General features: G+C 37.1%; 47 protein-coding genes, 1 tRNA gene and 1 pseudogene. 9 read left to right on the top strand and 40 right to left on the bottom strand.

Annotation, left to right across the window (positions count from 1 at the left end; genetic code table 11):
- Nucleotides 1-157: 157 nt before the first annotated feature.
- Nucleotides 158-988 carry an RNA methyltransferase gene (locus tag PVV65_RS06495; protein WP_273789623.1) on the top strand — a complete coding sequence of 277 codons (831 nt, stop codon included), beginning with the start codon at nt 158-160 and terminating at the stop codon, nt 986-988.
- Here the strand turns inward: PVV65_RS06495 and PVV65_RS06490 are convergent.
- From PVV65_RS06490 to PVV65_RS06465, 6 genes are all read right to left on the bottom strand, one after another.
- On the bottom strand, nt 985-1716 hold the full coding sequence (locus PVV65_RS06490; protein WP_273789622.1) for a rhomboid family intramembrane serine protease: 732 nt from the start codon (nt 1714-1716) through the stop codon (nt 985-987). The genes PVV65_RS06495 and PVV65_RS06490 overlap by 4 nt on opposite strands.
- Nucleotides 1717-3020: 1304 nt before the next feature.
- Complete coding sequence (locus tag PVV65_RS06485; protein ID WP_273789627.1) at nt 3021-3446, bottom strand: DUF2155 domain-containing protein; 426 nt, start codon at nt 3444-3446, stop codon at nt 3021-3023.
- Nucleotides 3447-3534: 88 nt separating this feature from the next.
- Nucleotides 3535-3933: an NADH:ubiquinone oxidoreductase subunit NDUFA12 gene (locus PVV65_RS06480; RefSeq protein WP_273755491.1), complete on the bottom strand. Its 399-nt coding sequence runs from the start codon at nt 3931-3933 to the stop codon at nt 3535-3537.
- Between the two features lie 181 nt (nt 3934-4114).
- The gene (gatB, locus tag PVV65_RS06475; protein WP_273789621.1) at nt 4115-5614 is read right to left on the bottom strand and encodes an Asp-tRNA(Asn)/Glu-tRNA(Gln) amidotransferase subunit GatB; all 1500 of its coding nucleotides are present in this window, start codon (nt 5612-5614) and stop codon (nt 4115-4117) included.
- A 128-nt stretch (nt 5615-5742) separates the two neighbouring features.
- The gene (tig, locus tag PVV65_RS06470; protein WP_273789620.1) at nt 5743-7170 is read right to left on the bottom strand and encodes a trigger factor; all 1428 of its coding nucleotides are present in this window, start codon (nt 7168-7170) and stop codon (nt 5743-5745) included.
- A 134-nt stretch (nt 7171-7304) separates the two neighbouring features.
- A tRNA-Leu gene (locus tag PVV65_RS06465) sits at nt 7305-7387 on the bottom strand.
- 168 nt (nt 7388-7555) lie between these two features.
- Between PVV65_RS06465 and trmFO the strand changes: the two genes are divergently transcribed.
- Nucleotides 7556-8968 carry a methylenetetrahydrofolate--tRNA-(uracil(54)-C(5))-methyltransferase (FADH(2)-oxidizing) TrmFO gene (trmFO, locus tag PVV65_RS06460; RefSeq protein WP_273789619.1) on the top strand — a complete coding sequence of 471 codons (1413 nt, stop codon included), beginning with the start codon at nt 7556-7558 and terminating at the stop codon, nt 8966-8968.
- A 918-nt stretch (nt 8969-9886) separates the two neighbouring features.
- Here the strand turns inward: trmFO and PVV65_RS06455 are convergent.
- The 8 genes and pseudogenes from PVV65_RS06455 to PVV65_RS06420 all read right to left on the bottom strand — a co-directional run bounded on the left by PVV65_RS06455 (nt 9887) and on the right by PVV65_RS06420 (nt 21061).
- Nucleotides 9887-10165: an HU family DNA-binding protein gene (locus PVV65_RS06455; RefSeq protein ID WP_273755487.1), complete on the bottom strand. Its 279-nt coding sequence runs from the start codon at nt 10163-10165 to the stop codon at nt 9887-9889.
- Nucleotides 10166-10396: 231 nt separating this feature from the next.
- A complete protein-coding gene (gene lon / locus PVV65_RS06450; RefSeq protein ID WP_273789618.1) occupies nt 10397-12823 on the bottom strand; it encodes an endopeptidase La in 2427 nt (808 codons plus the stop codon).
- A 183-nt stretch (nt 12824-13006) separates the two neighbouring features.
- Nucleotides 13007-14281 (bottom strand): ATP-dependent Clp protease ATP-binding subunit ClpX, encoded by a 1275-nt coding sequence (gene clpX / locus PVV65_RS06445; RefSeq protein ID WP_273755485.1) that lies wholly within the window; start codon nt 14279-14281, stop codon nt 13007-13009.
- A 184-nt stretch (nt 14282-14465) separates the two neighbouring features.
- Nucleotides 14466-15098, bottom strand: coding sequence for an ATP-dependent Clp endopeptidase proteolytic subunit ClpP (clpP, locus tag PVV65_RS06440; RefSeq protein ID WP_273789617.1), 633 nt, complete (start codon nt 15096-15098; stop codon nt 14466-14468).
- Nucleotides 15099-15292: 194 nt separating this feature from the next.
- Nucleotides 15293-16045 (bottom strand): annotated as a pseudogene (locus PVV65_RS06435) (hypothetical protein).
- A 10-nt stretch (nt 16046-16055) separates the two neighbouring features.
- A complete protein-coding gene (gene trkA / locus PVV65_RS06430; protein WP_273755483.1) occupies nt 16056-17432 on the bottom strand; it encodes a Trk system potassium transporter TrkA in 1377 nt (458 codons plus the stop codon).
- Between the two features lie 4 nt (nt 17433-17436).
- Nucleotides 17437-18795 carry a sigma-54 dependent transcriptional regulator gene (locus PVV65_RS06425; RefSeq protein WP_273789616.1) on the bottom strand — a complete coding sequence of 453 codons (1359 nt, stop codon included), beginning with the start codon at nt 18793-18795 and terminating at the stop codon, nt 17437-17439.
- A 1-nt stretch (nt 18796) separates the two neighbouring features.
- The gene (locus tag PVV65_RS06420; RefSeq protein ID WP_273755496.1) at nt 18797-21061 is read right to left on the bottom strand and encodes a PAS domain-containing sensor histidine kinase; all 2265 of its coding nucleotides are present in this window, start codon (nt 21059-21061) and stop codon (nt 18797-18799) included.
- A gap of 180 nt (nt 21062-21241) precedes the next feature.
- Here PVV65_RS06420 and rirA point away from each other — a divergent pair, with 180 nt between their 5' ends.
- Genes rirA through PVV65_RS06405 form a run of 3 tightly spaced genes read left to right on the top strand, consistent with a single transcriptional unit; the run spans nt 21242 to nt 23381 of the window.
- A complete protein-coding gene (gene rirA, locus PVV65_RS06415; RefSeq protein WP_273755481.1) occupies nt 21242-21673 on the top strand; it encodes an iron-responsive transcriptional regulator RirA in 432 nt (143 codons plus the stop codon).
- 32 nt (nt 21674-21705) lie between these two features.
- A complete protein-coding gene (locus tag PVV65_RS06410) occupies nt 21706-22896 on the top strand; it encodes a bifunctional 2-C-methyl-D-erythritol 4-phosphate cytidylyltransferase/2-C-methyl-D-erythritol 2,4-cyclodiphosphate synthase (protein ID WP_273755495.1) in 1191 nt (396 codons plus the stop codon).
- Nucleotides 22893-23381, top strand: a complete 489-nt coding sequence (locus PVV65_RS06405; RefSeq protein ID WP_273755480.1) for a CinA family protein — start codon at nt 22893-22895, stop codon at nt 23379-23381. The genes PVV65_RS06410 and PVV65_RS06405 overlap by 4 nt, the downstream gene beginning before the upstream one ends.
- 439 nt (nt 23382-23820) lie before the next feature.
- Here the strand turns inward: PVV65_RS06405 and PVV65_RS06400 are convergent, their stop codons facing one another.
- From PVV65_RS06400 to tpiA, 15 genes are all read right to left on the bottom strand, one after another.
- Nucleotides 23821-24282: a type II toxin-antitoxin system RatA family toxin gene (locus PVV65_RS06400; RefSeq protein WP_273755479.1), complete on the bottom strand. Its 462-nt coding sequence runs from the start codon at nt 24280-24282 to the stop codon at nt 23821-23823.
- 2 nt (nt 24283-24284) lie between these two features.
- Complete coding sequence (gene lipA, locus PVV65_RS06395) at nt 24285-25247, bottom strand: lipoyl synthase (protein ID WP_273755478.1); 963 nt, start codon at nt 25245-25247, stop codon at nt 24285-24287.
- 68 nt (nt 25248-25315) lie between these two features.
- Nucleotides 25316-26776, bottom strand: coding sequence for a dihydrolipoyl dehydrogenase (gene lpdA / locus PVV65_RS06390; protein ID WP_273789615.1), 1461 nt, complete (start codon nt 26774-26776; stop codon nt 25316-25318).
- A 221-nt stretch (nt 26777-26997) separates the two neighbouring features.
- On the bottom strand, nt 26998-28341 hold the full coding sequence (locus PVV65_RS06385) for a pyruvate dehydrogenase complex dihydrolipoamide acetyltransferase (protein WP_273789614.1): 1344 nt from the start codon (nt 28339-28341) through the stop codon (nt 26998-27000).
- Between the two features lie 14 nt (nt 28342-28355).
- Nucleotides 28356-29720 (bottom strand): pyruvate dehydrogenase complex E1 component subunit beta, encoded by a 1365-nt coding sequence (locus PVV65_RS06380; protein ID WP_273789613.1) that lies wholly within the window; start codon nt 29718-29720, stop codon nt 28356-28358.
- Nucleotides 29721-29736: 16 nt separating this feature from the next.
- Nucleotides 29737-30777: a pyruvate dehydrogenase (acetyl-transferring) E1 component subunit alpha gene (gene pdhA / locus PVV65_RS06375; protein ID WP_273789612.1), complete on the bottom strand. Its 1041-nt coding sequence runs from the start codon at nt 30775-30777 to the stop codon at nt 29737-29739.
- A 135-nt stretch (nt 30778-30912) separates the two neighbouring features.
- Nucleotides 30913-31224 carry a septum formation initiator family protein gene (locus PVV65_RS06370; protein WP_120122016.1) on the bottom strand — a complete coding sequence of 104 codons (312 nt, stop codon included), beginning with the start codon at nt 31222-31224 and terminating at the stop codon, nt 30913-30915.
- 185 nt (nt 31225-31409) lie between these two features.
- Nucleotides 31410-31853 (bottom strand): TM2 domain-containing protein, encoded by a 444-nt coding sequence (locus PVV65_RS06365; protein WP_273789626.1) that lies wholly within the window; start codon nt 31851-31853, stop codon nt 31410-31412.
- Nucleotides 31854-32235: 382 nt separating this feature from the next.
- Complete coding sequence (locus PVV65_RS06360; RefSeq protein ID WP_273789611.1) at nt 32236-32667, bottom strand: TM2 domain-containing protein; 432 nt, start codon at nt 32665-32667, stop codon at nt 32236-32238.
- 392 nt (nt 32668-33059) lie between these two features.
- A complete protein-coding gene (locus tag PVV65_RS06355) occupies nt 33060-33467 on the bottom strand; it encodes a TM2 domain-containing protein (RefSeq protein ID WP_273789610.1) in 408 nt (135 codons plus the stop codon).
- Between the two features lie 114 nt (nt 33468-33581).
- Nucleotides 33582-34850 (bottom strand): phosphopyruvate hydratase, encoded by a 1269-nt coding sequence (eno, locus tag PVV65_RS06350; RefSeq protein ID WP_273789609.1) that lies wholly within the window; start codon nt 34848-34850, stop codon nt 33582-33584.
- Between the two features lie 72 nt (nt 34851-34922).
- The gene (gene kdsA, locus PVV65_RS06345) at nt 34923-35759 is read right to left on the bottom strand and encodes a 3-deoxy-8-phosphooctulonate synthase (RefSeq protein WP_273789608.1); all 837 of its coding nucleotides are present in this window, start codon (nt 35757-35759) and stop codon (nt 34923-34925) included.
- A 36-nt stretch (nt 35760-35795) separates the two neighbouring features.
- Nucleotides 35796-37424, bottom strand: a complete 1629-nt coding sequence (locus PVV65_RS06340; protein ID WP_273789607.1) for a CTP synthase — start codon at nt 37422-37424, stop codon at nt 35796-35798.
- Nucleotides 37425-37556: 132 nt separating this feature from the next.
- Nucleotides 37557-38009, bottom strand: coding sequence for a preprotein translocase subunit SecG (secG, locus tag PVV65_RS06335; RefSeq protein WP_273755467.1), 453 nt, complete (start codon nt 38007-38009; stop codon nt 37557-37559).
- An 83-nt stretch (nt 38010-38092) separates the two neighbouring features.
- Nucleotides 38093-38857 (bottom strand): triose-phosphate isomerase, encoded by a 765-nt coding sequence (gene tpiA / locus PVV65_RS06330; RefSeq protein ID WP_273789606.1) that lies wholly within the window; start codon nt 38855-38857, stop codon nt 38093-38095.
- A gap of 153 nt (nt 38858-39010) precedes the next feature.
- On the opposite strand from tpiA, the gene PVV65_RS06325 reads away from it, so the two are divergent.
- Nucleotides 39011-40900, top strand: a complete 1890-nt coding sequence (locus tag PVV65_RS06325) for a peptidyl-prolyl cis-trans isomerase (protein ID WP_273789605.1) — start codon at nt 39011-39013, stop codon at nt 40898-40900.
- Between the two features lie 1148 nt (nt 40901-42048).
- Here PVV65_RS06325 and PVV65_RS06320 read toward each other — a convergent pair.
- The 9 genes from PVV65_RS06320 to tatA all read right to left on the bottom strand — a co-directional run bounded on the left by PVV65_RS06320 (nt 42049) and on the right by tatA (nt 50947).
- The gene (locus tag PVV65_RS06320) at nt 42049-42909 is read right to left on the bottom strand and encodes a phytoene/squalene synthase family protein (protein ID WP_273789604.1); all 861 of its coding nucleotides are present in this window, start codon (nt 42907-42909) and stop codon (nt 42049-42051) included.
- Between the two features lie 853 nt (nt 42910-43762).
- The gene (locus PVV65_RS06315) at nt 43763-44149 is read right to left on the bottom strand and encodes an Mth938-like domain-containing protein (RefSeq protein ID WP_273789603.1); all 387 of its coding nucleotides are present in this window, start codon (nt 44147-44149) and stop codon (nt 43763-43765) included.
- Nucleotides 44150-44582: 433 nt separating this feature from the next.
- On the bottom strand, nt 44583-45044 hold the full coding sequence (gene yajC / locus PVV65_RS06310) for a preprotein translocase subunit YajC (protein ID WP_273755462.1): 462 nt from the start codon (nt 45042-45044) through the stop codon (nt 44583-44585).
- Nucleotides 45045-45875: 831 nt separating this feature from the next.
- Complete coding sequence (locus PVV65_RS06305; RefSeq protein WP_273789625.1) at nt 45876-47069, bottom strand: M23 family metallopeptidase; 1194 nt, start codon at nt 47067-47069, stop codon at nt 45876-45878.
- A gap of 169 nt (nt 47070-47238) precedes the next feature.
- Complete coding sequence (locus PVV65_RS06300) at nt 47239-47898, bottom strand: protein-L-isoaspartate(D-aspartate) O-methyltransferase (protein ID WP_273789602.1); 660 nt, start codon at nt 47896-47898, stop codon at nt 47239-47241.
- A 137-nt stretch (nt 47899-48035) separates the two neighbouring features.
- Nucleotides 48036-49313: a serine--tRNA ligase gene (gene serS / locus PVV65_RS06295; protein WP_273789601.1), complete on the bottom strand. Its 1278-nt coding sequence runs from the start codon at nt 49311-49313 to the stop codon at nt 48036-48038.
- Nucleotides 49314-49365: 52 nt separating this feature from the next.
- The gene (gene tatC, locus PVV65_RS06290; RefSeq protein ID WP_273789600.1) at nt 49366-50148 is read right to left on the bottom strand and encodes a twin-arginine translocase subunit TatC; all 783 of its coding nucleotides are present in this window, start codon (nt 50146-50148) and stop codon (nt 49366-49368) included.
- A complete protein-coding gene (locus PVV65_RS06285) occupies nt 50145-50579 on the bottom strand; it encodes a twin-arginine translocase subunit TatB (protein WP_273789599.1) in 435 nt (144 codons plus the stop codon). Before PVV65_RS06285 ends, tatC begins: the two co-directional genes overlap by 4 nt.
- 56 nt (nt 50580-50635) lie before the next feature.
- Nucleotides 50636-50947, bottom strand: coding sequence for a twin-arginine translocase TatA/TatE family subunit (gene tatA / locus PVV65_RS06280; protein WP_273755456.1), 312 nt, complete (start codon nt 50945-50947; stop codon nt 50636-50638).
- An 832-nt stretch (nt 50948-51779) separates the two neighbouring features.
- Between tatA and PVV65_RS06275 the strand changes: the two genes are divergently transcribed.
- From PVV65_RS06275 to pgsA, 3 genes are all read left to right on the top strand, one after another.
- Nucleotides 51780-52640 (top strand): 23S rRNA (adenine(2030)-N(6))-methyltransferase RlmJ, encoded by an 861-nt coding sequence (locus PVV65_RS06275; RefSeq protein ID WP_273789598.1) that lies wholly within the window; start codon nt 51780-51782, stop codon nt 52638-52640.
- A 564-nt stretch (nt 52641-53204) separates the two neighbouring features.
- Entirely contained in the window at nt 53205-55190 is a 1986-nt protein-coding gene (gene uvrC / locus PVV65_RS06270) for an excinuclease ABC subunit UvrC (protein WP_273789597.1), read from the top strand.
- 72 nt (nt 55191-55262) lie between these two features.
- Nucleotides 55263-55844, top strand: a complete 582-nt coding sequence (gene pgsA, locus PVV65_RS06265) for a CDP-diacylglycerol--glycerol-3-phosphate 3-phosphatidyltransferase (RefSeq protein ID WP_144752093.1) — start codon at nt 55263-55265, stop codon at nt 55842-55844.
- A 316-nt stretch (nt 55845-56160) separates the two neighbouring features.
- Here the strand turns inward: pgsA and ndk are convergent, their stop codons facing one another.
- Both ndk and PVV65_RS06255 read right to left on the bottom strand, forming a co-directional pair.
- Nucleotides 56161-56583 (bottom strand): nucleoside-diphosphate kinase, encoded by a 423-nt coding sequence (ndk, locus tag PVV65_RS06260; RefSeq protein WP_273789596.1) that lies wholly within the window; start codon nt 56581-56583, stop codon nt 56161-56163.
- A gap of 389 nt (nt 56584-56972) precedes the next feature.
- Nucleotides 56973-57671: autotransporter outer membrane beta-barrel domain-containing protein (locus PVV65_RS06255; RefSeq protein ID WP_273789595.1), on the bottom strand; the 699-nt coding region annotated here is incomplete at its 5' end.

Below are 57671 nucleotides of genomic sequence, written 5' to 3'. Positions count from 1 at the left end.
ACACCCATTCAATTCAATCCGATTGCGAAGTGGTTATGACGATTACGATTGTATCTGTCAACAGAATAAATACAATTCTGTACAAATTTCCTACTCATAACGTTAAATCATAGATTTTTTCTAGCTATTTTTCTTATTAAAACGCTATAAAGAAGTTATGAAAGAAAAAACATCACAAAATTCTCATTATGCTCGTTTACGTCGTCGATATCGCGATACACAAGGCTTTCCTTCTCGATCTTCCACACATCTGAAGAAGGAAACCGCTTCTTTACAGCAAGGAATAATCTATCTTTATGGTATTCATTCAGTTCAGGCTGCTTTAAAAAACCCAAAAAGAATTTTTAAATGTCTTTACGTTACACAAAATGCCTTAAAGCGATTAAATATATCCGAATCAGATTATCCTTGTCCTGTTACATTATGTACCCCTAAATATCTTGATTCGCTCGTTGGAAGTGAAGCAGTTCATCAAGGGATTGTTTTAGAAACTTCTCCTCTCAAACCATGCCAACTATCGGAACTAACCAATGCTGATCTGGTCATTGTCATGGATCAAATTACTGATCCACATAATGTTGGCGCTATTATGCGCTCTGCCGTTGCATTTAAAGCTAAAGCACTTATTACCACTTGCCGTCATTCTCCCCTAGAAAGCGGTGTTCTTGCAAAAGCGGCATCAGGGGCTTTGGAAATGATTCATTATATTACCGTAAGAAACCTTGCAGAAGCTCTTCAAAAGCTCCATCAGACAGGGTTTACAAGCTTTGGCCTCGATTCAGAAGAGAATCAACCTCTAGAAACAACATTAACAGGGAATAAAATTGCTCTTGTTTTAGGCGCAGAAGGAAAAGGCTTACGAAAAAAAACGCGTGAAACAGTTTGCGCTTTAGCTCGCCTTGATATGCCGGGAAATATTAAATCATTAAATGTTTCGAATGCAGCAACAATAGCACTTTATATAACACATAAATATCTTAGATTTTAGCTTTTAATTTTTTGTGAAATATCAAAAAAGCCAACCAACAAAAAACCCGTAAGAAACCCGCCAATATGGGCTTCCCATGCTATTGAGATGCCATTTTCTTCAAACAAAACGGAAGAAATACCTATGATAAAATCAGCCGCCAACCATACACTTATATAAATAAGTACGCTCTTGGAACAAAGGGCTTTTTTGATAGATAATAAAGTTCCCAAAGGTTTTTCGTTTTGCGCATTGATACCTAAATAACCGCTGGGAAAACCATAACGTGCAATAGCCCCCATCATTCCAGATACAGCACCTGATGCTCCAACAAGTGATATGATACTTTCTTGATGAAATGTAAAATACGTCAAAACGGATATAACTGCCGTTAGTACCCAAAAAATTAAAAAACGTAAAACACCAAAATGCCTTACTAAAGGAGAACCAAAAACCAAAAGCCAAACCATATTAAGAGCAACATGTTTAAAACTACCATGCATAAATGAATAACTCACCATGGTATAAAAAAATGCGATAGGATCCGTCTTAAACAATGCTGGTGTAAATGAAAAAAACTCAAGACTTTCAATATAACGCTGATGGGAAAAAAAATACTGAGGAATGCAATAAAGACAAAAACAAAATACGATCAAGACAACAATAATAAAGGGAACATTTAATAAAGGTTCTTTAGGTTTTCTCGGCAATCGGGAAACATTCTTATATGGATAACAAGAAACTTTCATTTGATAAAATCTCTTCTTCTTCAGAATAACTGGTTTTTCTTTACAAAAATAAGGATACCACTACTCCCAGTGATACGGAATTTTTTAACGCCTCTTCAAGCCTCTTTTTAAAATTTCCAACAGCTCACCGTAAAAACAACCACTCTTTTATACAAAAGACTTTGAAAAGCACGAATATCAAAAATACGATTTAAAAATGAGCAATATTCTGCTTATTAAAATGTAAAGTTTATCATACCATATATAAGAACTTATAAATAAATATAACTCACTTATGAGGCACTCATCGTAAAAAAATATTAAGTACATATATGTTGCTTTTTGTCAGAAATATACTAATTTTTGCATTTTTTTAATCACGCCATATTTCAAGTGAAACTTTAAATAATCTTAAATCTCTATCGTTCTAATAATAGAACTTGAATTGCTTCTACTCTTTGAATGAAAAAATCTCCATATGAAGAAAGGCTTAGCAACATATTTTTTCTCGATATAATCATTGGTATTTCATAAATTACGCATTTAATAATCTGTATCATCACAAAGGCAATATTTTGATTTACAAGGATAATTTAATTTTACTTATATTGGTTTAAGCCTCTCAATATCGTAAGATTTTCTTAACCCAAACTTAGTTTATATTGACCATTCGCCTACACGTTACAAGTGGGAAAAGTTGTCGTGATAAAAACAGTACAAGAGAGAAATAAAAATACCTCTTATCAAGAGTCTTAAGTTCCAAAAACTGTCTGGCAACATTGGGGGCAAATCCAAATATGTGGTAGTGTCTGCATGCTCTTTCACAAACGTAAAGATAGGGGCTCAATGGATTTATCATTATACTACTTACAAACGCTGTCACAAAACGGATATGACGAGCCTTAAGAGCGTCTCTTTAAGAAAAGCCTTGAAGTATGTGCAATACAATGGCGTTCTATTTTTCACGAGGGGGAGGGGCCTATTAAATGCTAAAGAGTTACTTCAGCCCTTGAATAAATATACACAAGCCTTTCATTCCTACCTCTAACAGATATAGCTTAAGAATTGTTTTCTATGGAACACTCGAAAAAATAATACGTTGATTCGTATAATGCATCCTTTGAATTTAAAAGATTCATGAGAGAAACTTTATTCCTTTCTTAAATAGCCTTATCCACACGCCCACCACTTATAATGAATAAGGCAATCGTTTTGATCGTTTCAATATAAGAAAGCTTGCAATAAGAGAATCACAGAAATTTAAACCTCTCATTCAAATTTTAAAATGATAAATCATCCTTATAACTCAATGTGCTAACACATTATTACTGAAGAGGTAGATTTTGAGAACTTTGTTTACAATCTTTTAACCACACATCATAAATAGGATGCTCAACAGCGTTCAAACCAGGACTATCTGCAAACATCCATCCTGTAAAAATACGACGTATTTTTTTATCTAATGTTACTTCATTGACTTCAACAAAACCTGTTGTACGCGTTGGTTCATCTTTAGAGCTCGTATAACAAGCACGAGGTGTTACCTGTAATGCACCATACTGATAAACTTCACCAAGAGAAACTTCAAAACGCGTCGTCCGACCTGTAATTTTATCAAGACCTGCAAATACAGCAATTCCATTGCTAATACGCTCAGCCCGCCCCCCACTATTTAAGGATAAAAGCACTAAAATTCCCATTAAAAAAATATATATAAAATGCTTCAACCCTAACAATAAAGAAAACCTCATCATATCTAAACCAATCGCACCCTAAAAATAACTCTTGTTATAACGTAGAGCCAAAAAAGACAAAAATACACACGCCCATTAAAACATTTTATTTTTTAGGTGACCACGCATCATAATCTTTACGTACACAAGGACTCTCATCATTGTAAGGGATAGCCCCCTTTGGTCGATAGGCCTCACTTGTTCCTGTCATATTTGCAACGTGCGGCTTTTCCCATTCATAGGAATGATAATCTTCCTGTGTCGGTGGCCACTTACAACGATGATGAATCCAACCGTGCCAACCTGGTGGAATAGTAGAAGGTTCAGAATAGTCTTTATAAATAACCCAACGGTGCGGGTAACCATCCTTATGAAGTCCCCCTTCATAATATATATTACCAAATTGATCTTTCCCTATCTGCTTACCTTTACGCCATGTGAAAAAACGCGTACCCATGGTATTACCATTCCACCAGGTAAAGATTTGCTTAAAAAAACGAGCCATTTTCTATTCCATTTCTTCAGTATGCTCATGAAATCAATCGCTGGAATAAACTTGTTAATGCTTTAAATTACCGAAAAATTTGCTGGTAAATTCAGACACAACTCCAATTGATAGGATAATTTTTCATCCCTTCATTTCGAGAAGATATCATATTTATAAATTCTTCTCTACCCCATAAAATTTAATCTATGCCAAGTTTCATCTTAACTAATTCATTAACAGTTTGAGGATTTGCCTTACCGCCTGTTGCTTTCATTACCTGTCCAACAAACCAACCTGCTAAAGCAGGCTTTTGCTTTGCTTGCGCAACTTTATCAGAATTATTGGCAACGATCTCATCAACAGCTCTTTCAATAGCCTTTGTATCAGTTACCTGCTTCATATTGCGCTCTTCTACAATTTGGCGTGGATCTCCCCCCTCATTCCAAACAATCTCAAAAAGATCTTTGGCAATTTTTCCAGAAATAACACCTTCTTTTATAAGATCAATAATGCTTCCCAATTGATTTGGCGATACTGGTGTCTCATCAATTTCACGATTATTTTTATTTAAAGCCCCTAAAAGATCATTGATTACCCAATTGGCAACTATTTTTCCATCACGCCCACGAACGACTTCTTCAAAATAATCAGCAATAGCTTTTTCTGTCACAAGAATGGAAGCATCATACACTGTCAATCCCATTTCTTTAACAAAACGTGCTTTTATAGTATCGGGCAATTCTGGTAAATCCGCGGCCAAAGCATCCACAAATGCTTGATCAAATTCTAATGGTAAAAGATCAGGATCAGGAAAATAACGATAGTCATGCGCTTCTTCCTTTGAGCGCATAGAGCGGGTTTCTCCTTTAGTGGCGTCAAAAAGCCGAGTTTCTTGCTCTATGACGCCTCCATCTTCTAAAATCGCGATCTGACGACGCGCTTCATACTCAATCGCTTGACCAATAAAGCGTATAGAATTAACGTTTTTAATTTCACAACGCGTTCCAAAAGCTTCACCAGGACGGCGAACGGATACATTAACATCTGCACGCATAGAACCTTCATCCATATTGCCATCGCAGGTCCCTAAATAACGAACAATCGTACGCAATTTTGTCATATAAGCTTTGGCTTCATCTGATGAGCGCATATCAGGTTTGGAAACTATTTCCATAAGCGCAACACCAGAGCGATTAAGATCCACAAAAGACATTGTTGGATGTTGATCATGCATTGATTTTCCAGCATCCTGTTCAAGATGTAATCTTTCAATTCCTATTTCAATATCCTCAAATTGACCATTTGAATCTGGACCAACAGATATAATAATCTTCCCCTCTCCTACAATGGGATATCGAAACTGAGAAATCTGATACCCCTGCGGTAAATCTGGATAAAAATAATTCTTACGATCAAAAACAGATTTTAAATTAATACGCGCTTTTAATCCCAAACCTGTTCGAACTGCCTGACGAACACATTCTTGATTAAGAACAGGCAACATCCCTGGCATAGCCGCATCAATAAGTGATACATGGTTGTTTGGCTCTGCACCAAATTTGGTTGATGCACCTGAAAAAAGTTTTGAATTTGATATGATTTGCGCATGAACCTCCATGCCAATGATGACTTCCCAATCACCTGTAACGCCAGAAATAAAACGTTTAGAATTAGGTGCACGCGTATCAATGATGCTCATTGCCAATCCACCACCAATATTTTAAAATATATCTCATAATTTATTTCAAACCATTTACAGTACAAGCTTGGAATATAACAATATCACAACAACCCGTTTCCATCGGGCTTGTTTTATTTGCGGAAATATTAAGCTTTTTTAGAAGCCTTTTTCTTAGCCGATGTTTTCTCTGCAGACTTCTCTTTCACAGCAGATTTTTTCTTTGCCGGCTTTTCTTCAGGAAGATCTAATTCGTCATATTCTTTCATTAATTCTTCAATCGTCACTTCTTTATCTGTAACTTTTATCTGTGCTAACAAATGATCAATAACTTTTTCTTCAAAAATCGGAGCACGCAGATTTTCAACAGCTTCCGGCGTCTTACGGAAAAAATCCATAATCTCTTTTTCTTGACCAGGATATTGACGAACTTGCTCAAAAACAGCTGCTTTTAGCTCATCCTCACTAACTTTAACACCGACCTTCATTCCAATTTCAGAAAGCACTAAACCAAGACGGACGCGACGTTGCGCAAGGACACGATATTCCTCCCGTGCCTTTTCTTCTGTAATACCCTCGTCTTCAAAAGTACGCCCGGCCTTTTTCAAATCATCATTAACCTGAGCCCATATATTATTGAATTCAATTTCTAAAAGCCCTTCAGGAATCTCAAAATTATAATCAGCATCTAAAGCATCAAGAATTTGACGCTTAATTTTTTGACGTGTCATTGAACCATATTGACTTTCAATCTGTCCACGAACAACCTCACGCAAGCGATCTAGAGATTCTAAGCCAACTTTTTTCGCCGCCTCATCATCAATTTTTAATTCATCTGGTTTGAAGACAGCTTTGATAGTGATATCAAACTCTGCTTCTCGTCCTGCTAAATGCGCTGCACTATAATTATCTGGGAATTTTACAGAAATTGTTTTTGCATCCCCAGCTTTTATACCAACCAATTGTTCTTCGAAACCAGGAATAAATTGTTTTGATCCAAGAATTAGTTGTGCATCATTATCTGCCCCACCTTCAAATGGAACTCCTTCAAGCTTACCTAGATAATCTATGGTAATACGATCACCTTCTTCGGAAGATCCCTCTTTTAGAGAATAATTCCGTGTAGAAGAAAGGACGCGATTGACTTGCTCATCAATATCCTTTTCAGGAATAGCTGCAATTTCACGAATAACTTCAATATGTTCAAAGGCTTTAATTTCAATTTTTGGTAAAACCTCATACTTTAAACTAAAAGTAAAATCGGCTTTTCCATCTAGAGTTTTTTCATCTTCATCTATATCAATTTTCGGTTGCATCGCTGGACGTTCATCGCGGTCTGCTAAAACAGAACGTGGCGCATCAGCGAGTATCTCATTGAGAATCTCTGCCATGAAAGATTTACCATACATTTTTCGCAAATGCCCACCTGGCACTTTACCAGGACGAAAACCATTAAGCTTGATTTTACCCTTGGTATCATCCAATCGTTCATTCAACTTTTTTTCTAAATCTTTCGCTGGAACCACGATCTTAATTTCGCGCTTCAGTCCTTCATTAAGCGTCTCGGTAACCTGCATTAAACACCTTCATTTTTCTAAGGAAAGGGATAACCCCTCTCTAATCATCATTACATTCTAACACTTCAAGTGTTACATTACCATGAAGCGGAATTCCAGACACGTAGAAATCCGTAGCACTTAAGGGATTGCTTTGGTGCGGATGGAGGGACTCGAACCCCCACGGTCTCCCGCCAGAACCTAAATCTGGTGCGTCTACCAATTTCGCCACATCCGCTCAAACTAAGCAAGCTAATAACCTTATACAAGCGGCGTTTCTATACCATTAATTATAGAAAAAAAGCAAACAAATATATTAAAAAAAACTCAATACACGTCTTTCTTACAAAGAACAAAACAAAATCTACGCTTTTCATACACGGCGACTTAGGCTAATAAGTCGACTATGTTAAAGACATTTGATACTCCAATTCATATTATCGGTGGCGGTCTTGCAGGGTGTGAAGCAAGCTGGCAAATCGCTCAATCAGGAATTCCTGTTGTTTTGCATGAAATGCGTCCCCAAAAAAAATCAGATGCCCATAAAACTGATAAATTGGCAGAACTGGTTTGTTCAAACTCCTTTCGTTCTGATGATTCATCAACAAATGCCGTAGGGCTTTTACACGCTGAAATGCGATTAGCAAAATCATTAATTATGAAAGCTGCTGATGCCAATAAAGTCCCCGCGGGCAGTGCTCTTGCTGTTGACCGTGATGGATTTTCAAAAACCGTGACATCAGCACTTGAAAACCATTCGCTTATAAAGATCAAACGCGAAGAAATTCAAGAGATTCCTAGAGATTGGAAACATGTTGTTATTGCAACGGGGCCCCTTACCTCACCTGCACTTGCTCAAGAGTTAAAAGCAATAACCGGCATAAAAGCCCTTTCTTTTTATGATGCTATTGCACCTATTATCCATACCGATAGTATTGATATGAATATTTGTTGGTATCAGTCTCGCTACGATAAAATTGGTCCTGAAGGAACAGGAAAAGATTATCTTAATTGTCCCCTCAACAAAGAACAATATGAAACATTCGTTGAAGCACTAAAAAGTGCAGAGAAAACAGAGTTTCGTGACTTTGAAAAAACGCCCTATTTTGATGGATGCCTTCCCATCGAAATTATGGCTGAGCGTGGGATTGAAACTTTAAGACATGGTCCTATGAAACCTATGGGCTTAACAAATACCCATAATCCTACCGTTAAACCCTATGCTGTCGTTCAATTACGCCAAGATAATAAACTCGGAACGCTTTACAATATGGTTGGCTTTCAAACAAAACTAAAATATGGAGAACAGGTTTGCATTTTTAGAATGATTCCCGGTCTTGAAAAAGCGGAATTTGCACGCCTTGGTGGTCTTCACCGTAATACCTATCTCAATTCTCCAATCATTCTTGATCAAACCCTTTGTTTAAAACAAAAAAAACAACTACGCTTTGCAGGGCAAATTACCGGATGTGAAGGTTATGTAGAATCAACGGCTATAGGGCTTCTTGCTGGACGTTTTGCTGCTGCCGAATATCATCATAATTGTCCTTGCATTCCCCCACAAACCACAGCATTCGGAGCTCTTTTGAATCATATTACGGGAGGACACATTATAGATGAAGAAGCAGAAAGACAGTCTTTTCAGCCAATGAATATCAATTTTGGACTCTTCCCCCCTATTGCTTCTCTTAAAGATTCAAAAAAACGCTTGCCAAGTAAAGAAAAAAAATTAGCAAAAAAACAAGCTATAACAGCGAGAGCTCTCAATGATTGTGTTCAGTGGTTAACGAATAAGGAATCAAAGAGCGCCTGTTTATAACAAATATATTCTGACGCCTTGTTAAAAATACTATCTCAATCGATAGGTTGTTGTTTATATTTCAGCATTTATTCAATAATGTAAAAGATACGAATAATTATATCAATATATTATTTTATAATAATAATCTTTTCTTTTTTTGACTTTTTTCTTAATGTTTATGAGACCTTCTCATTTTAACTTTTGTGTAATAAAGAAAAAATACTCGCTTGCATCATTGAAATGGCAATACCTCTTTATAAAATAAACTTACAATATTTTGACTTATAATTATAATTTATCTCTTTCTATCTTAAATGAGCAACTTAAATATCGTATTTTTTTATTTCAGACTCTCTTATAGCAATCAATAAAGACCATCTGCTTAATCCGTCAAGTGCTCGCTCACACTAGCAAGACTAGTCTTGTAAGTTAAGAGAGCTATTAAAAAGAATAAAACTATTCTTTATGCACTAGCCTCAAATGCCGAGAGCCGACCACAACATTATAGAAACTGAAAAATAGTATGATACCGTCAACGAGCACCCTTATTAAGCAAAAAACGGTAGCTTATAGAAAATTTTATACATTTCACAGAATTTTTTTGTTTTATACTATTTTTATAGGTACTGTTTCTGAAGAAACTCTTTAGCCCTTCCACATAATAAAAATTAACTCATATTTTATAAGCTCTATAATAGCCCATTATTAAAATGGAATATTTATTGAAAAGGTTAAAAAATATACATTTCAAGCCTATGGTATTTTATGTAACTTTTACAATCATTTTCAGAAACATTAGTCATTCATGAAATGAGAAAAAAGGTACAAAGACTTAAAATTTTTATATGAAAAACGTACCACAATATCTCTGTCTAAGAAATATCTGTAAAAAAACCCGCTTATAAATAAATCGGGTTTTTTTTAATGTTGTTTAAATTATTTTTTATTAACCGCTTCTTTAAGGCTTTTTCCTGCAGAAAATTTAGGCACAGAACGTGCTGGAATATCGATTTCAGCACCAGTTGAAGGATTACGCCCCTTTGTCGCAGCACGATGAGAAACTTCAAAAGAGCCAAAACCTGGAAGACGTACATCGCCTCCTGAAGCTAAAGTTTCTGTTATAGAAGCCATAAAAGCGTCAACAACAGCACCAGCTTGCGCTTTCGAAACACCTGCCTTTTCAGCAACGGAACTAACCAGTTCACTTTTATTCATAAGATATTTCCTTTCCCTATATTAACTGACAACATGATCTAATCATGTTATTGATCAGTTTATTGAAAAGTACAGCAAACAGAAATCTTATTTTTATTCAAAACATTGTTTTTTTAGCAATAATCACAGTTATTCACGGAATTTTTCACTTTTTTTAACAAAAAAAAGAATAATAACCACAACAATGCCTTCTGTACCTTTTAAAATGCCGATATAAGCAAGATGCGTGAATCAGTGCGCAATCTGTATTCCTTCACTATCGCTGTTCTCTGACCGGATAGGGACAGCTACTGTAGAAGGTTCTTTCCACTCAATAGTGTCAGGAAAACGAACCAGAGCGTGTTTCAAAACTTCACTCACATGATTTACTGGAATAACTTCCATATTATTTTTGACATCATCAGGAATATCAACCAAATCTTTTACGTTTTCTTCAGGGATAAGTACTTTTTTTATCCCTCCTCGAAGCGCAGCTAGGAGTTTTTCTTTTAATCCACCAATTGGTAAAACACGTCCACGTAAAGTAATTTCACCAGTCATTGCAATATCTTTATGCACAGCTATCCCTGTAAGAACTGAAACAATTGCTGTCACCATAGCAATCCCAGCAGATGGTCCATCTTTTGGTGTCGCTCCCTCTGGAACATGAACATGGATATCGCATTTTTCAAAAAGTGAAGGTTCAACCCCAAAATCAACAGCACGAGAACGCACATAAGATGCTGCCGCGGAAATAGACTCTTTCATAATATCACGCAAATTTCCAGTTACAGTCATCTTGCCTTTGCCGGGCATCATCACACCTTCAATGGTCAATAACTCTCCACCAACTTCTGTCCACGCAAGACCTGTTACAACACCAATGTGATTCTCTCCTTCAATCTGATTGTAATGATAACGTTTAACACCCAAGAAATCACCGAGATTACTTTCTGTAACCTTTACAGATTTTTGATGCGTTTTGAGAATTTTTGTAACAGATTTACGGGCTATTTTCATGAGTTCACGCTCAAGATTACGGACACCTGCTTCACGTGTGTAAAACTGAATAATCGATCTTAGTGCTCCATCAGAAATGCTGAGTTCTTTTTTAGACAAACAGTGGTCTTTGAGTGCCTTTGGTAAAAGATGCTGCTTAACAATTTCCATTTTTTCACATTCAGTATAACCTGCAATACGAATAATTTCCATTCGATCCATTAATGGACCTGGAATATTAAGGGTATTGGCAGTTGTGATAAACATGACATCAGAAAGATCATATTCAACTTCCAAATAGTGGTCAATGAATGTAGCATTTTGTTCAGGATCAAGAACTTCTAATAAAGCAGAGGAAGGATCTCCACGAAAATCCTGTCCCATTTTATCAATTTCATCAAGCAAGAAAAGCGGGTTAGATTTTTTTGCTTTTTTCATAGACTGGATAATTTTTCCAGGCATGGAACCAATATAGGTGCGGCGATGTCCGCGAATTTCCGCTTCATCCCGTACACCTCCCAATGAGATACGAACATACTCACGCCCCGTTGCCTTTGCAATAGAGCGCGCTAATGATGTTTTCCCAACACCAGGAGGACCTAATAAACAAATAATGGGACCTTTTATCTTTGATGCACGACTTTGCACAGCCAAATATTCAATAATTCTCTCCTTGACTTTTTCAAGACCAAAATGTTCATTATTCATGACCTTTTCAGCAAAATCTAAATTGTTTTTAATCTTAGATTTTTTACCCCAAGGCATTGCTAATAACCAGTCAAGATAGTTACGAACAACTGTTGCTTCTGCCGACATCGGAGACATATTCCGTAATTTTCTCAATTCTGCTCCAGCTTTTTCCTGTGCTTCCTTGGATAGTTTTGTACTCTTAATACGGTCTTCTAGCTCAGAGAGCTCATCGCGGCTATCATCTCCTGCTCCTAACTCTTTTTGAATAGCCTTCATTTGCTCATTGAGATAATATTCCCGTTGGTTTTTTTCCATTTGCCGTTTCACGTGCGAACGAATACGTTTTTCAACCTGCAAAACAGAAATTTCTCCTTCCATGAAAGATAGAACACGTTCAAGACGAGCTCGTACAGATAAGAGCTCTAATATTTCCTGTTTTTCTGCAAGTTTAATCATCAAATGAGAGGCAATCGTATCAGCAAGCTTAGAAGGATTATCAATCTGGCCTATTGCATTGACAACTTCAGGAGAGATTTTTTTGTTAAGCTTTACATAGTTTTCAAAATAAGCAATTACCGACCTTGAAAGAGCTTCAATCTCAACATCACCCTCTCTAGGTTCTTCTGTAACAGCTGCAAAAGCCTGATGATAACCATCACTTAAAGAAAATTGACTAATTTTTGCACGTGCAGTCCCTTCAACCAAGACCTTTACCGTTCCATCAGGAAGCTTTAAAAGTTGGAGAATATTGGCAAATGTACCAATATGATAAATATCCTCTGATTTTGGATCATCATCAGAAGCATTTTTTTGTGTCACCAAAAGGATTTGCTTATCAACCGCCATCGTTTCTTCAAGAGCACGAATTGATTTTTCGCGGCCCACAAAAAGTGGAACAATCATATGGGGGAAGACAACAATATCACGAAGAGGTAAAACAGCATAAACCCCATCTCTCACTTCATCTATCTTTTCATCAATATATTGCATAACTCTCCTTTCTGGAGCTATGAGCTATCTATAATACCAAGCCCACCCTTAGAAAACCTCAGCTCTCCACAATACATGAAGTGGTAATTGCTAACACATAAATCAAGCATTATAACGATATTATTAGAAACGTTTATTAAATACCATTCATTAACTCTTTTTATATTGTATATCGCAGCAATGTCATGCTGATACATTCTCTTTATCTTCTGCACGTTCTGAGTAAATATAAAGAGGACTCGCTTTCCCATGAACAACATCGCTTGAAATAACCACTTTTTGAACCCCTTCAAGAGCTGGTAATTCAAACATCGTCTCAAGAAGGATCTTCTCCATAATGGATCGTAAACCACGTGCACCAGTTTTACGTTCAATTGCTTTCTTCGCGATAGCACGTAAAGCATCTTCGTGAAATGCTAACTCAACATTTTCCATTTCAAAAAGACGCTGATATTGCTTTACCAATGCATTTTTAGGTTGTGACAAAATTTGCACGAGAGCGTTAACGTCTAAATCCTCTAAGGTGGCAACGATAGGAAGACGCCCTATAAATTCTGGTATTAAACCAAACTTTATAAGATCTTCAGGCTCTAAATCACGAAAAATTTCACCAACACAACGTTCATCAGGAGCCTTAACAGTCGCAGAAAAACCAATGGAAGTTTTTTCACCACGTCCTGAAATAATCCGCTCTAAACCTGCAAAAGCCCCCCCACAAATAAATAAAATGTTTGTGGTGTCAACCTGAAGGAACTCTTGTTGGGGATGTTTACGTCCACCTTGTGGAGGAACAGAAGCAATCGTTCCTTCCATAATTTTTAATAAGGCTTGCTGAACTCCTTCTCCAGAAACATCTCTTGTAATAGAAGGATTGTCAGCCTTACGAGAAATCTTATCAACCTCATCAATATAAACAATACCACGCTGCGCACGTTCAACGTTATAATCCGCCGCTTGAAGAAGTTTTAAAATAATATTTTCAACATCTTCCCCCACATAACCTGCTTCAGTTAAAGTGGTCGCATCCGCCATTGTAAAAGGAACATCAATAATACGTGCTAATGTTTGTGCAAGATAAGTTTTACCGCAGCCCGTTGGACCAACAAGAAGAATATTTGATTTAGCCAATTCAATATCATTGCTTTTAGACTGATGCGCCAACCGTTTATAATGATTATGAACGGCAACAGAAAGAACACGCTTTGCATACTGCTGACCAATAACATAATCATCAAGAACTGTTATAATTTCCTGTGGAGTAGGAACACCATCACGCACCTTAACCCCAGAAGACTTGTTTTCTTCCCGAATAATATCCATGCAAAGCTCTACACATTCATCACAGATAAATACAGTAGGCCCCGCAATGAGCTTACGCACCTCATGTTGACTCTTGCCGCAGAACGAGCAATAGAGAGTATTTTTTGATTCGTTCCCGCTATTGCTAATTTTGCTCATTTTTCTTTCCTTTCACCACGATATATGAATACTTCGCCTTTTCAAAGGAAGCTTTTCATCATGAAAACTAAAAGACATATAGAAAATCATAAATGTCTTAATATTTTTAGGTGTTTCTCCTAATTTTTGCGATATTTTCTATTAAACTCTTTATTTAAAGTAGCTGTTTTTTCTATAAAAACTCTTAATCTTTTTCTTCTTTTTCAGTTTCTGCACGATACTGTATAACATCGTCAACCAAACCAAATGCTTTAGCTTCTTCTGCTGTCATAAAATGATCGCGATCAAGCGTTCTTTCAATAACCTCATAACCTTGACCTGTATGTTGAACATAAATTTCATTTAAACGCCGTTTCATCTTTATAATATCTTGTGCATGTCGCTCAATATCTGAAGCCTGACCTTGAAAACCACCAGAGGGTTGATGCACCATAATACGTGCATTTGGCAATGTAAAACGATGACCTTTTCCTCCAGCTGTTAACAATAATGATCCCATAGATGCTGCCTGCCCCATGCAAAGTGTAGAAACAGGAGGGCGAATAAACTGCATAGTATCATAAATAGCCATTCCAGAGGTCACAACACCCCCTGGAGAATTAATATAAAGACTAATTTCTTTTTTAGGATTTTCGGCTTCCAAGAAAAGTAATTGTGCACAAACAAGCATCGCCATACTATCTTCAACAGGGCCATTAATAAAAATAATCCGCTCCTTTAAAAGACGGGAAAAAATATCATAGGCCCGTTCACCACGATTGGTTTGTTCAATAACCATAGGCACAAGGCTTAATGCTGTTTTCATTGGATCACTCATATTTTTATTTCCTTGTCATATAACAATCGCTCTTTACACATTCAATATTTTTATCCATAGGCTAACATTACTCTCTTGTGCAAGCGACAATCAAGAGCCGTTTAAGATAGATTAAAATCTCAATGGTTAAAATAGCGATAATAACTCTACCTAAACAAATTATGAACTTCAGGAATGCAAGAGACTGCCCAGTGTTAAAAACTTCCTTCCTTAGGTCTTTGCGTAGTCTTAGTCTTTCTGTGAATATGAAATCCTATCAAGCGTAAATCTGTAAGCGGTTTTATACCAAAAGCTGGTTCAAAGATGTACTCAGTTTTTCGCTCTGTCCAATAATAAAAAATTTCCTTTGCCTCGTGAAAGAATATATTGTTTTTCTAACCGTGAAATACCATCATTTCCAAATATATTAACACCAAAATTTCCCGGTAAAATTGGCATTTTTTCTCTTTAACCAGAATGGTCTCCAAACACGACGCTTAAAACCCAAGCTCATGAGGAATAATTTCCTACTTGCCCAATAATCTTCAAACACTTTTATAGTAGGGTTATTGGGGGGGAAATAAAGGGCAGAAACGCGTATTCCTATATGATTTTCTCTTGCCAACTAAACTTTATTCACATCTGGATGAAACTGTTTAACGAGATAAACATCTGTATCTAACCAAACTCCTTGTTGATATTTCATCAACATAACACGAAAAAAATCCGAGAACTGAACTATTTACATCTTGGTTTATCATCAAAAAAATTGGGATTAAGGCGGTAAATTGCTGAGCGTGGTAGAATTGATTCTGCTGCACATAATTCAATACTAGCGGAAAGATTCTCTATTTTTTTTATCGTAACTAAAAAGCTTAAAGCATCGCCCAGTTTTTTATCATTAAAGACAAACAAAGTCCATCAACCAATCTCAATTGTCCCCGATACCCAAAAGTGCAAATATCCATAGGTACTAGATCAAAAATATTCCAAACTTACGCGAAAAAGTTGTTCAACATCACGCACTCTATCAGCAAGGGCAAAAATCACGATCCGATCACCAGACAAAATACGCGCCTCTGCTGAAAGTTGTATGATTGTCTTATTACGATAAATTGCTCCAATTCTCAAACCATCTGATAAATTAAGCTCTGATAATGACTTACCAACCAATGAAGATGTTTGCATCACTTCAGCTTCAATAATTTCTGCTCGACCATTAAAAACTGAATGAACAGAGCGAATACGACCACGACGCATTTGTTGCAAAATTTTTGATATTGTAACGCTATGAGGATTAAGATAGGCATCCACACCAACGGCGCGGCTAAACTCTTGATAGGCAACATTATTAATTAATACCATATTGGCTTTGCAACCCAATCTTTTAGCAATAATAGCGCTTAAAAGATTAACCTGATCCTGATTGGTCAATGTAATCATTAAATCGGCCTGATCAATTCCCGCATCTTGAAGAATCACTGGATCTAACACATTACCATATAAAACGGTTGTTTTTTCAAGTTGATCAGCAATCGTGAGGGCTCTTTCTCTCTGCGATTCTATAATCTTCAATTTTAATTTATGAAGACGCTTTTCAATCGCTTGAGCAACATAAAGGCCAATGTGCCCGCCTCCTGCAATAATCATGCGGTGGGCATCTTGTTCTTTATGACCAAAGAGCCCAACAGCACGACGCATCTGCTCACGAGCAACAACAAGATAGGTTATATCACCAACGCGTAATTGCGTTTCTGAATGTGCAATCAATAATTCCGAGCCACGTTTAATAGCGGTAACCGTCGTGTTAAGATCTGGAAAAAGCTCTGTTAATTGACGCAAAGGTGTATTAATGACCGGACAATCTTCCATACACTCCAAAGCGAGCGCAACAATATCATCATTACAAAAATAAAGAACATCTATTGCACCAGGCAGAGCAATACGACGTAAAACCATTTCTCCAACTTCAACTTCTGGTGAAATAACCACATCTATGGGAATATTCTCTCTGGAAAAAAGTGTCTTATAGCGGGGTTCTAAATAAGATTGTGAGCGAATACGAGCAATTTTTGTGGGAATATCAAATAATGAATGAGCGACCTGACAAGCGACCATATTTACTTCATCAAACAAAGTGACAGCAATCAACATATCAGCTTTGTCTGCATCTGCAGCCAAAAGAACTTCAGGACGAGAACCATGACCAACAAAACCTCTCACATCCAATGTATAGCGAATTTTTTCAATTAATTTGGTTTCAATATCAATAACAGTAACATCGTGATTTTCAGCAGCAAGACGCTCTGCTATCCCATAACCAACCTGTCCTGCACCGCAAATAATAACACGCATAACTTCAAGAAACTCCAAGCGCTTTAAGCTTACGGTGCAAAGCTGAACGCTCCATGCCTATAAATTCAGCAGTACGCGATATATTTCCACCCAAACGCCCAATCTGTGCCACTAAATATCTCTTTTCAAACAATTCTCGTGCTTCACGCAACGGTAAATCCATGATACTTTCATCCGAATCCATTTGAAGACGAGGTAAAGGATCACTCACTTCACTGGGAAGAACATCCGCTGTTATCGGACCATCACCATCCCGCACAAGAATAAGAAGACGCTCAATATTATTGCGTAATTGCCGTACATTACCCGGCCAAGCATACGTTTGCAAAATAGCGATCACATCATCACTGATTTCACGCGGCTTAATTCCAACCTGCTGCGATATTGTTTTTACAAAATAATGTACAAGTTCTGGAATATCTTCACAACGCGCTGATAATGGTGGAACAGTAATAGGAACAACCGAAAGGCGGTGGAAAAGATCTTCTCTAAAACGCCCGTCAGAAATGAGGTTTTCAAGATTTTGCGCCGTTGAAGAAATGATACGAACATCCACCTTAACACGTTTTGTACCACCAACTCTCTCAAATGTCTGTCCCGTTAATACCCGCAGAATCTTACCCTGAGTTTCACGCGGCATATCAGCAACTTCATCAAGATAAAGTATCCCACCATGGGCTTCCTCTAAAGCACCGATCTTGCGCTCTCTTCCCTCCATTTCGCTGCCAAATAACTCTATTTCCATTCTGTCCGGCGTAATCGTTGCCGCATTTATTGTAACAAATGGCCCATTTGAACGTGTTGAGAGAGCATGAATAGTTCGTGCAACAGTCTCTTTTCCCGCTCCTGAAGGACCTGTTATCATGATGCGACTATTGGTTGGTGCTACTTTTTCTATGATGTGACGCAAATTTCTTATAACTGTCGATTTTCCGATCAGCTCCAATGTCTCACTTGAACGTTTTCTCAATTCTGAAAGCTCACGTTTTAAATTTGAGTTTTCAAGTGTTCTTTCTGCAACCAATACAAGTCTATCAGCTTTAAAAGGTTTTTCAATGAAATCATAGGCCCCACGCTTTATAGCTGAAACAGCCGTCTCAATATTACCATGACCAGAGATCATAACCACCGGAAGAGCTGGATATTGTATCTTAATTTCATCAAGTAGTGCTAAACCATCGAGGCGACTCCCTTGTAACCAAATATCTAAAAAAATGAGTTTTGGAATACGCTCACTAATTTGAGCTAACGCTTCATCAGAGTTACAAGCAACACGCGTTTCATAACCCTCATCATCTAAAATACCAGCAACAAGCTCACGAATATCTGCTTCATCATCAACAATCAAGATATCTGATACCATACTATTCCCCTATCTTATGATTTATGGCTTGTATAATACTACCCTGCTTCCCCCCATCTGAGGGAAATATCAAACGGATCATCGCACCACGACCTTTATAAAAACTCTCCGGTGCATCATGAAGCTCCATGGAGCCTCCGTGATCTTCAATAACTTTGCGCACAATGGCTAGCCCGAGTCCTGTTCCTTTCTCCCGCGTTGTTATATAGGGTTCTAATAACTTTTGTCTTTGCTCTTTAGGAAGTCCTTTCCCGTTATCAACAACATCCACAACCACCCATTCTTCTTGACGATAAGAACGGACAAGGATATGACCGTGAATATTTTCCTCTCGCATAACCGAATCTATGGATTCGCTCGCATTTTTAATAACGTTGCAAAAAGCCTGAACAATAAGACGATTATCAAATGCACCCATAAGGGGTAGACTTCCTAAGTCTTGCTCAAATTGAATATCATGTCGCGTCACTTCTATCAAGAAACATGCTTCACGCAACAATTCACGTATATCTAAAACATGCATTTGCGGTTTGGGCATCCGTGCAAAAGAAGAAAACTCATCAACCATACGCCCAATATCTCCAACTTGGCGAATAATTGTGTCAATACACCGCTCAAAGACCTCTTTATCTTGTGTAATAACTTTGTTATAACGCTTACGAATACGTTCAGCGGATAACTGAATAGGTGTGAGTGGATTTTTAATTTCGTGTGCAATACGCCGCGCAATATCCGCCCACGCCGCTGTGCGTTGCGCTGCAACGAGATCTGTAATATCATCAATTGTTAAAACCCAAGATTGTCCCTGTCCATCATCCTCTTCCATTGTAACTTGAACATTACAAACACGCTCTTTTCCTGCAACGTTTAAAGTGACCTGCTCACGATGATTTTTACGCCCCAATGAACGTGCAAACTGAAAAACCTGCCAAATTTCAGCACTTAAAGATAAAAGACTTTGTCCCACAACCTGTTCAAAGCGAATATCAAACATCGTTTCAATGGATCGATTGATAATTGTAATATCACCATTATCATCGATACCTGCAACTCCCGCTGTTACGCCCGATAACACAGCTTCAGAAAAACGCCGTCTCTCATCAATTTGATCACGTACTGCAATCAACTCATTACGCCGGCTTTTCAATTCACTGACCATGTAATTAAAAGTTTTGGATAATTGTCCAATATCCCCATCTTTTGCTCGCACTGGCACAAAAATTTCCATATTCCCAGAAGCAACATCATCAGCAGCACTAATGAGAAGACGAATAGGACGAACTAAACGATCAGCAACAGCAATAGCCGCCCAAATAGCAGATAAGAATAAACTAAAAAAAAGACATAAATAAAGCATACCAAATGCAATTTGTGTCAGTAGGCGATTTTCATTTAAATCACGATAACGATCTGTATTAACTTCTGTCAAACGTAAAGCTGATAAAACGCCTTTATCAACGTCACGCACTAAATATAAAAATGTGTTTGGAATATTGTTAAATTTTAAAATAATACCGAAATAATCATGCACGCCTGGTTGAAAAGAAAAAGGCCTCTCACTGGTTGCACGCTCGATAAGGTACGAAGGAGGAATTGGTAGTTTATCCTCATCACCAAGAGCACTTGATACAAAAATCGTTCCGCTAGAACTTAACAAAAATGCACCACGCAAATTGCGTCCTAGAGCATGACGCGTTAATTGCATCCGATATTCAGCTGGATTACGTTCTAAAAGTTTTTTGTTATCAAGTGCAAACGCCATCGCGTAGGATAAATTTTTTAAATTTTGAAGCATTTCATCTGCATAAGCATTTGCTAAATCAATAGAAGAACCGACAATTTGCCGTGTTGTTGTATCAAACCATCGATCTAGTCCTAAATTTAGTGCTGGACCCGATACAAGAGCGACAGCAACAGCTGGCATGGTTGCAACAAGTGCAAACAATGAAATAAGGCGCACATGAAGACGCGAGCCTGCACGCCTTGAACGCCAAGCTCGAATGATGGGAATCATCTCATAAAAAACGATGACAACAAGCCCTAAAACCCAAAAACTATTGATCCCTATAAGAATAAGGGTTACTGTTCTACTAGGAACAATAGGGGTCAATCCAATGAGAATGATAAACGAAATAGAGGCTGTAAGTAAAGCCAATACAATAATTGCAATCCCTAAAAAGATATATACCTTACTCAAACGATACAACTCATCGTTATGAGTGTTTTTATCGATATCTTGAGGATTCGTCACAGATGTTGCATTCATCATAAGCTTACAGATCCTTATCTCATTATTTTCATATAACCTTTTGTGACAAAAATTGACAATAATAATACTCCATTTAAAATAGAGCAAATAAATATAATCAATAAGGAAGAACTTCTTAATTTTGCAAAATATCTTTAAAATAAACTGCGTTCGACGATACTTTACAAAGGAAATAAGATGCGATTAACAAAACAAACAAATTATGCTCTTCGAATGCTCATGTACTGTGCGGATAATCAGGGATCACTCAGTCGTGTTCCAGAAATTGCTAAAACATATGCTGTTTCGGAACTTTTTTTATTTAAAATCCTTCAACCGCTTGTTCAAGCAGGTTTTATACAAACAGTGCGTGGACGCAATGGTGGTGTTAAATTGGCTAAACCCGCAGAAGAGATTTCCGTTGCTGATGTTTTGAAAGTAACAGAAGATAACTTTTCCCTCGCAGAATGTTTCAATAATGCAGAATCCGATTGTCCATTGATCGATTTTTGTGGTTTAAACACCGCCCTTCAAAAAGCATTAAATGCTTTTTTTGAGGTTTTATCCGTGATATCCCTTGCTGATCTACAACGACCATCCTTTCAAAATCATTTTAAAGTTAATAAATAATAAATTGAAATTATAACATAAGGAGATTTAGTATTTCTATTGCAGCAATCATATTAGCCGCTGGACGTGGTGAAAGAGCAGGATCTCCCCATGAAACTCCAAAACAATATCGGCTTCTAGGACAAAAGCCGATTATTTATCACACCGTACATTGTTTTTTGCAGCATCCAGCTATTACAACAATTATCCTCGTTATTCATCCAGAAGATCATAAAGTCTGTGAACAAGCACTCGCCGAATTTAAAGAACGCCTTATTATCGTGGAAGGAGGCAATACACGTCAAATCTCTACCTTACATGGACTTCAAGCGCTTAAAAAATTCAATCCCCAATATGTGCATATTCATGATGGTGCACGCCCCTTTATCGAAAATAAGCTCCTTGATAACATTCATAACACTATCACACCTCAAGAAGGCGTTCTTCCTGTTCTCCCCATTTCTGATACCCTTAAACGCGTCAATCATAAGCATGTTTTAGAAACAATTTCTCGTACCCATCTTTATAGTGCACAAACGCCACAGTGTTTTCCCTTTGATCTCATTTTAGCTGCCCATAAACAAGCAAAAAAAGTTTGTAAAGAAAACTTTACTGATGATTGCGCAATTGCCGAATGGTTTGGGATTCCTATGCTAACTGTTCCAGGTGATCCTCATAATATAAAAATTACATGGCACAAAGATTTTGATACCGCCCATTTATATCTCCAGAAAAAAATGCAAATGTTTCCTGATATCCGTACTGGCAATGGCTATGATGTTCACGCATTCGAAAAAGGAACTTTTGTTGTATTATGTGGCATAAAAATTCCTTTTCATAAAAAATTAAATGGACACTCCGATGCAGATGTTGCTCTTCATGCCTTAACAGATGCTCTTCTTGCTACGCAAGGAGCAGGAGATATCGGCACACATTTTTCTCCCTCTGATCCTCAATGGAAAAGTGTATCATCAGAAATTTTTCTCCGTCATGCTCTTGATATTGTTACACAAGCGGGTGGTCGTATCGCTAATGTGGATATCACTTTGATCGCCGAAGAACCAAAAATCGGCCCCTATCGTCAAACAATGATGGAAAATCTTATGCGCATTCTCACAATTTCACCTGATCGAATCTCTATTAAAGCAACAACGAACGAAAAGCTTGGATTTCTTGGTCGTGGTGAAGGTATTGCGGCTTTGGCAACAGCTAGTATTCTTTATCCAGGAGAAATTCCCAAATGACATATTTTTGTGAAAAACAAGCGCATGAAGTTCTTAATACCTGTCGCCAAAAGGGTTTACTTTTAACAACTGTAGAATCTTGTACGGGAGGACTCATTGCTGCAAGCCTCACAAATATTGCAGGATCGTCAGATGTTCTCGATTGTGGATTTGTTGTTTATTCAAATGAAGCTAAGACACGCCTTGTTGGCGTAGATGCTGAACTTATAAAAACCTATGGTGCCGTTTCAAAAGAAGTTGCTCTTGCAATGGCTAAAGGTGGATTAAAACATTCACAAGCTGACATTGCCGTTTCTGTGACAGGAATTGCAGGTCCAGGAGGTGCAAGTCTAAACAAACCTGTAGGACTTGTGCATTTCGCTGTTGCTTGCAAAAATCACTCTCCCTTGCATAAAGAAATACACTTTGGTCATCTTGATCGTAACGCTATACGCCATGCAACTGTTGAAAACGCTTTTCAAATGATTCTACAATTACTTCACTGAATTCCCATACCAATTTCAAAACTCTCTATTAAACATTGAGATTCCATAACCATCAACATCTTGAAAAAATAATTTACTGTACCCAAACTCAGAAATACAAGACCTAAATATCATAAAATTATCTCCCTGTCCTGTTTATGTTGAATTAATCAAGAGCACTCGTTTGCACACTATAAGTTGGTAAAACTGTATGATTTTGAGTAATTCAACATAAAAATAAAACAGATCTGGAACGAGAGAATCCTATTATGGTATTAAGAATTTTAATTCAATATGAATAAAAAAATATTATTATAAATCAATAGATTGTTTAATAATATTGTGATGTTCTGTAAAAAAAAATCCCTAAAAAAGAAAGAGATCATAAAGATGGAAATCAATTTTCCTCTTTACGCCTTCATAAGCAGTAATGGGTATTGTTAAAAAATAACGGAATAGATCATGTTACAGCAGAACCATAAATCTGATGGGCACGCTTTTCAAAAGCATCAGTAAATTTACGAAATGCAATATCAAACATTGAGCCCATCACGCGTCCGAGTATTTTACTTTTAAATTCATAATCAATAAAAAACTCTACATTACATGTATTGGTATTTTCAATACTATGAAAGACCCAATGATTTTCAAGATATTTAAATGGACCATCAATATAGTTAACATCTATCAAACCTTTTTGGGGCTGAAGAAAAACTTGGGTTGTAAACGTTTCTCGAATAACCTTATAGCCAACGGTCATATCTGCAAGAAGCAATGTCTTTTCGTCACATTCTTTGCGAGAACGTATTATTAAAGCCTCACACATGGGTAAAAACTCAGGATAACGTTCAATATCTGACACAAGATCAAACATTTCACGAGCACTGTGAGCAATCTGCCGATGTGTTGTAAAAGTTGGCATAATTATCTCTGTAAAGCAAATTTCTCATCACGTGCCTTTTGCAAAATTGCAAAATCATCGCCTGCATGATGAGATGAGCGCGTCAGAGGATTGGAAGCCATATGTAAAAAACCCTTCACTTTACCAATTTTGGCAAAAGACTCAAATTCTTCAGGAGGCACAAAACGAATAACCGGATGATGTTTTCGTGTAGGCTGCAAATATTGCCCAATTGTCATAAAGTCAACATCTGCAGAGCGTAAATCATCCATCAATTGAAGAATTTCGTTTCGTTCTTCTCCGAGTCCAACCATAATTCCTGATTTTGTAAAGATTGTCGGATCAAGTTCTTTTACGCGTTGTAAGAGACGAATCGAATGAAAATAACGTGCTCCTGGACGAACCTTTAAATATTTAGAAGGAACCGTTTCTAAATTATGATTAAAAACATCAGGTTTAGCAGCAACAACAACTTCTAAAGCCCCATCTTTATGACGAAAATCAGGCGTGAGAACTTCAATTGTTGTCTTTGGAGCCTTTCGACGAATAGCGTAAATAACTTTCGCAAAATGCTCAGCACCACCATCAGCAAGATCATCACGATCAACCGATGTAATAACGACATGTTTTAATTCCATTCGCGCAACAGCATCTGCTACACGCTCTGGCTCATTCTCATCCACAGCAAGTGGAATACCTGTTGCAACGTTGCAAAATGCACAAGCCCGCGTACATATTTCACCTAAAATCATAAAACTGGCATGCCGTTGGCTCCAACATTCACCAATATTTGGACAACCTGCTTCTTCACATACGGTTACTAATTTATGGGTGCGTACAATACCATGCGTTTCCTTATAAATTGGTGATGTTGGCGCTTTTACACGGATCCAATTTGGCTTTTTCTGAACGCTTGTATCCGGACGATAAGCCTTTTCAGGATGACGCAAACGTCTATTCGTAATTCTATCAACAACCGTAACCATTTAAGCCTTTGCCTTATAAATACGAAGGAGTAATGAAAAATATAAGATCTTTCACACAAACCCAATCATCAAGCATTTAAAACTTGACCATAAGCATCCAATACACTTTCTTTCATCATTTCCGATAAGGTGGGATGGGGAAAGACAGTATGCATCAATTCTTCCTCTGTTGTTTCAAGATTCATGGCAATAACAAAACCCTGTATCAGTTCTGTTACCTCAGCCCCTACCATATGGGCGCCAAGAAGCTGTCCTGTTTTTTTATCAAAAATCGTTTTTACTAACCCCTGATCTTCGCCCAAAGCAATCGCCTTGCCATTTGCGGAAAAAGAATAACGACCAATACGGATATCATACCCTGCTTCTTTTGCTGCTGACTCAGAAAGCCCAACAGATGCAACTTGCGGTGTGCAATAGGTACAGCCTGAAATTTTTTTCTTATCAAGCGGATGAACATTCTTCAACCCTGCGAGACGTTCAACGCATATCACACCTTCTTCTTCTGCTTTATGTGCCAACATAGGTGGACCAGCGACATCACCGATAGCATAGATACCCTCTACACCTGTCCAACTCCATTCATCGGTCACAATGCACCCACGATCGGTTTTTATACCTAATGTTTCCAATCCAAGATTTTCAATATTACCCTGAACCCCAACAGCTGAAATCAATCGATCCGTTGTAATCGCTTCTGTTTTACCTTTTACATCAATATGCGCAGTAAGAGAATCGGTAGCTTTTTCAACCTTTATCACTTTTGCTTGGCTTAGAATACGAATGCCTTTTTTCTCTAATTGTTTACGCGCGAATATGGAGATTTCAATATCTTCAGCCGGCATAATATGAGGCATCATTTCAACAACCGTAACCTCTGCTCCCATATCATGATAAAAGGAAGCAAATTCAATGCCAATTGCTCCAGATCCCATGACCAAAAGTGATTTTGGCATGGTAGGGGGAATCATCGCTTCAAAATAAGTCCAAATGAGCTTTCCATCTGGCTCAATACCAGGAAGGATACGAGGACGTGCACCCGTTGCAATAATGACGTGTTTTGCTTGATAAATCCCCTTCCCTAATGTCCCTTTAGGGATTGGATTTTGTGGTTGTATAACCGGTTTGGAGGATGAAGAAACCACAATTTCCGCAAGCTGGCTTGCTTTTGCGGCCTTCGTTAGTTTTGCTTCACCCCAAATGATATCAATTTTGTTTTTTTTCATCAAAAAACCAACACCCGCATTTAAACGCGCAGAAACTGCGCGCGAACGTGCTACAACATCTTTGATATTGGCTTCAATTGAACCGTTTATCTTTAAACCATAATCTTTTGCATGTTCAGAAAAATGTTTTATTTCTGCTGAACGCAAAAGCGCCTTTGTTGGAATACATCCCCAATTTAAGCAAATCCCTCCGAGATGTTCACGTTCAACAATTGCAGTCTTAAAGCCACATTGTGCCGCACGAATTGCGGTTACATATCCGCCAGGTCCCGATCCAATTACAATTATATCATAAAGATTTTCCACAGTAATTCCTCCATGGATATACACAAAACAGATACACACTCTTTAAGCTTAAAACTAAAAAAACAATAAGACAAAATTTCTTTTTGTCTTTCATTCTAAGCTTCACAGGGAATACCCTTGCTAAATCAGTAGCGATACCGCTATTCAAACTCTTTAAATCCGCTTTTACCATATTCATATATCACGCACACAAACAGTTTACGTAAAGCACTTAAGACAGCTCAAATGAGCATTGCTAATGGATTTTCAATCATCTTCTTAAAAGTCTGTGCAAGTTCTGCTGCCAGTGCACCATCAACAGCACGATGATCAACGGAAAGTGTAACAGACATGATGCTCGCAATTCCTAATGCACCATTTTTAACAACAGCACGTTGCTCACCTGCACCAACGGCAAAAATCGTCGCATGCGGCGGATTAAGAATAGCAGAAAAACTTTTCACGCCATACATTCCCATATTCGATATAGCTGTTGTTCCACCCTGATATTCTTCCATTTTTAATTTGCGCTCACGTGCACGCTTTGCATAATCTTTCATCTCATTAGAAATAACCGATAAAGATTTTTCCTCTGCATGGCGAATAATGGGGGTAATTAATCCATCTGGAACAGAAACAGCGACCCCAACATCACAGTGCTTGTGATGAAGTATGCCACCTTCAAGCCAAGAAACATTCGCATCAGGAACGGCTTTCAAAGAAAATGCTACAGCTTTAATAACCATATCATTAACAGATAGCTTATAAGCGGGCTTTGCGCCATCTTGCGTCTTAATCATGGGTGCAGCAGCATTCAATTGCGCACGCAGTTCCAATAATGCATCGAGTTCACAATCTATTGTTACATAAAAATGCGGCACTGTCTGCTTTGATTCAACCAAACGTTTAGCGATTGTTTTACGCATATTATTATGAGCTGTGAATGTATATTCACCCTCTTTAAAGAGTTGTAATATCTGTTTATCAGACATACCTGCTGCTGCCAGCTCGCCGATTGATGACGAATAAGAAGCTTGAGAGATATCGCCGCTCATAGCTTTTTCCACATCGCGTTTGATAATACGTCCACGGGGACCACTTCCAGAAATAAGGGATAAGTCAAGACCTGCCTGAGAAGCTAATCGCCGCGCTAAGGGAGAGGCGAAAAGACGTGCCCCCTCTTTATCTTGCTGTATTAATTGCTGAGTAGATGATTCATGAGACATCTTTCTCCCCTTTGAGTCCGTCTGCTTCAGAGAATCTGCCTGTTTTTCGCCTTTTGATTCTTGTCTTATAGAAGAAGAAGTCTTTTCTGCAACCTTTGCAGCTTCAGCTAAATCTTCACCTTCTTCTGCTAAAACAACAATCAAAGAATTCACTTTAACACCTTGTGTTCCGGCAGGAACAACAATTTTGGCAACTGTCCCCTCATCAACGGCCTCGACTTCCATCGTCGCTTTATCCGTCTCAATTTCAGCAATAACATCCCCAGAGGAAACCTTATCGCCCTCCTTAATATTCCATTTTGTTAAATTTCCCTCTTCCATCGTAGGGGAAAGCGCTGGCATTGTAATTTTAATGGGCATTGTGCTTTCCTCCGTTATGCTCTGTACGTCACAGCCTTAACGGCCTCAATAATTTCAGCAGTATCAGGCAAAGCCAACTTCTCAAGATTAGCAGCATAAGGCATCGGAACATCTTTACCAGAAATCGTCGCAATTGGTGCATCAAGATAATCAAAAGCCTGTTGCATAACACGCGTTGCTATTTCAGTTCCTACAGATGACTGAGGAAACCCCTCTTCAATTGTTACCAAACGGCCCGTCTTTTTAACAGAAGAAAGAATTGTCGGAAGATCCATCGGACGAATGGTTCGTAAATCAATTAACTCAACGTCAATACCAAGTTTTTCAATTTCTGGTAATGCTTGAACAGCATAATGCATACCAATCCCACAGGCAACAATCGTCACATCTTGTCCAGTTTTATGAAGTCGTGCCCGACCAATAGGCAAAACAAAATCATCGAGTTGAGGAACCTCAAATTGATGCCCGTACAAAATCTCATTTTCAAGGAAAATAACAGGATTATCATCACGAATAGCCGCTTTTAGCAAACCTTTTGCATCTGCAGCACTATAAGGCATAACAACTTTTAAACCTGGAATATGACTATACCAAGCAGCATAGCATTGAGAATGTTGAGCACCAACACGAGCAGCCGCGCCATTGGGACCACGGAAAACCATAGGAACTGTCATTTGTCCACCAGACATATAACGTGTCTTTGCTGCTGAGTTAATAATTTGATCCATTGCCTGCATAGCAAAATTAAATGTCATAAACTCGACAATAGGACGTAACCCTCCAAAAGCAGCTCCAACAGCCAGTCCAGCAAAACCATGTTCTGTAATTGGGGTATCAATAACGCGCTGTTCCCCGAATTCTTCCAACAAACCTTGGCTAACCTTATAGGCTCCTTGATATTGCGCAACTTCTTCCCCCATGAGAAAAACCTTTTCATCACGCCGCATTTCCTCAGCCAAAGCCTGATTAAGCGCTTCACGAACTGTCATTGTCACCATTTCTGTTCCCGCTGGAATATCAAAATCAGGAGGTGGAGCAAAAGCAAGAGACTGCGGAACTGATGAAGGAAGAGAAGGAGAGGACACTTCAAGTTTTTGCGCTGTATTGGTAGGGTGTGAAATATCTTCAGCACGCTCACCTTCTTCTAACAAAACTGCAATAACACTGTTAACCTTTACGCCTTCAGAGCCTTCAGGCACAAAAATTTTACCAAGCGTGCCTTCATCAACAGCCTCTACTTCCATTGTCGCCTTATCCGTTTCAATTTCAGCAATAACATCGCCAGAGCTAACCTTATCACCTTCTTTCTTGAGCCATTTAGACAGTTTACCTTCTTCCATCGTTGGTGAAAGCGCCGGCATCAAAATATCAATAGACATACTTGCTTCCCTCGCATCAAATTAAAATATCAGTATAGAGCTCAGAAGCATCTGGCTCTTGATCACTTTGTGCAAAATCTGCTGCGTCAGCAACAATTGCACGGACTTCTTTCTCAATCGATTTTAAAGCATCTTCGCTCGCCCAATTTTGTTTAAGAATCCGACTTTTTACTTGATCAATCGGATCGTGTTCCTCTTTTATTTTTTGGACTTCTTCTTTAGAGCGATATTTCGCTGGATCAGACATGGAATGACCACGATAGCGATAGGTTTGCATATCGAGAATGATCGGACCTTTACCCGAACGAGCCCAAGAAATTGCTTCATCAGCAGCTCCTTTTACAGAGCGAACATCCATACCGTCAACAACAATGCCTGGAATTTCAAAAGAAAGACCGCGGCGAGAAAAATCAGTTTCTGCAGATGCACGTGAAACGGATGTTCCCATAGCATACTGATTGTTTTCAATAATATAAACTACCGGCAGCTTCCAAAGTGAAGCCATATTAAAACTTTCGTAAACCTGCCCCTGATTTGCAGCGCCATCACCAAAATAAACCAATGTCACATTATCTTTACCAAGATATTGATTCGAAAATGCCAAGCCTGAACCTATGGGAACCTGCGCACCAACAATACCATGACCCCCATAAAAATTCTTTTCTTTAGAGAACATATGCATCGAGCCACCTTTGCCTTTGGAAAATCCCCCTTGGCGTCCCGTTAATTCTGCCATGACGCCCCGCGGGCTCATCCCAACAGCTAACATATGGCCATGGTCACGGTAAGACGTAATAACCTGATCACCTTCTTTTGTTGCCTTTAATGTTCCGATAACAACAGCTTCCTGTCCAATATAAAGATGACAAAATCCCCCAATAAGCCCCATACCATAAAGTTGTCCTGCTTTTTCTTCAAAACGGCGAATTAAAAGCATTTCACGATAAGCATCAATTTCTTCCTCTTTTGTAAAATCTGCTATTGATGCTTTCTTTGTGGTGCTTGATAATGCAGTGTGCGCCACCAACGCAGAATTTTTTTTAAGTCGTTCTGCCATATTAAACTCCCTTTTATGATTATTTAGGAATAACCTTTACGAACAAAAGTTACAAGCCTTATCAATCGGCTTAAACAATATCATTGCTGATTGTCGTTTAAATTAAGCAATTTTTCATTTACCTTTGGTATCATTTTAAGGCATTAAGACTGTCAATTCATTTGGCTTAGAAAAATTTAAATTCTTTCGGACATATTCATCCAACATATCCTTTTCAATATGTCCATTACGTAAAAGAGAAATACGCTTTTCAATGAACTCCCGCTCAGCTTCTATTTTATGAAGCTCCTTTTCTAATTCACTAATCTGCTGATTAACTTCACTGCGTGAATATAATCCATACTCACCATGATAAATGTGGTAACTGAAATAGCTTAAAACACCCACCGTCATAAGCGGTAGTACAAAGCGCACTTTGATTGATCGACGTTTTTGTTTTGTCCACATAAAATAGCACAGTCTTTACAGAACAAGTTTCTTCATATTCTGCCTAACTATGCACGATTTTGATTAACACCTCATTACTCAATCTACACACGCAAACAATTTGTTATCACCAATTTATCCCCCCCCTTAAATACAATCAAAGTAAGCTGAATGCCTCATTTTCCATATTATAAATCGGATATTTACTAACTTGTGATTTTACACCCATCTTTGTCCTTAAAACTTCCTATTAAAATGACTATAAAATCAATCAATACCCAAGGTATAATTATAAAAATAATCCCTAGAAGCCCAAACCCCAAAAATGGTATAGTTATTATACTTAGTATAGTTATAAGAAGCATTATAATGCCTGTTACAATTTTACCAACCATAAAACGATGAATTCCTAATCCACCTAGAAAAAGACAAACGACCGCTAACGTCACTTTTGATTGTTGAGACTGCCCTGCTGACAAGATAGGGAAAACAGATTTAATGGTATCTCCTTCACAGACAAAATCAACGACATCACCAACCTTCGGCGGCTTTTTTCCTGACCAATCCCAATTCGCAAACTGATAGCGCTTACCATCAGTCCCTGAAATGAAATATGTTCCCTGATCCTGACTAATAATCTTACCTTTCATCTTCACCACCTATAAAATTGTTATTCATAAAGAAGTTTTTCTTCTAATATGATCATATGTTAGATAAATCTCACTGCATGAGTACGATCTGCACTCACCGTGATTATGACAATTTAAAAAGCTTAAAATCCCCCAACAACTTAAAATTCCCGCCAATTATAAGTGGCAATACAAAGCACGCTGTTCGATTTGCACTTTTGTTTTTTCATATGAAATAGTACAGTCTTTTTCAATAGTTTTATTTAAATATTTATAAGTTTATTTAATATTTAACATTTAAAGACATAGACTAAAATAATTTACATTATTAAATTAATATATTGACAACATTAGAAGTAAAGAAAGTTTCTCACTCTTTATATTTTATATTATTCTAAAATTTCTACCAATTTATAATTTTATCCCCATTCTCATCCCTAAAATATCCCGATAAAATGACTATAAAATCAATAAATGACCAAGGCCCAGTTATTAAAAGTATTCCTACCCCCATAGTAAATGGTATACTTAGTAGGCTTATAAGAAGCATTACAACGCCCGTTCCAACTTTACCTGCCATAAAGCGATGAATTCCCAACCATCCAAAAAACCAACAAACAAGTGCTATCGCTAACCTTGATTTATCCGACTGCGATTTACTCAAAAGAGGGAAAACAGATTTAACAACATTATCTTCATATACAAAGTCAACGGTGTCCCCTACCTTTGGTGCTTTTTTTCCTAACCAATCCCAACTTGCAAATTGATAACGCTTACCATCAGCCCCTGAAATGAAATAATCTCCTTGATCCTGACCAATAATCGTACCTTTCATCCTTGCCCACCTATAAAGCTGCTCCTCATGTGTTCTTCATAAAGAGATTATTCTAATTTGATGATATATCGATTAACCTCACGGCATAAATAAAATTTGTAGCAGCCGTGATAAACGTGAAATTAAAATAGCTTAGAGCTCCCCCCAGTAACCTAATGTTTTCTGCTGCTATAAGCAGCAATACAAAACATACCTTAGTTGATTTACGTCGTTTTTTTACTCATATAAAATAGCACAGTCTTTTTCAATACTTTTACTTGACTGTGCATATTTTTCTTAAAATCTCACACTAAAGAAATAGAGTACAATAATTTAGCATGATGAACTTAATATATTGGTCAAAATAAAAAGCAAACTAAATTATCTACTTCTTATTATAAATTATAAAAAATTTACAGATCTGTAATCTGATTCCCATTTTTATCCGTAAACTTTCCAGCAAGAATGAGTATGAAATCAACAATTGCCCAAATACCAGTGATCACCAATCCAGCAACCGATAAAGATAGAACGAGCATTAAAGAACCCGTCCGAACTCTCCCCACCATAAAGCGATGGACACCAAAAATACCTGCACACCAACAAAGGAGTGCAAACATTATTTTTGAGTTTTCTGTACCTGATCTCAACAATGGAAAAACAGAACTGACTACACCTCCTTCACAGACAAAATCAACGGTATCACCAATCCTCGGGGGTTTCTTTCCTAACCAATCCCAAGTCGCAAATTGATAACGTTTACCATCATCTCCCGAAACGAGATATGTTCCTTGATCTTGACTAATAATTATACCTCTCATCTTAATCCCTATAAATTTAAATGCCTATAAAATGATTGCTCTATGTCTTTGATAAGACATTTCAATTCCATAATCTAAATGATCTTATACTTTCATATTTTGTTCTCACAACAATCAACGATATACATCACCGGCATAATGTGCTTGAACCCCTAGCATTTCTTCAATACGAATAAGTTGATTGTATTTTGCTAATCTATCCGAACGAGCAAGAGAACCTGTTTTAATTTGTCCACAATTCGTTGCAACCGCAAGATCTGCTATGAAAGAATCCTCTGTTTCACCTGAGCGATGAGATATAATGGCGCGATAACCTGCTTTATGTGCGACTTCTACAGCATCAAGTGTTTCACTCAATGTCCCAATTTGATTAACTTTTATGAGAATAGAATTACCTACCCCCATTTTAATACCATTATGCAAACGCGCTGAATTTGTTACAAATAAATCATCGCCAACAAGCTGACATTTTTTTCCAATTGTATCAGTAAGAAGCTTCCAACCTTCCCAATCATCCTCTGCCATTCCATCTTCAATGGTAACAATAGGATAACTTCTCACAAGATGCGCCAAATAATCTACCTGTTCTTGGATGTCACGACATTTTTCCTCACCTTTATAAAAATATGAACCATTTTTATAAAATTCAGTGGAAGCACAGTCTAAACCAATGGCAATTTGCTCACCTAGTTTATAGCCACATTTTATTATGGATTCCATAATAAAATCAATTGCTTGGTCTGCACTTTTAAATTGAGGTGCAAAACCACCTTCATCACCAACATTGGTATTATAACCCGCATCTTTTAAACGCTTTTTTAACGCATGGAAAATTTCAGCACCATAACGGATCGCTTCTTTCACGGTAGGGGCTCCTACCGGAATAATCATAAACTCTTGAAAATCAATCAAGTTATCAGCATGAACGCCACCATTAATAATATTCATCATAGGTGTTGGAAGAATATGCGCTTGCGGTCCACCAATATAACGATACAAGGGTAAATTTAATGAGTCTGCAGCGGCTCTTGCAACAGCCAATGAAACACCAAGAAGTGCATTAGCACCAAGACGGGCTTTGTTTGGCGTTCCATCCAAAGCAATCATTGCTTGATCAATAGCGATTTGGTCTCTTGCGTCCCGCCCACCAAGTTCTTCAAGAATTTCACCATTGACTGCAGCAACTGCTTTTTCAACACCTTTCCCTTGATAACGCGGACCACCATCACGAAGCTCTATAGCCTCATGTGCCCCTGTTGAAGCTCCTGAGGGAACCAGCGCGCGACCAAAAGCGCCATTTTCCAAATGAACGTCAACTTCTACCGTCGGATTACCACGGCTATCAAGAACTTCACGTCCAATGATATCGACAATGATCGTCATCTATGTTTCCTTATCCAATAAAAGTTGCGATTCATTTCTAATGTCCTAATTCATGAAATATTTCTTCTTTTCTTAATTCAGCTTCTTTGACAAATGATCAAATTCCATTAAAGTCTCAAGTAATCTTTGTAAATTATCAATTTTAACCATATTGGGGCCATCAGAAGGTGCATGATCTGGATCTTGATGTGTTTCTAAAAAAATACCGGCAACCCCAACAGAAACAGCCGCACGCGCTAATATTTCAACAAATTGACGCTGTCCACCAGATGAAGCCCCCTGCCCTCCAGGTTCTTGAACAGAGTGTGTTGCATCAAAAATAACAGGTGCCCCAAATGAACGTAAAATAGGTAACGAACGCATATCCGAAATAAGTCGATTATAGCCAAATGATGTACCGCGCTCACAAAGCATAACATTTGGATTACCACTGTAAACAACCTTTTTTAAAACATTCTCCATATCCCACGGCGCTAAAAACTGCCCTTTTTTAATATTAATAACACACCCTGTTTTGGCAGCTGAGACTAAAAGATCAGTTTGACGACATAAAAAAGCAGGTATTTGTAAAATATCAACCGTAGAAGAAACAATGCTACATTGCTCTTCGGTATGCACATCAGTCAATATGGGACAATCAAACTCTTTTTTTAAATCAGAAAAAATAACCATTGCTTTTTCAAGACCAATGCCCCGTGCTGCACTCAAAGAAGTTCGGTTAGCTTTATCATAACTTGATTTATAAACAAACCCGATACCAAGCTGATCGGCAATTGTTTTAATACGACCAGCCATTTCAAAAGCATGATCACGACTTTCCATCTGACACGGCCCTGCAATTAATGAAAGGGGCATTTCATTTGAAAAAATAACATTTCCAACTTTTACACGCTTATTTGGTTTTGTCATTTTATCCCTCAAAAGCAAAGTAACCAAATTTATACCTTAAACCAATCGACTTTGTTCTACAGCGGCCTCAATAAAAGAAGAAAAAAGCGGATGTGGATCAAAAGGACGTGATTTTAATTCTGGATGATATTGAACACCAATAAACCATGGATGATCTACATATTCTATTGTTTCCGGCAAAATACCATCGGGAGACATGCCAGAAAAAATCAAACCACACTGTTCTAACTTATCTTTATAATCAATATTGACTTCATAACGATGACGATGCCGTTCAACAATCCTTGTCATTCCATAAATTTGAGCAATATGACTTTCTTCTTTTAATTCAGCAGTAAAAGCCCCAAGACGCATAGATCCGCCGAGATCACCATTTCTTGTCCGTTTTTCAAGAACATCACCTCTAAGCCATTCTGTCATTAAACCTACAATTGGATTTTCTGTTTCGCAAAACTCACTCGATGAAGCATTCTCAATCTGTGCAATATTGCGCGCAGCTTCTATACAGGCCAATTGCATTCCAAAACAAATCCCTAAAAATGGAATTTTACGCTCTCTTGCAAATTGAATTGCTCGAATTTTTCCTTCTGCCCCTCGAGCTCCAAAAGCCCCAGGAACCAAAATTCCATGCGCTTTTTGTAAAGCTAAAACGGAATCTTCTTTTTCGAGAAGTTGAGAATCAATCCACTCAATATTAACTTTTACTTTATTCGCTAAACCACCATGCGCAATCGCTTCAATAAGAGATTTATAAGCATCCTTTAAGCCCGTATATTTTCCTACAACAGCAATCGCCACTTCTCCTTCAGGGTGGTGAATGCGATGCGTAATGTCTTCCCACCGATCCATCTGAGGCGGAGGTGCCGAATCAATTCCAAAAGCACAAAGAACCTCAGAATCTAAACCTTCTTTGTGATAGGCCATGGGAACATCATAAATTGTTGGCATATCCAATGCCTGAATGACTGCTTTGGCGCGAACATTGCAAAAAAGTGATAATTTGCACCGCTCTGTTTCTGGAATAGACCGATCTGCACGTACAAGTAAAATATCAGGAGAAATACCAATTGATTGTAATTCTTTGACAGAATGTTGTGTTGGTTTCGTTTTTAGCTCACCTGCTGAAGGAATATAAGGCATTAATGTAAGATGGACATAAACAACATTTTGTCGGGAAAGTTCATTGCCAAGCTGACGAATCGCTTCAAGAAAAGGCATGGCTTCAATATCACCAACTGTTCCACCTATTTCACACAAAACAAAATCAAATTCTTCATTTCCGCTCGTAATAAATCGCTTAATTTCATCCGTAACATGAGGAATAACTTGAACTGTTGCCCCCAAATAATCACCACGCCGTTCTCGTTCAATGATATTTCGATAAATACGCCCTGTTGTAATATTATCTTGGCTATTTGCAGAACGCCCCGTAAAGCGCTCATAATGACCAAGATCAAGATCCGTCTCCGCACCATCATCAGTCACAAATACCTCACCATGTTGATAAGGCGACATCGTCCCTGGATCAACATTTAAATAGGGATCAAGTTTGCGAAGGCGTACACGATAGCCACGAGCCTGTAATAACGCTGCTAACGCCGCCGCTGCGATGCCTTTTCCAAGGGAAGAAACCACACCACCAGTAATAAAAACATAACGTGCCATGGGCTTATGGTGATAAGCAATTTATAATGATTTTTCCAGCAAAAAATGTAAAAAGAAACAGTTTTTCTTCTAAAATAAAATAAAAAAGGTGAAAAAATCACCTTTTTTAAAATCTATATTTTCTTTAAAAAACTATTTTGCACTGTTATCCGGAACTGTATTTTCAAGAACCGGTGGAACTGGGGTTTCCGCTTCAGGATTTTTAAGCGATTTTTGCTCCTTCGGAGAATCCGAAGTCCCTCCTAACTGTTCAAGAATAGAAGGAGAAGACTTACCCTCTGATGATGGGACTGATTCTGAGCCTTTATTGGTAGAGTTCTGCTCTGAATTAACCGGTATACGCTTTAAAATATCAGAACTTGAGTTTGATATACTTCCCACAACAGTAAGTCCAATGGACACAACAAAAAAACAACAGGCTAAAATAGCTGTCAACCGTGTTAAAGGATTTCGAGACCCACGGGCTTTCATCAGCCCTGAGCTATTACTCACACCGAGCCCACCGCCTTCTGAAGGTTGGATTAAGATCACCCCAACCAAAGTAATTACAATCAATAAATGAATAACAATAAGTACTGTTTGCATAAACCCTGCTCTTCAAATAACTCTTTTATAAGCTCTTTACACATAAATAACACACAATCCAAGGGGGAACTCAAATTTCTCTTCTATAATTTACGACAAACATCACAAATCGTTAAAAAATCAATCGCTTTTAAACTGGCTCCACCGATCAAAGCTCCATTAACATGAGGAATGCTTAAAAGCTCAAAGGCATTGGATGGCTTTACGGATCCACCATAAAGCAAACGTATTTTATTACCTTCATCACCAAAACGAGAGCGCATCTTATTACGAATGAAATGATGCACTTTTGCAATATCTTCTGAAGTTGCTGTATTGCCAGTACCTATCGCCCAAACAGGTTCATAAGCGATAATGGTATTCTCTGCTGTTGCATCATCTGGTAAAGATCCTTCAAGCTGCTGTGAAAGAACATCCAACACTTTATTATTATCACGCTCCTCCAATGTTTCACCAATGCACACAAGCGCCACAAGACCTGCACGCCGTGCTGCTTGCACTTTAGCACAGACAATTGCATCATTTTCTTGATATACTGTACGACGCTCAGAATGTCCAAGAATAACATGACTTGCTCCGGCTTCTTTAAGCATAAAAGCTGAAATATCTCCCGTATAAGGACCATGATCATCAAAGTGACAATCTTGTCCTCCTAAAAGAAGATTTTCACCATCCAGCGTATCATAAGCACGCGATAAAAGCGTTGCTGGAACACAAATGAGCGCTTCAAATAGATGACTGAGATCAGAGCTCATGCCTGTAGCAATAGCACGCAGCTCTCCAAGCGCTTTACTCGTTCCATTCATTTTCCAATTTCCAGCAAGAAAAGGCCGAATATTTGGAGACATATTTTTACCTCAAGAGCTCTTATAACACTTTGTTTATCTGTAGTATCAAATTATAAAACGAAAGCAAGTCTTTAAAAGCTTGCATCTTTCGTCTCTTTATTGCAAATTCCATTACTGCTTTGGTAATAATTTATGTTAAAATGAGATTGAACAATGCTTGACGTCATAAGAAGTGCTACAAATTCTTGGATTTTTAGAGTTTTCCTTTCTATTTTACTCTTATGCTTCGTTCTTTTATGGGGGATACCACGGTTACACACAAAAAGCGAAAGAGATCTTATTACTTCTGGAAAGTCCATCGTAACGATCGATGATTATCGTCTTGCACTTGCTGATCAAAGCGCACGTTTAGCACAGGCAGCTCATCTTGGACGAATGTTTACACAAAATGAAATGCAGCAATACCAAATTCCTGCTTTTGTGTTTAATCAATTGCAACAAAATGTACTGCTTGATGAACAAGTCCGTAAAATGAAAATAAGTCTTTCAAAAGATACAATCGCTCATACGATTGGTTCTGATAAGATGTTCCAGGTAAATGGTACATTTGATAAAAATTTATTTTATAACTATCTTCAGCATTTACGTATCAGTGAAAGTGCTTTTCTTAATTATTATACCAAACAAGAAAAGCGTAACCAACTTATTGCAGCTTTGCTTTCTGATATGAAAGCACCAGATCTCTTTTATAAAGCTCTTGCTCTTTATCAAGGAGAAATGCGGAGCGCTGATTATCTCCTTATTGATCTCAAAGGAAAGCAAATGATTGCTGATCCTGATCACGAAACACTACAAAAATGGTTTGAAACCCATCAAAGTGAATTTCGCACTCCAGAATACCGGACTGTCTCTTTATTATCAATGCAACTTAATGATTTTGTAAAACCCAATGATATCTCAACAGATGAAGCAAAAGCCTATTATACCCAAAATGCGTCACGTTTTGTAACGCCTGAAAAGCGTACATTTGAAGAACTACGATTCTCCACACGCGAAGAAGCCGATAAGGCAGCAAAAAAAATAGCCGATGGATTGAGTTTTGATGAACTGGTAAAAGCTGAAAAAAAGACTCTTAATGACATAAAAGAAGGGCCTCTTGCAGAAAATGAACTTCCTAATCATCTTGCATCGGAGATTTTTGAACTTCCACAAGGACAAATCAGTCCTGTAATAAATGATTTACAGGGACCTGTTCTCGTTCGCGTCACACATATTGAACCTGCAAGCTCACTTCCTTTTGAAAGTGTAGAAGAAAATATTCGCCAAACTCTTGCAAAAAATCGTGCTGCTGATGAGATCCGTAACAATTATGTCGCCATTGAAAATGCTCGTTTTGAAGGCGCTTCTTTTAAAGAGCTTGCGGACCAATACAAGTTAACTCTGCGCACAATTACCCTTGATAAAACGGGCAAAACGCTTGAAGGTACAATCCTCACGGATTTGCCTCAAAAAGATACTTTGTTAAACGCCATCTATCAATCAAATGAAGGCGTCGATCTTGATCCTCTCTCTTTTCAAAATGGTGGATATCTCTGGTATAAGGTCGATAAAATTATTCCTGCCCGCGATAAAACATTAGAAGAAGCTAAGATAGATGTTCTTTCTCAATGGAAAAATGAGGAAATCCAACGCCTTCTTGATGAAAAAGCCCAAAATGCTCTCAAACAGCTTATGGAAGGAAAAAGTCTTGTTGCCCTTGCTCAAACACTTGGTGTTACAAAACAAACAACACCCCTCCTCCGGCGTCAAGATTCCTCTGAAATCCTTGGTGTTGAAGGAATTAAAACATTATTTTCTGGACCCCAAGGTCATTATGGTATCATAAAAGGTCCGGTTGCAACAAACCGTATCCTTTATCAAATAAAGTCTGTAACGATGCCTAAAGACATCACGCCTCATACTCTTCCACCTGAAGTTCGAGCCAGCATAGATATGATGATAAGAGAAGATCTCAAGCTAGAAATGCTACAAATTGCCAATAAAGAACATCCTTTGGAAATTAATAGCAAAAATTATAATCAGATCTTTAACGCTCTCCAATAAAAAGGATGTATATAATTTAAAAAAACTTATTTGATAGAATTTCTATCAGCACTTCGTCTATCGTTGAAAAAGATAAGGGCGGTTTTTTGTTTGCTTCTAGCTTAAGATCGACATTATCATTAACTCTCTCGCCAATCAGTGTGTATATAGATTTGCAAGAAAAAAGGTAATGGGGATAATGCGAAGTCTGTTTTTTTCAACGTGGTAAGCAATATTATCCATCTAAAAGCTAGTAAAGGTTGTCGCTAATTCCGCTATAAATGTCATCCCTCTTGTCATTACATTTACAGCTTGTCATATCGCTACTCTTAACATTCAATTCATAAGGTATGTATTGCTTCTTCCTTAAATGATTTTCGTTAACACACCCAACTTATGATATGAAAAAACTATTTTAAAATTTATTATAAACGTAATTAAAAATGAGAAAATCTTTATTGATTCAACGCTCTCATTCAATATAGGAAAAAATAAACTCTCATGATAAATTAATATCTTTATATATCATAGCAATCATCAATTATGGATTCATAACTTTAATTTCTCAAAAATGAGCGTTGTTCTATAGCCTTAATAGGCTGCCAAAGTAATTTCCCTCATAATAAAATAGAAATTATATTTCATTTGCAAATAAGACACGAGCAATACATTTAGAATACCCAATATCAAAATTCTTCATCAAATGCACCAATGTATTAGGCTTTATCTTATGTTTTTCTTTATTTTATAACACATTGATTTAAAATCATAATATAGTGTTACTTATATTAAATAAAAATCCTAAATACTCTAAGCTTCTTTTATTCCAAACTTGTTCCATGTTGAATCAATCAAAACTTCTCACTTACACGTTATAAGCGGAATTAGCGTTTGGATAAACATTAAAGAAAGGACATACCTTTTATGAAAAATTCCAGAGGTTATCGCAATATTGGGAGATGAACGCCGATATAACAATGATGCCAGCTTGTCTCTCTCAGCCATCCAATACACTTATTTTCAAGGTCTTCAAATTTTTTATTCTTTTGCGTTGATAGAAAGAATTATATCCATGTCTTCGATAACAAAGAAATGGTTTGGAATTCTAATATCCCTTTTTATCTTCAACATGAAAAAAATCAATCTAACGTTAACATCATCATATTCTTTTACAATATCTTTGGAAAATGACCGCTTAGTGCTGCTTTTGTTATCAGCCAATAGCGATGTATTAATGGCAAAGTTGCATTTTCTTGAAAAATTACAGCCCCCAGCTGTAAAGCCTTTTGAAGAGAATCCGGTATAATGACCAATGGAAGAAAGGCTGGCTTAAGAGCTTTAGGTAAGCTATGAAAAGACGCATAAAACTTGGTATAATGATCGCGTGATAATGCTACCATAGCTTCAACAATACGGCCCTTTTGTTGATCACTGAGACGATGAGAATCCAAATCCTTCCTATTCATTCCTACAGCCTGCAGCATATCAGTAGGTAAATAATAGTGATATCGTGATTGCATAAAAGATAAAAGACGCAATACACCGCTTAGCCCTTGAGCAATTCCCCCATGTTTACTGGTATCTGTAAAATCTTGTGCGGCATCATGATCTAATATCTGACAAGAAAGCTGTAAAATTATACTTGCTGTTTCACAACAATAATGCTCAAGCTCATGAAGCGTTTCTAGTGGATTGTGGTAAAGATCTAAAATTTGTGCGTCACAATACCGTAAAAAAGCTGTCTTAGGTAAATTAAAAAGAGTCATTGCTGTCAATAAATCACTTAAAATCGGATTGCTTCCACTCGTTTGCATTTCTTCATGCACGATAGAATCATACCACCAGCGTAATCGTATTTCGCCGATGAGTGGATCATGAACACTTTCGCGAATACGAGAAATCTCAGCATTAAATGCGTAAAGAGCAGCCAATGCTTTTCGCTTTTTTTTAGGTGAAAATAAAACCGATATATAGCGATCACGATCTATGGTACGTAAAATATCAAGACAATAAGGAAGAGAACCTATCATTCTATGAACCTATTAACGCCCCTTTTTGGCCATTCAATTAATATTCTCTTTTTATTCATATTTTAAAATGAGAGATAAGAAAATACAGTTCAAAAATAAGATTTTTAAATGTATCTCTTCATGTCTGATGAATGAAAGTTTCTTTTTTAATGACTTTTCTTTTCAGAAAGAAGATTTTTAAAAATGAAATAAACAATTTTTTTGATAAAAATGTATCTTATAGGATTTAAGCGTTTATTTGTCGTAAAAACAGATAAAATTAACCGTAACATCTGTAATGAAACTTAAGAACAGACAAAGAAAAATACTTTTTAACGGAATAGATGACAAAACACTGATCACCCAAAACTTCATCAAATGATTGGACTCTTCCCACAACTTCAAAGAACAAAGATTCCTATTCTCACTGATCCGTCAAAGATCCAATTGCTTTTGAAGTTTTTCTACCTCTCATAACAAATTAATTTATAATAATAATTTATAATAATAATTTATCGTTTTATCTGTTAAATTCGAAATCCTAATATCATACGATTCTCTCATTTTATGCCTATTTCCTTTCACCTTATACTTGAAGCGGGTGTATAGATAAAATTAAAAAGGAATAAAAATGCTTCTTATGAATGACCTCAAATGCCAGAGACTTATCACTTATGCGATACGCTAAGCTCTACAGGTTAATTCAGCTCTAAATACTTGCTGCTGTATTAATAATACACTTAATGTATTAAGTTATGTATAATACTTTATATTCCTATATTGCCACCTTAAATGACGATATTTTGAGATACAGCAAAATAATCACACGCGTCTTTTATGCTAGACAAGAGGATCTATTTTATGAAAAAATGCTTTATTCTACCGCAAATAATAATGCCGCAACAGCGCGATCTTCAGCTAATAAAACATTAAATGTACGCACTGCTGCTCCTGTACTCATTGTATCTGATGAAATACGCTTTTCCCATAAAAGGACCTGTAAATCTTCAGGTAATCGTAATAATTCAGTTCCAGTCCCTATTAATAAAACTTCAATCTCATTTGCTTCTTCTAAAACACGAGATAGATCCCCTTGAGTGGGAAGAGGCCCTGCCATATTAATGCCATAAATTCCTGACGGAATACAAATAATAGAACCTCTATGAGACATATCAGCAAAACGAAATCCACCATTTCCATAAGCATCAATAGGTGCACGACTCGGAAAATGTGCTTCACGAATTTGAATGGCATCGGACATGAATAAGTACCTTTTATTTTTTAAAACCCTCTTATCTTTTACTTCTCACCATAAAAATTAACAGTAATACAAATAGTGATATGTTAACCCTAGCCCTTCAGAATATTGAGGTAGAGATTTTACTATAAAATTTTGATTGGGTTACACAAAAATATATTGAAAAGTTAACAATAAACCACGATTAAATGCTATACTTATCTATCTTTTAAAAAATTTTCTTAGCTTAGTTGACTCAAAAGTGAAAAACTTCTCTTTATAAAAATAACGACATTCTTTAAAAGGCTGAAAGCTTTTTCGTAATATCCCATAAATAAAGTAACCACTTTAATAGTCTAGAGAAAACAAAGATATCACTTTCTGTCGTGACTATAAAAACATTTCTCCTTTATATTTTAATATTTTTTATAAAAATGCTATAAATTACCTCTCCACTTTAAGATGCATTTTCCTTATTTTCTTTTGATATTGCTTTTTCCTCTTCAGAGATACTCACATTTTCTCTCACAGTCTTTTTAGACTTAGACTTTTGTAGTGTTTTCGTTTTAGCATTAAGTTTTGATTTTTTTTCTGCAATCGGCTCACCTTTAACACGGACATCCGCTAATGTTGAACGAATAACACGAATATTCATATTCTCACCAATTTCAACCTCTAATTCACCACTCTCGTCGTGAACCTTCGTAACCTTGCCGATAATACCACCACCTGTTATAACTGTATCACCACGACGTACTGCATTAAGCATTTCCTGCCGTTTTTTCATTTGGGCGCGCTGTGGACGAATGGCAAAAAAATACATAATCGCAAAAATTAAAATGAATGGGACAGCGTTAACAAATGAAATTCCACCGGAAACATCGCCTGCAACTTGAGCATAAGCGTTTGTAATCAACATTTTTATCTCCTATAGTTAAACTTCAGGTATTTCCCACTCTCTTAAAATAGAACCCGATTTAGAAAAAAATCTAAAGAATTTGTTATAAAAAGTTATAATGGCATAATGTAATCTCAGCTTTATGGAAATGCAATAAATCCTTAAGAGACAGAGTACAATAAGAAAAAATTTAAAAAAACAGATTTATTTCTCTCTATTATATATCCTACACTAGAAGCGCTATCTCTTACTCAATAAATGATACAAAATAATTTTTCTAATAAAAAAATATAGAGATAACTCATTATTTTTAATGTCGAATTATAGAGTTCAATACCGTAAAACGCTCTCATTTCAAACCCTTTGAATTCATCAAAAAAAATTTTTGCCTATCACACCTGTAAAATGAACAAAAGATAAAAACTCTTTATGATAAGAAATCAAATATCTCTTCTCATGCTCCCTTTCAAATGCAAGAGTATTGCGAACATTAGGTATTGACAATCCTATGATACTCTTTGTCTTATACTTCATAAAGACGAAGATGGTAATCTCTAATGCCCCCAAAAACTCCTCTTCTAAACCAATGATTTTTTTCTGACTTATTACGTTAGACATGTGCTAACATCCGATGATCGAACGTCATGATAAAATCCATGAAACATCATCAATACCTCATCAAATGTGACCAGCTTTAAAAAAAGAAGCAACATCACAGATTAATTATTCGACTCCCCAAACATTGCTTAGTATCTTGAATCATCTACAAGGATAAATCGAGTAGAAAGATCACGTTATTGTAGAATTAGCGCCCAAAGTAAAAGCTTTAGAAAATTTAACGTCATCAATCAATTAGTTTTCTAAATATTTAAGAGGATCAACTGGTAATGAATTCTTACGCATCTCAAAATAAACACGTGGCGTTTTAACATTTCCTGAAACACCCGACTTCGCAATCTCATCACCGCGTCTTACCCTTTGGCCTTTGCTCACAACAAGCTGACTATTACATCCATAAATAGTGATAATATTATTTTCATGTCGAATCATAACAACATCACCCAGCTCTTTTAAGCCATCTCCCGCGTAAATAACAATGCCATTTTCTGCCGCCCTTACCGATGACCCTTCAGGCACAGCAATGTCTATTCCTCGACTCATTATTGTTCCTTTTTTTTGACCAAACTGGCTTAATAAACGCCCTCGTACTGGCCAACGCATTTTAGAAATCCCCGTAGCTTGCGGCGCCTTAATATTATCTGTACGCGTAATGGTACTTGATAAATCAGATTCATGATTTAATTGTACCATCTGTTTAGAAGAATTTCTTTCAAGGTTTGACCTGTTCACCTGTGCAGAAGGTGGCGTTTTTACAGGAGCTTTATATATAGGAGAAACTTTCTTGTTCTTTATAGAAGACGTCACCTGAGATTGGAATGAAGATTCTACTGTTGACGCTACCCAATTGTTATGATTGGTGTTACGGTGGGACGCTCTTGAAGTTGCTAACGTACGCCCGCTTGGAAGCACAAGGACCTGACCGATGTAAATGAAATTACTGTTTATACCATTTGCTGATTTTAATGCCTCAACACTAACCCCTACTTGTCGTGCAATACTGAGTAATGTATCCCCACTCTGAACAATATAAGAGTTCTGCCGTAAAGTGAGAGAATTATTCATTTGTGAACGGGAAAGTGTTCCAAGATTACGTCGAGGAGCCCCCATAACACGATCATCAGAAGAAACTCCCCTACCTTGCTGTGAAGAACTATAGGAAGAATTGTCATCTATCCACGAATCATCACTTGGCTCCACAGGGGGCAACTCTGTGCTTTGTATCATTTCCCCGCCGTACGATAGCATTCCCGGATCTGTAGACATAGAGTTCGCTATATTTGATTGAGATGCTATCCTATGATGAGAAGCAATATTGGAAAAACGTTGTGAACCAGAACTACAACCAGCAACAATAGTTACCACCGCTAAAAAAGTTATTCTTTGAAAATTATACTGGAAAATATTATCCAAAGCTTTTAGATACATCGTTTCGCTCACTCATCAATACTCAACTCACTCCATTAAAGCTTTTTTAAATTACCGAAGTGTTAAAATGAGATGTTTTATTCATAAATATCTTTAATTAAGATCAAAGTGAATTTAATAGAAAATGAAAAGAGTAAAATAATTTGTGCTATTTTTCAAATTTTAAAAATTAAAGTCTCTCCGCAATACCTTTAATAAGAGGTTGATAACGCACTTGAAACAGTTCTAAACACTCAAATCGACTACCAATTTTTGTATAGCGTGTTACCGTTTGTACCTCTTCATCAGGTCCTATCGCCTGAATGAGAATTCCATTTTCAGCTAAAAGTTCTAAAAAATCCTTGGGTTCATCAGAACGTGATGGCCAAATAAGAATGCGATCAAATGATCCCAAACTTGCCACATTATGACTTCCATCAATCTGCCGTATAATAATATTTTCAATACCCAGAGTTTGAAATTTTTGGCGTGCCAAATCAACAAGCGTTTTATAACGATCAATCGTTGTCACACGATCACTCAGACATGCCATAAGAGCCGTACAAAAGCCAGAGCCCGTACCAATTTCTAAGACACGATACTTTTTTTTCAGTGATAGTGCTGAAAGAATTAAGAGCTGTTCTTCCAAACGTTCCATATATTCCCCACACTCTATGGGAATAACTTTATTATCATAAGCACTATCAAACCACGGAGCAGGAACAAATTGTTGACGTGGAATTTTCTCTAATGCCGAAAAAAATCGCACGTCATCAATGCCTTTGCTACGCATTTTCAGTACAAGAGCAGCCAACTCCTCACGAAATTGCAAAATACCCTTTTGCTCCATAGTATCATTCACTCTCTAATGGAGATGCAATTTTATTGTCCCTACAAATCACTTCTTTTAAAATGGCAAAACTTCTCACGCTTGCATAGCATTACCTTTTTGCAACAATAAACGCATATTGTTTTTCCTTTCCCAAATTAAGCCGTAATACAACGCATGCCCCCCATATAGGGTTGTAAAACATCTGGAACAATAATTGATCCATCAGCCTGTTGATAATTTTCAAGTACAGCAATAAGACAACGACCAACAGCTGTACCAGAACCATTAAGGCTATGAACAAAATGCAATTTTTTATCGCCTTCTTTACGATAGCGAGCGTTCATACGTCGACCTTGAAAGTCCCCACAAACAGAACAACTAGAAATTTCACGATAACATTCTTGGCCAGGAAGCCAAACCTCAATGTCATAAGTCTTACGTGCTGCAAACCCCATATCCCCCGTAGAAAGAACCACTGTGCGAAAAGGCAAACCGAGTCGTTTTAAAATATCTTCTGCACATTCCGTCATACGTTCCAATTCAATGAGAGACTGTTCTTCACTGGTAATCGAAACCATTTCTACCTTCCAAAATTGGTGCTGACGCAACATACCGCGTGTATCACGACCAGCAGCTCCCGCTTCTGAACGAAAACAAGGAGATAAAGAAGAAAATCGCAGTGGCAAATCTGATATTTCAAGAATTTCATCGTTGACCAAGTTCGTTAATGGCACTTCTGCTGTGGAAATAAGCCATCGACCATCCGTTGTTTGAAAAAGATCTTCAGCAAACTTCGGTAATTGGGCTGCTCCGTAAACAATCTCATCACGAACAAGAAGAGGCACAGAAACTTCTGTATAACCATGCTCATTGACATGCACATCAAGCATAAATTGTCCCAATGCTCGTTCTAGCCGTGCTAACGCCCCTGAAAGCACTGTAAAACGTGTTCCAGATAAACGACTAGCTCGCTCAAAATTCATCTGTTTGAGATCTTGACCAAGGTCAAAATGTTCCTTTGGTGTAAAATTAAAGGTTGGAGGTGTCCCAAAATGTCGAATGACGACATTATCACTTTCATCTTTACCATTTGGAACATCATCCAATGGAACATTTGGAAGTGCTGAAAGAATTTTTTCAAGACTTTCCGTCAGCTGTTTTTCTTCCGCTGTTGCAGAAGAAAGAAAAACTTTAAGCTCTTCAACTTCAGCTCTTAGCCATTCAGCCATGTGCTGATCAGATGTAGCTAAAGCTTGTCCTATTTCCTTTGAAATCGCATTGCGGCGTTCCTGTGCTAATTGTACCTTAGCAACATGGGACCGGCGTGCAAAATCAAGTTGTATTAATCTATCGGCTTGTGGCTCAAGGCCTCTCCTTACAAGCGCTTTATCTAATTCTTCAGGATTTTCGCGAATCCACTTAATATCAAGCATTAAAATTCCTCATTTATATTGTTTTTATTTCGCGTAAGATTATACACTTTTCTTAAGCAGATTTTCTTCTCTTTTCTATACCGTAAGCAATTAAAATTGAGACCTCATAAAGCGCTATTGTTGGTAAAGCTACTGCAAACATCGTAAAAAAATCCGACGGCGTTATCATTGCCGCAATAATAAAAGAGAGCAGAATAGCCCATTTTCGTTTAGACACCAAATCATGAGACGTTAAAAGTCTAACTTTTGTTAAAAGACTGATGACAAGAGGCAACTGAAAAATCAAACCAAAAATGAGGATAAACGACGTCATAAAGCCCAAATAATCAGAAATACGTACGACAAACTCTATCTTTAATTGAGAATCTGGAAGAAATTGTTGAGAAAGGCTAAACCATAGTATTACTGGTGCCAATAGAGCATAAACAAACATTCCTCCAATACAAAATAAAATAGGGCCCCCAATGAGAAACGGCAAAAAAGCCCTGCGCTCATTTTTATAAAGCCCTGGTGCAATAAAACTATAGAACTGAAAAGCCATATAGGGAAAAGATAAAATAATTCCTCCAAAAGCAGCAAGTTTCATCTTTGTTAAAAAAGTTTCCCATACCTGCGTTGATTGCAAACGAATACTCTCAGGATACCCTCCTGCTATTTTCATTGCCCACTGATACGGCCATAGTAAAAAATTCAAGATATAATCTTTAATAAGAAAACACATCATAAAAGCGATCATAAATGCAATTAAGGTCGAAATAATTCGCTGACGAAGTTCAATTAAATGTTCTAAAAGGGAGGCCATATTGGCATCAACCTCATCTTTTTTTACATTCATGACACATCTTCTTTATCTTTAGAAGCAATAGAAATGCTTTCAGAATGATGAGAAGCACTAGAGAATGTCACATCTTTCTTGATTGCCTTTTGATCACATGCCAAAAGTTCTTTATCTTTTTCTGTTTTATGGTGAGTTGCCTTAATATCCAAATTATCGTGAATACCCTCTAATGTATTTTTAAGGGAATCAAAAGGTTCTGCCAACTTCTTCCTTGAGTTGTTCATATCCGAACATGTTTTTTGCAAATCATCGCGCTCAATTTGTTTTATTACATCATCAAACTGGTAACGAAGTTCATTTGCTGTTGAATGCATATAAGCTTTTACCTTTGCGATTGTCTTGAATATTTTAGGTAAATCTTTCGGTTCAACGATAATGATGAGAACAAGTAAGATCACGACAAGCTCTGGTCCATCAATCCCAAACATCGTTTATACTCAACTTTCTCATAAAAAAAATAATGCACAATAATGATGACGTTTTGTTATTTGACACGCTGTTTTTTAGCAATAGATGCCTTGCCTCCTTTAGAGTAAGAGGAAGCCTTCCTCCGTGTTGCTGTATGTTTTACCGATAACGGCTGAGATTGTTGAGATGCTCCATCAATTACTTGGGAAGGAGCAGCCTTTTCAACATTACCCTCAATGCCTCCCTCTTCTTCCTTCATACTCTTTTTAAAGGCTTTAATTCCTTTAGCAACATCGCCCATTAATTCAGAAATTTTACCGCGTCCGAAAAGCACCAAAATAAGTAATAAAATTACAATTAAATGTGTTGGTGAAAAAATATTGCCCATTACTCTCTCTAACCTTATGCTTTTAAATTGTATCTCACTTATTCATGCTTTCTCTGAAGAAGAGTATCAAATATCGTATCTTACTTATATATTTTTTCTCAACCTAAAAGCAATCACACGCTTTTTAATGGAAACAGCGTAAACGAACTTTTACCCTCTCACCCCTTATTTAGCGTATTATAACACAAATCACTCAAAAATGATAAACAACTTCATATAAAGTTCAAAAGGCTTAAAACTTTTTTTAAAGAAACTTTATATGATCTCTTGGACGGCTTACCTTTTAGTAAATACTGTATCCAATGTCCTGCCTTTTAAAAACAGTATCGCCCATGAAATGGTAACTATCTCTTCCCAATCAACTTTACCAATGAAAATGATATCATAACCTTCTAAAAAAATTTACCTGTATCTGAATGTTTTCCGAAAATATATTTTATTAACGCGTAAAATATATTAGTTTGTCAAAATCATTCACTTGTACCTCATAAGCGAGGTCAGCATAGAGAGATAGAAACTATTAAAATGGTTCTTATAGACGTCAAGGATGCTAGAAAATAAGTCATGATATATAGGGATATGACGATTTCAGCTTTCATCTTTACTCCGTAAAGAGCTTCCATTGAAATGTTTGCCCTCTTCTTGTCCAACTTTCATATAAAAGATTTAAAATCCTAATGAAATAAATGCTCGCGTGACATTCATATTTTATGTATATAATTTTTTGATGAGGGGCTTATTTGATTGCTACAAAAAAGTTTTTATGGATATAAATTCTATTATTCTATGCTAATAAGCCTGATACAGTTATCCATATGATAGAGTTTCTTCCATGAATTATCGGCATATTTACCATGCTGGCAATTTTGCTGATGTTTTTAAACACATTATTGTCATGCGCATTGTAGAATATCTCAAACGCAAAGAAAAAGCTTTTCGCGTTATAGATACGCATGCTGGTATTGGTATTTATGACCTCTCTTCTTTAGAAGCCTATAAAACAGGAGAGTGGCGCGAAGGTGTGCAACGAATTTTTTCAACGCCAATCCCAGAAAATTTAAGAGAACTCCTTTATCCATGGTGTTATATCATTGATTCCTTCAATAAAGGGGAAAAAGAAATTGTATTTTATCCTGGATCTCCTGTTCTTATTCGCCAATTATTACGGAAACAAGATCGCCTCACCGCAATAGAATTGCACAATGAAGATTATCATGTTTTAGCAAAAAATTTTGCTGGCGATTATCAAACAAAAGTTCTGCATTTGGATGGTTGGCTTTCCTTAAATGCTCATTTACCACCAAAAGAAAAACGCGGTTTTATCCTTGTTGATCCTCCCTTTGAAAAAACTGGGGAATTTTTCCGCCTTATTGAGGGATTAATGAAAGCCTATCGCCGTTTTTCTGGAGGGATTTATGCTTTATGGTATCCTGTAAAACATGATAAAGAAATTGAAAGTTTTCTTCACGCGCTTTATCAAACAGGAATTCCAAAAATTTTACAGCTTGAAATGCGTATCCGAAAGAGTTCAAGTCCACCGACAATGAATGGAAGTGGGATGATTATTATCAACCCCCCCTATCTTTTGAAAGACGAAATGAAAAAACTCAGTCCCTTTCTTATCAACCGTCTTGGACAAGATGAAAATGCTCAAATAACGCATAAGTGGCTTCAAAAAGAACATCTAAATTAGACTTTTCTCTTACGTTTTCCTTTAAAAATACCCTTTTTTTAAGTTACAAAGGCGATAAGATTCTATTATTTCTTAGATAATATCAACATATAAGATAATAATGATAAGCTTATAACGATTACAGGAGTCATAGAACAATAAAGTCACTCCTTACGGCTCATAAGAGGAATTATTTTTAATCCTTTCTTGTATAGTTTCACTCCACGCGACTTTCTCCGCTTGTAACATACAAAAATTGTAACATACAAAAAAACATCGGTTTGAAATGAAAAAATTTTACGCTATTCAGAAATTTAATTTAATGTCGATAATGATAAACTATCTTTATAAGTCAATACCTTATTTGTAATTATTTTTAATGAATCAATAGAATTGAGCGTGTTCATAAAGCTGTCATAAATAAAAATTCTCATATTTTTTATGAAAGAAAAGTACTCTAAAATCACACTCTTATGCTATAATATGTTATTGATGGACAAAAGCTATTAAAGACATAAATAATCGTCATTTAATGGAATAGGAATACTTAATAGAATAAACAAAAAGCATTTCTTGATAAACGGAATGATCCTAAAAAATAATACAACTTGTCCGAAAAATAAAAGAGAAAAGCTTTCTTTTCTCTCTAATTTGACATGGAACAATGCCAATCAAAGCAACGAAAAAAATAAATTCCAAGGTGTCAAATTTATACAAGAGTTTGTTAGACACCTTCCCCATAAGCCGGGAGTTTACCGGATGATTGGTGAAAATGGTAATATTCTTTACGTTGGCAAAGCGCGTAATCTCAAAAAACGTGTTTCAAACTATACACGTGAACAAGGACACAATAATCGTATTACCCGTATGATTCGTGCAACATATCATATGGAATTTATCGTTACCCATACAGAAACAGAAGCACTCCTTTTAGAAGCCAATCTCATCAAAAGATTGCATCCCCATTTTAATGTATTACTCCGTGATGATAAAAGCTTTCCTTATATCATGATTACAAATGATCATCGAGCACCTGCACTTTGCAAACATCGTGGCGCTCGAACACAAAAAGCTCATTATTTTGGGCCTTTTGCTTCTGCTGGTGCGGTGACACAAACAATTCATGTTTTACAACGCGCTTTTTTATTACGGACCTGTACCGATTCAATTTTTGAAAACCGTACACGCCCCTGTTTACTGTATCAAATTAAGCGATGTTCTGCACCTTGTACCCATGAAATTAGTGACAGTGATTATAAAGAACTGGTAAGAGAAGCAAAAGCATTCCTTTCGGGAAAAGATCAATCTGTTAAAAATGATATGGTTCAAGCTATGCATAAAGCCGCAGAAAATCTTGATTTTGAACAAGCTGCTTCCTATCGTGACCGCTTATCAGCCCTTTCTCACATACAAAGCCATCAAGGAATTAACCCTCAAACGATAAAAGAAGCAGATGTCTTTGCAATTGCCCAAAAGGAAGGAATGACTTGTATTCAAGTGTTCTTTTTTCGCATGGGACAAAATTGGGGAAACCGAGCTTATTTTCCTAAAGCAGATCCCTCTTTTTCCTGTACTGAAATTTTAGCGAGTTTTCTTACCCAATTTTACGATGATAAACCCCTTCCTAAAAGCATCCTTTTATCCGAAGAAATTGAAGAAAAGACGCTTCTTACAGAAGCATTAAGTCTCAAAGCCAATCACAAAGTGTCTCTCTCCTTACCCAAGCAAGGTGAACGGAAAACACTTGTTAATCACGCCTATCTTAATGCTCACGAAGCTCTAGAACATAAGCTTGCTGAAACAGCTACCCATACAAAATTACTTCAAGGGCTTGCTGAAACATTTCAACTGCCTTTTCCTCCGCGCCGTATAGAAGTTTACGACAACTCTCATATTATGGGAACAAATTCTGTAGGTGCAATGATTGTTGCTGGTCAAATGGGGTTTGTTAAAAATCAATACCGAAAATTCAACATTCGCTCAACAGATATCACGCCTGGCGATGATTTTGGCATGATGAAAGAAGTGATTAAACGAAGATTTTCACGCCTTATCAAAGAGCATGATTTGCCAAATAAAAGTCATGACATACAAGATCAAGAAAATGATCTTTTTCCCGTTTGGCCTGATCTTATCTTAATCGATGGAGGTGAGGGACAAATCAACAGTGTGCATACAATACTTGCTGAATTACAATTGAATAACCTGATCACCGTTGTTGGAATTGCCAAAGGTGTTGACCGCCATGCGGGACGTGAACGATTTTTTATAAAAGGTACCCTTCCTTTCACACTTTCCCCCCGTGATCCTATCCTCTATTTTTTGCAACGTCTACGTGATGAAGCACACCGTTTTGCTATCGGAACGCATAGAATAAAACGAAAAAAAGCAACCTTTAAAAATCCACTTGATGAAATCGAAAATATCGGTCCGTCAAGAAAACGTGCATTGCTTCATCATTTTGGAAGTGCCAAAGCTGTTGCTGGTGCCTCACTTGAAGACTTGAAAAAAGTTACGGGAATCTCTATCGCAATCGCACAAAAAATTCATAACCATTTTAATGAAAAATAGGCTTGTTTCACAACCTTAGCCTTGTTACTTACAGGGAATATGTTCTCCTTTACAAGAATTGAAAATGACTCTATGAAAAATCATACTTTTTCTTTTCCAAATCTTTTAACTTATGCACGAATTGTTGCAGTCCCAATGGTTGTTGCTTGCTTTTTTGTAGAAGGACGCCTACAATCAAATGATATCGCACGCTGGATTGCCGTTTCCATTTTTATCGTTGCCTCTATTACTGACTTTCTTGATGGCTATCTTGCCCGTATTTGGGAACAAACATCCAATATTGGTCGCATGTTAGATCCAATTGCCGATAAACTTCTCGTCTCAGCTTGTTTGCTCTTGCTTGCCGCAGACAGCACGATTGCTGGATGGACATTATGGGCAGCAATTATTATTCTTTGTCGAGAAATTCTTGTATCAGGATTACGTGAATATTTAGCTGAATTAAAAGTGAGCGTTCCGGTCTCTCGTCTTGCAAAGTGGAAAACTTTTGTACAAATGATCGCTATTATCTTTCTTTTAGCAGGACCAGCTGGTAATAAAATTTTCCCTTACACAGTAGAATTTGGCATTACTATGCTTTGGATTGCTGCCCTCCTTACATTATGGACAGGATGGGATTATTTTCGCGCCGGTTTAAAACACGTCATTTCATGAAACCATCTCTTGATTTATAATGATAATCTACCTTTCTACAACTGAAGAAAGAAAAGATGCCGTAAACCTACTTACTTTAAATTTAGTGATGATTAATCAATTAAAACACTTCTTCTACCCATCATAAACGAAGTTGGCGCCTAGTTAAAAGACATTCAAAAAAAGAATAATAGGCTTTGTCCCCTCGCAAAAAAGTTGCAATATTAAAGGTAAAAAAAATGATAAATATATATATCTGTCAAAGAGATTTAAGTTTTTTTTAAGCAAAAGCCCAAAACACTATGTTTTAGGTTTTTGCTTCTTATTTGCGCTTTTATTAACCAACAATTTCTATCTCAGAAAACCAAAAAGCGATTTCTGTTTTTGCTGTTTCAGCACTATCGGATCCATGGACAGAATTTTCACCAATCGACAGAGCATAAACCTTACGAATTGTTCCTTCTTCTGCATCACTGGGATTTGTAGCCCCTATCACTTCACGGTTTTTAGCTATTGCATTTTCTCCTTCCAAAACCTGTACAATTGTTGGACCAGAAGACATAAATTCAACCAATTCGCTAAAAAAAGGGCGTTCTTTATGAACAGCATAAAAATTTTCAGCCTCACGCTTGCTCATCCACACACGTCTAGATGCAATAACACGCAAGCCCGCATCTTCAAGCATTTTGGTAATTGCACCTGTCAAATTACGACGTGTTGCATCTGGTTTAATCATCGAAAAAGTACGCTCTAAAGCCATTTACTCACCTTTATTTCATTGATAACATTCTCTAACTGTTTCTATAGCGAGCAGGCAGCCCTTTGCCAAGTGACTTTGCAAAAATTATGCAAATTCTCAAAAATATAGAATGGATTGTAAAGAAGAGTTCAATAAAATAGATACAGCTATAATTAACCCTCCCATCATAAAATGCCCATCTGCCTCTTAGTAAATGTTGAACTCCTTATTATATTCCTAAACGCTTCCCATCAAAATTATCATTTAAGCAATAACAATTATAAGAAAAAACAACAGTAAAAATACATACCTTCTATGAAAACCTTCTTTTAAAAAAGAAGACAGATCTAGACACTTCAGGTCTAGGTTTTAAAATTCTCTCACCAGATCAATTAAAAAATTTCCTATAATTAGAAACTATAGCGTACCCCTAAAATGCCTTGAAGGGATTGTTTTGTCTTACGCCCTTTAACATAATGGGCCTCACCATATAACTTCAACTGCTCACTCACAAAACTGCTTAAACCTATGCCTAATTTACCCGCATTACCTGATAAATCCGTGGTAAATGAATGGTGTTCATTAATCAGTGTTTGATTGTCATCTTTATTCTCACGCAACCATGCTGCTGTAATATACGCCTGTGAGGAAGTCGCCATGCCAGAGCCAAATTCATACCCTAAAGATAACCCAACCTCACTGCGCAGTGACGTAAAGGGACGTACATCACCTCTCATGTCATTCGATAACTTGATTTCTTTTCCCTCAACCTGCAACCAAGTAAATTGTCCATAAGGCTGCAACCAACTGCTCTTGGACGTCTGAAGTCGATAACCTGCTTCAAAGGAGGTTCCCACCGCCCATTGCTTATAACTTCCTTCAATCCCTAAACCATTCGTGGAAACTGCCTTCAGACTATTTTGATAATGATTGTATTTTAAAAGAGCATCCAGATACCATCCACTATGATCCACATACGTGACATAAGCCCCAATGCCATAACTATTGATACCACTGGTACCACCCCGAGTATGTGCAACACGAGCATGATCATAACTGCCAAAACCACCTATATAAAACTCTCCATTTGCCCACTCGCTTAAGCCATT

It is taken from the genome of Bartonella sp. ML70XJBT (assembly GCF_028618425.1).
Lineage (GTDB): Bacteria > Pseudomonadota > Alphaproteobacteria > Rhizobiales > Rhizobiaceae > Bartonella.
The sequence above is the reverse complement of the archived record's forward strand: the minus strand, read 5'-3'. Positions and strand labels throughout refer to the sequence as shown.

Excerpts from the sequence above, each read along its gene's own strand:
- PVV65_RS06495 (WP_273789623.1), top strand. The coding sequence starts at position 158 with ATGAAAGAAAAAACATCACAAAATTCTCATTATGCTCGTTTACGTCGT.
- PVV65_RS06490 (WP_273789622.1), bottom strand. The coding sequence starts at position 1,716 with ATGAAAGTTTCTTGTTATCCATATAAGAATGTTTCCCGATTGCCGAGA.
- PVV65_RS06485 (WP_273789627.1), bottom strand. The coding sequence starts at position 3,446 with ATGAGGTTTTCTTTATTGTTAGGGTTGAAGCATTTTATATATATTTTT.
- PVV65_RS06480 (WP_273755491.1), bottom strand. The coding sequence starts at position 3,933 with ATGGCTCGTTTTTTTAAGCAAATCTTTACCTGGTGGAATGGTAATACC.
- gatB (WP_273789621.1), bottom strand. The coding sequence starts at position 5,614 with ATGAGCATCATTGATACGCGTGCACCTAATTCTAAACGTTTTATTTCT.
- tig (WP_273789620.1), bottom strand. The coding sequence starts at position 7,170 with ATGCAGGTTACCGAGACGCTTAATGAAGGACTGAAGCGCGAAATTAAG.
- trmFO (WP_273789619.1), top strand. The coding sequence starts at position 7,556 with ATGTTAAAGACATTTGATACTCCAATTCATATTATCGGTGGCGGTCTT.
- PVV65_RS06455 (WP_273755487.1), bottom strand. The coding sequence starts at position 10,165 with ATGAATAAAAGTGAACTGGTTAGTTCCGTTGCTGAAAAGGCAGGTGTT.
- lon (WP_273789618.1), bottom strand. The coding sequence starts at position 12,823 with ATGCAATATATTGATGAAAAGATAGATGAAGTGAGAGATGGGGTTTAT.
- clpX (WP_273755485.1), bottom strand. The coding sequence starts at position 14,281 with ATGAGCAAAATTAGCAATAGCGGGAACGAATCAAAAAATACTCTCTAT.
- clpP (WP_273789617.1), bottom strand. The coding sequence starts at position 15,098 with ATGAGTGATCCAATGAAAACAGCATTAAGCCTTGTGCCTATGGTTATT.
- trkA (WP_273755483.1), bottom strand. The coding sequence starts at position 17,432 with ATGCGTGTTATTATTTGCGGTGCAGGACAGGTTGGTTATGGGATAGCA.
- PVV65_RS06425 (WP_273789616.1), bottom strand. The coding sequence starts at position 18,795 with ATGGTATCAGATATCTTGATTGTTGATGATGAAGCAGATATTCGTGAG.
- PVV65_RS06420 (WP_273755496.1), bottom strand. The coding sequence starts at position 21,061 with ATGAATGCAACATCTGTGACGAATCCTCAAGATATCGATAAAAACACT.
- rirA (WP_273755481.1), top strand. The coding sequence starts at position 21,242 with ATGCGATTAACAAAACAAACAAATTATGCTCTTCGAATGCTCATGTAC.
- PVV65_RS06405 (WP_273755480.1), top strand. The coding sequence starts at position 22,893 with ATGACATATTTTTGTGAAAAACAAGCGCATGAAGTTCTTAATACCTGT.
- PVV65_RS06400 (WP_273755479.1), bottom strand. The coding sequence starts at position 24,282 with ATGCCAACTTTTACAACACATCGGCAGATTGCTCACAGTGCTCGTGAA.
- lipA (WP_273755478.1), bottom strand. The coding sequence starts at position 25,247 with ATGGTTACGGTTGTTGATAGAATTACGAATAGACGTTTGCGTCATCCT.
- PVV65_RS06385 (WP_273789614.1), bottom strand. The coding sequence starts at position 28,341 with ATGCCCATTAAAATTACAATGCCAGCGCTTTCCCCTACGATGGAAGAG.
- PVV65_RS06380 (WP_273789613.1), bottom strand. The coding sequence starts at position 29,720 with ATGTCTATTGATATTTTGATGCCGGCGCTTTCACCAACGATGGAAGAA.
- pdhA (WP_273789612.1), bottom strand. The coding sequence starts at position 30,777 with ATGGCAGAACGACTTAAAAAAAATTCTGCGTTGGTGGCGCACACTGCA.
- PVV65_RS06370 (WP_120122016.1), bottom strand. The coding sequence starts at position 31,224 with ATGTGGACAAAACAAAAACGTCGATCAATCAAAGTGCGCTTTGTACTA.
- PVV65_RS06365 (WP_273789626.1), bottom strand. The coding sequence starts at position 31,853 with ATGAAAGGTAAGATTATTAGTCAGGATCAGGGAACATATTTCATTTCA.
- PVV65_RS06360 (WP_273789611.1), bottom strand. The coding sequence starts at position 32,667 with ATGAAAGGTACGATTATTGGTCAGGATCAAGGAGATTATTTCATTTCA.
- PVV65_RS06355 (WP_273789610.1), bottom strand. The coding sequence starts at position 33,467 with ATGAGAGGTATAATTATTAGTCAAGATCAAGGAACATATCTCGTTTCG.
- eno (WP_273789609.1), bottom strand. The coding sequence starts at position 34,850 with ATGACGATCATTGTCGATATCATTGGACGTGAAGTTCTTGATAGCCGT.
- kdsA (WP_273789608.1), bottom strand. The coding sequence starts at position 35,759 with ATGACAAAACCAAATAAGCGTGTAAAAGTTGGAAATGTTATTTTTTCA.
- PVV65_RS06340 (WP_273789607.1), bottom strand. The coding sequence starts at position 37,424 with ATGGCACGTTATGTTTTTATTACTGGTGGTGTGGTTTCTTCCCTTGGA.
- secG (WP_273755467.1), bottom strand. The coding sequence starts at position 38,009 with ATGCAAACAGTACTTATTGTTATTCATTTATTGATTGTAATTACTTTG.
- tpiA (WP_273789606.1), bottom strand. The coding sequence starts at position 38,857 with ATGTCTCCAAATATTCGGCCTTTTCTTGCTGGAAATTGGAAAATGAAT.
- PVV65_RS06325 (WP_273789605.1), top strand. The coding sequence starts at position 39,011 with ATGCTTGACGTCATAAGAAGTGCTACAAATTCTTGGATTTTTAGAGTT.
- PVV65_RS06320 (WP_273789604.1), bottom strand. The coding sequence starts at position 42,909 with ATGATAGGTTCTCTTCCTTATTGTCTTGATATTTTACGTACCATAGAT.
- PVV65_RS06315 (WP_273789603.1), bottom strand. The coding sequence starts at position 44,149 with ATGTCCGATGCCATTCAAATTCGTGAAGCACATTTTCCGAGTCGTGCA.
- yajC (WP_273755462.1), bottom strand. The coding sequence starts at position 45,044 with ATGTTGATTACAAACGCTTATGCTCAAGTTGCAGGCGATGTTTCCGGT.
- PVV65_RS06305 (WP_273789625.1), bottom strand. The coding sequence starts at position 47,069 with ATGTATCTAAAAGCTTTGGATAATATTTTCCAGTATAATTTTCAAAGA.
- PVV65_RS06300 (WP_273789602.1), bottom strand. The coding sequence starts at position 47,898 with ATGGAGCAAAAGGGTATTTTGCAATTTCGTGAGGAGTTGGCTGCTCTT.
- serS (WP_273789601.1), bottom strand. The coding sequence starts at position 49,313 with ATGCTTGATATTAAGTGGATTCGCGAAAATCCTGAAGAATTAGATAAA.
- tatC (WP_273789600.1), bottom strand. The coding sequence starts at position 50,148 with ATGAATGTAAAAAAAGATGAGGTTGATGCCAATATGGCCTCCCTTTTA.
- PVV65_RS06285 (WP_273789599.1), bottom strand. The coding sequence starts at position 50,579 with ATGTTTGGGATTGATGGACCAGAGCTTGTCGTGATCTTACTTGTTCTC.
- tatA (WP_273755456.1), bottom strand. The coding sequence starts at position 50,947 with ATGGGCAATATTTTTTCACCAACACATTTAATTGTAATTTTATTACTT.
- PVV65_RS06275 (WP_273789598.1), top strand. The coding sequence starts at position 51,780 with ATGAATTATCGGCATATTTACCATGCTGGCAATTTTGCTGATGTTTTT.
- uvrC (WP_273789597.1), top strand. The coding sequence starts at position 53,205 with ATGATCCTAAAAAATAATACAACTTGTCCGAAAAATAAAAGAGAAAAG.
- pgsA (WP_144752093.1), top strand. The coding sequence starts at position 55,263 with ATGAAAAATCATACTTTTTCTTTTCCAAATCTTTTAACTTATGCACGA.
- ndk (WP_273789596.1), bottom strand. The coding sequence starts at position 56,583 with ATGGCTTTAGAGCGTACTTTTTCGATGATTAAACCAGATGCAACACGT.